The following is a 56,145-nucleotide window of genomic DNA, read 5'->3' on the forward strand; positions in this document are numbered from 1 at the left end:
CACGGTCTCGGTGGGCAGTGCGGGCAACGAGCGCCAGATCACCAACGTGGCCGCGGGCACGGCGGGCACCGATGCGGTGAATGTCGACCAGCTGGCCGAGGCGACGCAGTACGCCCGTTACTTCGCCGCGTCCGGCAGCGAGGACAGCGACAACGCGGCCTATGTCGAAGGCGACTACGCGACGGCGGCGGGCGAATCGGCTTCGGCGGTCGGGCAGGGGGCCACGGCCCTGGGCAGCGGCGCACAGGCCTTCGGCCAGGACGCGACCGCGGTCGGCTTCAATGCCACCGCCCTCGCCGACGACGCGCTCGCACTCGGCGCCTACAGCGAGGCGAGTGGCGAACAGAGCACGGCGGTCGGCCAGCGGGCGAATGCGTCCGCCCTCGGCGCATCCGCGATCGGCAATGCCGCCCAGGCCTCGGGGCCCTACGCGACGGCGGTGGGCACCGAAGCGGACGCATCGGGCCAGCAGGCCCTGGCGACGGGGTTCCGCTCGATCGCCTCCGGCGACGGCGCGACCGCCACCGGCAGCTACGCCGAAGCGACCGGCTTCCTGGCGAGCGCGCTCGGCTACGGCGCCGAGGCCACGGCCGACCGCGCGACGGCCGTGGGTGTCGCGGCGGTCGCCAGCGGTCTGAACTCGACGGCCGTGGGCAATACCGCGACGGCCAGCGGCGCCACCAGCCTGGCGGCGGGCACCACGTCGCGCGCCACCGGTCTCAACAGCACGGCGCTCGGCGGCTCCGCCTGGGCAACGGCGGACAACACCACGTCGGTGGGCCAGTTCGCGTGGGCGACGGCGGTGGGGACGACGGCCGTGGGACGCGATTCCTACGCCTATGCGCAGAACGCGACCGCGCTGGGTCTGAACGCCTGGGCCAACGGCGTGAACAGCGTGGCGCTGGGCGCGGGCGCCCGTGCGCCGGAGGCCAACGTGGTCTCGATCGGCAACGGCACGGGCGCAGGCGGCTATCCGGCCACGCGCCGGATCACCAATCTCGCTGCCGGCGTCGGTGATACGGATGCCGTCAACGTGGCCCAGTTCGATGCGGCGGTTGACGACCTGAGCGACCGCGTCGACGGCATGGTGAGCTACGACGACGCCAGCCGCAGCACGATCACCCTGGACGGGGCGAACGGCACACGTATCCGCAATGTCGCTGCCGGCGTCGTGTCCTCCGGCAGTCGTGATGCGATCAATGGTGCGCAGATGCACGCGGCGCTGATGAGTGCTGCCGACGCTCTGGGCGGCGGTGCGAGCGTGACTGCGTTCGGCACATTGAGCCCGCCCACCTACAGTGTCGGCGGCGGCAACTATTTCAGCGTCGGCGATGCCCTTGGCGCCCTCGACGCGCAGATCGGATCACTCGGCGCACAGGTCAGCAACATTGACCGGCGAGTCGTCGGCGTCGAGCAGGCGGTCACGGCAGAAGCGGCGGCCTCGACGGAGCAGCGAGCAGCTGCGTCGACTGCGGGCTCCACTCCGGCTGCGAGCGTCAGTACCGACAAGTCCTCTGGGGCGCAGACCGGTGCGCCTGCGATCGCGCAGGAACCGTCCACCCGGAATGCAGCGAATGAGGCCGGCGCCGAGACTCGTACCTCGACCTCCGGCGCCGCGAGTGGAGTGACCGGGACCATTGCCGGCGCGACTACCGGGGTCGAGGCGGTCGCGGTGACGCCCGCTGCGGAGGCGGACGTGGCGAGCGAGTCGCGTTCGGGTGCCCGCAGCGCTACGGTCGACCGTGGCATGGCTGACCCGGCCGCGCAGTCAGGCAAGGGCGTGACGGGTGCAACCGCTTCGGTAGCTGCCAGCGACCACGCCGTTGACGTGGTGCGCCAGGGCCCGGACTCCGCCGACAGGAGCGTCACCGGCGGCCGAGTCGCGTCCGGTCCTGCAGGTGCAGTGGACCCCGTGGATCGCACAGCCGGCAGTGTGGCCAACGGTCCGGCCACTGGTCAGGAAGCGACCCGCACAGGCGCCGTACGTGCGTCGTCCGAGGCTCCCAATGCGGTCGCTGTCGGCGAAAGCGCCTCGGTGACGGCGGCGTCGGCCACCGCGATCGGACAGGGCGCGAGCGCCTCGGCCGAAGGTTCGGTGGCGATCGGCCAGAGCGCGGTCGCCGACCGCGCCAATACCGTCTCCGTCGGCTCGGCCAGCAACCAGCGACAGGTCACCAATGTCGCGGCCGGAACGCAAGCGACCGATGCGGCCAACGTGAGCCAGGTGCAGGCGGGCGTCGCCGACGCGCGCGCCTATGCCGACACGACAGCCACCCAGGCCGTGTCGACCGCCAATGCCTACACCGACCAGAAGCTCGCCGTCTGGGGCGAGAGCTTGGACACGTTCCGCGGCGACGTCGAACGCCGGTTCTACGACACCGACCGGCGCATCGACCGTCAGGGCGCAATGGGCGCGGCGATGCTCAACATGGCGACGAGCGCGGCGGGTATCCGCACGCAGAACCGGGTCGGCGTGGGCGTCGGCTTCCAGGGCGGCGAGAGCGCCCTGTCGGTGGGCTACCAGCGCGCGATCAGCGAGCGCGCCACGGTGACCTTCGGCGGCGCGCTCAGCGGCGACGAGAAGTCCGTGGGCGTGGGTGCGGGCTTCGGCTGGTGAAGAGCTCCGCGGCCTGTCGTCCACACGGGCGGCAGGCCGCGGCGATGCAACGTTGGGTCGGGCTCACGGCGAGCCGACAGTTTCCGGGTGTCACGAGCAGCACCGCTCATATCGAATCAGGAGATCTACATGCGTTTGACCAAGCATCCCATCACCCTCGCCGTTGCCAGTGCCATCGCGCTCGCGACAGGTGCCGCGGCGGCCTCCGGTCCTGCGACCCGTGCCCCCGCGCTGCACGCGCCAGCCGACATCGACGGCGGGGCCCGGATCATCGTGAAATACCGCGCCGGTACTGCGGAGGCGCGTGACCTGAAGCGCGGCGTGGCCTCGGTCGATTCGGCCGTGAGCCGCGCCGGCATGGTCCGCACGGCGGCGGCGCGCGGCAGCCTCCCGACGAATGCCAAGCACCTGCGGCGGTCGGCGGTGGGCGCCGACGTGTTCACCCTCTCGCGCAGGTTGGACAGGACGGAAATGACCCGCCTGCTCGACGAGATCGCCGCGGATCCGGCGGTCGAGTTCGCCGAGCTCGACCGCCGGGTGCACCCGCTGCTGACCCCGAACGATCCGCAGTACGCGACCTACCAGTGGAACTTCTTCAATCCGGCCGGTGGCGTCCGCGCCCCGGCGGCATGGGACATCAACCGGGGCGCGGGCGTCGTCGTCGCGGTGATCGACAGCGGCATCCTTCCCGATCATCCGGACATCGCCGGCAACGTGCTCGAAGGCTACGACTTCATCACCGACGCGGAGGTATCCCGCCGGCCGACGAACGAGCGGGTTCCCGGTGCGTTCGACTACGGTGACTGGAACACGGATGCGACCCAGTGCCAGGTACGCAACAGCTCCTGGCACGGCACCCACGTCGCCGGCACGGTGGCCCAGGTGACCAACAACGCCCTCGGCGGGGCGGGCCTGGCATACGAATCGAAGGTGCTGCCGATCCGCGCTCTGGGCCGCTGCGGCGGCTATACCTCGGACGTGGCCGACGCCATCGTCTGGGCATCGGGCGGCAGCGTGCCGGGCGTGCCGGACAACACCAACCCGGCCGAGGTGATCAACCTCAGCCTGGGCAGTGGCCAGGCCTGTCCGTCGATCACGCAGCAGGCCGTCAGCGCGGCGACCGCCAACGGCAGTGTCGTGGTGGCCGCGGCGGGCAACAGCAATGCGAACGTGGCCAACTTCAGCCCCGCGAGCTGCAACGGCGTGGTGGCCGTGGGCGCGACGCGCATCACCGGCGGTCGCGCGTCGTATTCGAACTTCGGTCCCCGTATCGACCTGTCCGCGCCGGGCGGCGGCGGCAACGAGGACACCGGCAACGACGGCTGGGACGGCTTCATCCTGCAGGCCGTGTCCGCGAGCACCACCGCGCACGCCGGTACCTACAGCTACGGCGGCAAGGCGGGCACGTCGATGGCGTCGCCGCATGTCGCCGCGGTGGCTGCGATGGTGCAGAGCGCACTCGCCGAAGCCGGGCGCGACACGCTGACCCCCGCCGAGATGCGGACCCTGCTCGTGGAGACGGCGCGTCCGTTCCCGGTGACCATTCCGACGGCGACGGCGATGGGAAGCGGTATCGTCGACGCCAAGGCCGCACTGGACAAGGCGCTGGAAGAACCCTGCGAGGTGGATTGCGCGCCCCCGGCCATCACCCTCGTGAACCAGGTGCCGGTGCGCGGCCTGTCGGGCACCGGCGGCGATACGCTGTATGCGATCGAAGTGCCGGCTGGCGTGTCCGGCCCGTTGAGCATCACCACCAGCGGCGGCACCGGGAATGTTTCGCTGCATGTCAGCCGCGGTGAGGTGCCGACCCCGACATCGTTCGACCACCGATCGATCCGTCCGGGCAACTCGGAGACCGTGCGCATCGGCGCACCCGCCGCCGGGACCTACTACGTCCTGCTCTCCGGCACCTACGGTAACGTCACGCTCCAGGCGCGCTACTGAGCCCTGCCTGCCGTCGCGTCGCGGCGGCAGATGCACCTCGCGACCCACGGCCGCCCTGGCGGCCGTGGGTTTTTTTCAGGTCATGCGCGGCGTACCGCCGCGTACGCGGACCCGTGCAATCGACGCATCAATGCGCCGGCCGCGTCAGTGGGCAGCGTTCGGGGCGGCCAGCACGGTCGCGCCGAGTGCGCGTCCCAGCGCCTGGAAGGCCTGCTCGGCCTGGGCGAGGCCCTCGAAATCCTCGGCGCATGCGAGGACGACCGTCGCCCCTTCGCGTCCACGCTCCGGATCGACCACGCCGACATTGCAGGCCCGGCGCAGCTGGGTCCCGGTCTTCTGGGCGAAGTCCGTCTCCGGCGGAAGGCCGGCGCTGAGCCGGCGGTCGCCCGTGCGGATGCTGCGCATGTGGCCGAGCATCAATCGCGTGCTTTCCGGCGACAGCAGCTCGCCCGCGACGAGCCGCTCGAGCAGGGTCGCGAATGCCGCAAGCCGCGCCTGGTTGCGGTCGCCCTCGTAATACCTGTCGAACACCGCCTCGAGCGACTCGGCGTCGAGCGCATCGCGCGCGACGCCGAGCTCACGCGCCAGAGCATCGAGCCGCGCCTCGCCGGCCTCGGCGTTGCGCAGGCGCACGATGGCCATGTTGTCGAGCCCGGCCACGCCCGGGTGCACCGGGCCGTACGCGTCGTAGCGCACCTGCAGAATGGTGGTCACGGGTCCGAACCCGTCGCCGGCCCAGGCCCGGATCCGCCGGTTGAGGCTGGACTCGCCGACGAGCCGGATCAGCATGTCGGTGGCGGTGCTGTCACTGTCCCGCAGCGACTTCTGCAGGAGATCGCCGACGCTGAAGCGCGCGCCCGGCTTGTACGAAAGCATGTCGCCCGCGCCATCGACGAAGTCACTTTCCGCGAGGGTCAGTTCCTGATCCAGCGAGAGCGCGCCTGCGTCGACCTGCTCGAGCACGGCCACGGCGACCGGGATCTTGATCGTCGAGGAGAGATACCAGGCGCGGTCGTCGCCGCGATCCAGCGTGCCCGGATCCGGCCCGAAGTGACGGATGTAGACGCCGAAATCGCCGGGCATCGCCGCATCGATGCGCCCGACCTCCGCATCGAGCGCGTCCACCCACGCGGCCGTGGTCGATGCCGCGGCATCGACGGCCGCTGCCTGCACGGGATCGTCCGGTGTGGGCGGTTCACCCCCCCGGCATCCGGCAAGGGTGAGAAGTGCGGCGAAGACGAGGCCGGCAGCGCTTCGGGTCATCGTCGTGGGACGGGCATCGGGTCGGTCGCACTGAATACCCCGGCAGCGGTGACGGCTGCGGCAACGTCACGCAGTGCCCGCTCACCGGCCGCGCCCGCCACGCCGCGCACGCACGCCGCGATCACCACACGCACGGGCGCGCGGTCGCCGACGGCCGGCATGGTCACGATGCCGGAGTCGCACAGGCGACGGTGCTGGGTGCCGGTCTTGTTGGCGAAGTGCGCGCCGGGCGGCAGGCCTGCGCGGATCCGCTGGCGCCCGGTCTGCACGCGCGCCATCACACCGAGCAGATGACGCGTGCCCTCCGGCTCCAGCGCGAGGCCCTGCTGCAGCGAGGCCAGCATGCGCCCGTAGTCGCGCAGCGTGGCGCTGTTGGCCTCCGTGGCGTAGTAGCGTTCGAACGCACTGTCGAGACTGGGGACGGCGAACGTGTCGGGAGAAACGCGCAGCAACTCGGCCAGTTTGCGCACGCGGGCCTGGCCGGTGCCGGCCCGCTGCAGCGCCAGCAGATCCTGCGAGGAAAGCCCGGCGGCGCCGGGATGGAACGCGCCGTAGGCCAGACGACGGACGTCTGCGAGCGAGGTGATGTGCGCGCCTTGCGCGGCGATGAGTTCGTTGGCCACGGCATTGACCTGGCCGAGGCCGACGGTGCGGATCAACATGTCCGTCGCCGTGTTGTCGCTGTACACGATCATCTGCTCGAGCAGATAGCCGATCCGCAGGCGGGTGCCTACCGGATGCGCATTGGTGCCGCCGGCACCGTCCACCAGGTCGGTCGCGAGCAGGGTGATCCGGCTGTCCAGGGACAGCCACTCCTGCTCGATCTCGCGAAGCACCGCGATCGCGACCGGCACCTTCACACCCGACGCCAGATACCAGGTCTCGTCGGCGCGGAATCCCCAGGTCTCGTCGCGGCCGAGATGATGCACGTACACGCCGATCTCGCCCCCGAAGGCATGGTCGATGGACCGCAGGCGACGATCCAGATCCGCGGCCCAGGGCGGCGCCTCCAGAGTGGCGACCTCGCCGGCGGACGGTGCCCGCGTCTGCGCGTCACGCGCATGCGCGCCGCGCACATCGGCAAGCAGCAGCGATGCGAGGACAACGGCGGACAGCGTGAAACGCAACATCGGCTCCCTCCGGACGCGTGCGGGCGGGGTGCACGACAGGCGCGGCCCCGGCACCGACGCGGCCGCGGCGGCACATGGCCGCGAGCGGCGGTCTGTCGTTCGAGTCGGGACCCTAACCGCGGCGGCCGTTATTGGCGCTGAACTGCGGGTCGCCCCGGCTGGCGGATGCGTTGCCACAGCCAGATCCATGCGGCCGTCGCCGCGATCAGCAGCGCGGTCAGCACCAGGGCGCGCGGATAACTGACGGTCTGGTAATAGCCGAGGGTTTCGCGGAACAGCAGGAAAATCACGCTGATGTGCACGATGAACGCCATCAACGCATCGCTGCCGATCACGGCCACGGGACGCAGCATCCGCGCCAGCCATTCACCGCCGGCCACCGCCAGCGCCAGCAATGCGAACGCGCCGCCCACGCTGAACAGCGTGAACATCAGTTGGGGCGGGTGCTTGCCCGCGTTGCGGCCGATGTCCACGAGCAGCTCACCCGGGGCGTCGGCGCGTATCAGAAACCATGCGAACAGCAGCGCGGATACCAGGGCGAGCCCTCCGGCCAGCCCCAGGCGCGTGCGCGGATCGCCGTACCAGCGCAGGAGCAATCCACCGACCAGAAAGCCGACCAGGATCAACGGTCCACGCGCGAGCTGGCCCCAGGTGTAATAGTCGGGATGTTCGACCAGAACGGCCTGCACCTGCGGGACACCCCAGAAGCCGAAGTTGTGCAGCAGCCACCACGAAAGGCCGGCCACCGGGACTGGGCTCAGCCAGCGCAGCCATGCCGGCATCCGTGCCCAAAGCGGCAGTACCCACGGGATCCACAGCAGGGCGATGGCATAGAACCCGAGGATTTCGACGTAGGACGGGAAATTCCGGTACAGGAGTGTGTCGATGATCGCCTCGCGATCGTGGCGGCCGTACATCTCGACGATGGTCAGCAGCTTGTACCAGAAGAGCACCACGAGGCCCCGCCAGAGCAGACGATTGCGGCGCTGCGGCCAGTCCGGCGCCGAGGTCTTGGGCACGAACGCGACCGCCAGTGCGATGCCGAACACGATGACGAACAGCGACGAGGAGAACTTGGTGATCGCGTGGATCGGCACCTGGCCCCAGTCCGGGAAATCGTCGTAGGGCATCAGCCCGTTGGTGCCGTGACTGAGGATCATCAGGCAGACCGCGAAGCCGCGCGCGAGATCGATGGCGCCGATGCGCCCCATGCGCGCGCCGCCTGCAACGGGCGGCGACGCGGCGGGCACGGTCATGCCGTCGCTCCCCGGAGGCCGCGACGGCTCGCACCTGCCGGCGCGTGAGCGGACCGCCTCGGTGCGCGCCAGCCACCGCGCCGGAAAGGCGCCGGAGCGCACCGCCGACATCGCAGCGCACGGACATGGATGGGCGTTCGACGCATGCCGGAATCCCGACCGGAGGAGACGCGCATTGCAGCAGCGACGGTGTGACGGAGCGGTCAGGGGTGCAGGCCGATCTGGGATACTGTCGCGCCCCCGCCCAGTCAACGAGACCGATGTCCAGGCTGTCAAAATCGCGGCGCGATGCACGCCGCAAATCCGCGCCGCGGCGTGCTGACCTTCGCGGCGGCGCATCCCAGATCCATGCGCAGCTGCGTGATCCGGACGACCGCGTGCTCGCGGGCGCGATGTTCCAGGACGGGGAATGGATCCTGGTGCTCGGCGGCGAGCCGGTGACCCGGACTCCGAGCGCGGCGATGCTGCTGGCCATGCTGCGCCACACCGCCAGCCTGCGCGATGCGCGCGGCGTGGTCACGCGCCTGTCGGTGTCCAAGGCCCTCGACGCCGCCGCCAGCGCCGAGGCGGAGGCCGCGGGACGCACGTTGGCGGCCCATCTCGACTGGCTCGAGGCCGAGCGGCGCACGCGCAACGATCCACCGCCACCGCCACCGCCGCCGACCGCGCACTGAATCTCGCCGTCCCCGCGATGAACCGTGCAGCCGGCGTTGAAAGTCCGTCGCGACCGCGCCGGTATCATGCCGGGTCCGCTTTCCCCGGGTTGTCCGTGATGCGTTCTGTCGCTCCGCTTCCGCGTCTGGCCGCCGTGGCCGTCCTCCTCATCCTGGTGTCGGCCTGTGGGCACAACACGCGGGAGGACGTCCCCTTCATGGGCGAGTCCTTCGACTCCGACGAGACCTACTCGCGCACGTACGAGATGCCGCCTGCGCAGGTGTGTTCCGCCGCCCGGCTGGCCCTGCTGGGCCAGGGCTATGCGGTCGGCAAGGCCGGCGACGACGCGGTCGAAGCCACCAAGAACTTCCAGCCCGAGGACGAGGTGCATACCCAGCTTTCGGTGCGCGTGTCGTGCGTGGCGCGCGGCAACGAGCGTACGCTGTTGTTCGTCAGCGCTCTGCTCGACCGTTACGTGCTGCGCAAGAGCTCCAGCTCGGCCAGCCTCGGTGTGGGTGGCCTGGGTTCGGTGTCGCTGCCGGTGGGCAGCCGCGAGGATTCCCTGGTCCGCGTGGCCAGCAGCACGGTCCAGGACGGGGGGTTCTACCGTCGCTTCTTCGAACGGGTCGGCTATTACGTGCCCTCGCCATCACCGCGCGAGCGGGTCCGCAGCGGCGACGTGCCGGCCGAGGATCCGCCGCCGTCCGATCTGCGTCGCACGCCCGTGCTGCCGGCCGATGGCGAGGATCCGGCGCGCTGAGCCGCCAGGCGCGCCGCGACCGCGACCCGCGCCGGCGGACTGCTAAAGTCGCCCGGTCTGTCGTCGAGGGAGGTGCCACGCCGTGAATGCGGTGCTCGAGGAGTCCACCGCGTCCCCCGATACGGTGGAAGCGCGAATCGTCGCCCGCCTGCGTGCCGGTGGGCGTCTCAAGGACGTCGACCTGGCGCGGGCCCAGCGCCTGCACGCCGATGCCGGCGGAAGTCTGCTCTCGATCCTCGGTCGCCTCGGCCTGGTGTCGGAACGCGATCATGCCGAAGCCTGCGCCGCGGAGCTCGGCCTGCCGCTGATCGCGGGAAAGGCCATGCCGGAGACGCCACCCGAACTGGCCGACGGGGCCCAGCCCCTGTCGATCCGCTTCCTGCGCCAGTTCCACCTGGTGCCGGTGGGCGAGACCCGGGGCCGGCTGCAGGTGTGGATGTCGGATCCGTACGACGCGTACGCGCTCGACGCGGTGCGTCTGGCGACCGGCTGCGAGATCGCGCCCATCGTGGGCCTGCGTTCGGAGATCGACGACCTGATCGAGCGCTGGTACGGCCAGGGCCGCAGCGCGATGGGCACGATCGTCGAATCGGCGGACGGCGCCGGCGGCGGGGATGTCGACGATGTCGAGCACCTGCGCGATCTCGCGTCCGAGGCGCCGGTGATCCGGCTGGTGAATCTGGTGATCCAGCGTGCGGTCGAGCTGCGCGCGTCGGACATCCACATCGAACCGTTCGAGAGTCGGTTGAAAGTGCGCTATCGCGTCGACGGCGTATTGATCGACGGCGAAAGCCCGCCGGTGAACCTGACCGCGGCAGTGATCAGCCGCATCAAGATCATGGCCCGCCTCAACATCGCCGAGCGCCGGCTGCCGCAGGACGGCCGCATCATGCTGCGCGTGCAGGGCAAGGAACTCGACCTGCGCGTGAGCACGGTGCCGACCGCGCACGGCGAGAGCGTGGTGATGCGCCTGCTCGACCGCGAGACGGTGGTGTTCGACTTCTACCGGCTCGGGTTCACCGACGAATTCCTGCCGCAGTTCGACAAGGTGCTCGACCAGCCGCACGGCATCCTGCTGGTCACCGGCCCGACCGGTTCGGGCAAGACGACGACTCTTTACACCGCGCTGTCGCAGCTCAATACGCCGGACGTCAAGATCATCACCGTCGAGGATCCGGTCGAATACCAGATCGAAGGCATCAACCAGATCCAGGCCAAGCCGCAGATCGGGCTCGATTTCGCCAATGCGCTGCGTTCGATCGTCCGCCAGGATCCGGACATCATCATGATCGGCGAAATGCGCGATCTGGAAACCGCGCGCATCGCGATCCAGTCCGCGCTCACCGGCCATCTCGTGCTCAGCACGCTGCACACGAACAACGCTGCCGGCGGCATCACCCGCATGCTCGACATGGGCGTCGAGGATTACCTGCTGACGTCCACCATCAACGGCATCCTTGCCCAGCGCCTGGTGCGCAAGCTCGAGCCGACGCATCGCGTGCGCTATGCCGCATCGCCCGAGGAGATCGAGCGCTTCGAACTGCGCCGCTTCCAGCCCGAGGGCGAGATCGTGTTGTACCGCCCGGGCCCCTCAGCCGCCGCGCCGACCGGGTATCTGGGCCGCACCACGATCGTCGAATTCCTGGTCATGAACGACACCCTGCGCCGCGCGGTGATGCGCCACGCCGGCATGGGCGAGCTCGAGCAGCTGGCCCGCGAGTCCGGCATGCGCACGATGTACGAGGACGGCATCCTCAAGGCGCTGCGCGGCGAGACGACGATCGAGGAAGTGCTGCGGGTGACGGAGGAGGCGTGATGGGCGAGGTCAGGGTCGACAGCTTCACCATTTCCATCGACGGGTTCGCGGCCGGCCCCGGACAATCGCTCGACGATCCGCTGGGCGCCGGCGGCACCGCGTTGCACGAGTGGTTCCGTCCGACCCGCACCTTCCAGCGCAGGGTGCTCGGCAATCAGGACGGCGAGTCCGGCGTGGATGACGACTTCGCCGCGCGCGGCTTCGACGGCATCGGCGCGTGGATCCTCGGCCGCCACATGTTCACTCCGTCGCGCGGCGCCTGGCCGGACGACGGCTGGCGCGGCTGGTGGGGCGACGAACCGCCCTACCACTGCGATGTCTTCGTTCTTTCGCACCATGCCCGCGCGCCGCTGGTGATGGCGGGCGGCACCACGTTCCATTTCGTCACCGATGGCCCGGAAGCTGCACTCGCGTTGGCGCGCGACGCCGCGGGCGGCGCGGACGTGCGCATCGGCGGTGGTGCCGCGACGATCCGCCAGTACCTGCAGGCCGGCCTGATCGACCGGCTGCATCTCGCGGTCGCACCCGTGCTGCTCGGACGCGGCGAGTCGCTGCTGGCCGGATTCGATTTGCCGGCGCTCGGTTACCGCGTGGCGCGAAGCGCACCCGGCGCGCGTGCGATGCACGTGCTGATCGAGCGGGTTCCCGGCGCGTGACCCTCTACCGCTACAAGGCCCTCAACATCCGCGGCGAAACGCTCGACGGCACGATGGACGCCGCCAGCGAAGCCGAAGTCGCGTTGCGGCTGCAGGAACAGGGCCACCTACCGGTCGAGGCGCGTCCGGCGAGCGAGGCGCGGGCGGTCGAGGACTGGAAGGCGCTGTTCAAGCCGAAGCCGTTCTCGGGACAGCGGCTCGTGCAGTTCACCCAGCAGCTGGCCACGCTGCTCAATGCGGGACAGCCGCTGGACCGCGCGCTGACGATCCTGCTCGACCTCCCCGACGAGCCGGATGCCAAGCGCACGATCACCGAGCTGCGCGATGCGGTGCGCGGCGGCGTGTCGCTTTCGACCGCGCTGGAACGCCAGCACGGCACGTTCTCGCGGTTGTACGTGAACATGGTGCGCGCCGGCGAGGCGGGTGGCAGCCTCGAGGACACGCTGCAGAGGCTGGGCGATTACCTCGAACGCGCGCGGGCACTGCGGGGGCGCGTCGTCAATGCGCTGATCTATCCCGCGATCCTGATCATGATGGTGGGCGCGTCGCTGCTCTTCCTGCTGGGCTACGTGGTGCCGCAGTTCGCCGCCATGTACGAAAGCCTCGATGCCGAGCTGCCGGTGTTCACCCGCATCGTGCTCGGCGCCGGTGAGTTCGTCCGCGACTGGTGGATCGCGCTGCTGATCGTCCCGGTGCTGGCGGCCTATGCATTTACGCTGAGACTGCGCGACGCCGCCTTCCGTGCCCGCTTCGACGCATGGCTGCTCGAGCGGCGCATCGCCGGGCCGCTGATCGCGCGCATGGAAACCGCGCGCCTCGCACGCACGCTGGGCACCCTGCTGCGCAACGGCGTACCGCTGATCGCGGCGCTGGGCATCGGCCGCAACGTGCTCGGCAACCGCGCGCTCGCGGCCGATGTCGAAGCCGCCGAGGCCGAGGTCAGGAACGGTGTCGGCCTGTCCAGCGCGCTCGGTCGCAATCGCCGCTTCCCGCGTCTGGCGGTGCAGATGGTCCAGGTGGGCGAGGAATCCGGCGCGCTCGACGCGATGCTGCTCAAGACCGCCGACACCTTCGACCAGCAGACCGGCACCTCGCTCGACCGCATGCTCGCCGCGCTTGTCCCGGCAATCACGCTGCTTCTCGCGCTCGTGGTGATGGTGGTGATCCTGGCGGTGCTGGTCCCGATCTACGACCTGACCAGCGTGATCGGCTGATTTTCGAGCCGCCTTCCGCAGCGCCGGCAAACGTCTGGTACTGCGGACGGGTCACCTGCTGGACATGACGTGCGGCGGTGGCCTGGCCTGCTAGTCCCAGGTGTTGGCGTGCCGCGCGAAGTCTTCCCGCTGTGGCCGCACGATGCAGAACCTGTGTCCACTGGGCGCTTCCATCACCCACCAGCGCTTGACGAAGCCGATCCGCTTCGCGCCGAGCGCCTCGAGACGCTCGGCCTCGGCGTCGATGTCGTCGGACTCGATGTCGAGATGGATGCGCGAGGCGTGATCGACCTGTTGCAGCAGCAGGATCGGCTCACCGAGCGCGCGCTCGAGCTCGGCGTAGCGGCCGTCGCCGTCCTGGTCCGGGCTCACGACCGGTCGGCCGAGGGCCTGGCTCCAGAATTCGATATGCGGAGCCAGGTCATCGACCTGGCAATCCAGTACGAAGGTGGACAGGCGGCTGCGGTGGGGCATGGCGGGCGCTCCGGTGGATGGAGCGCCAGCATGCCGCGACCCGCTTGCAACGGCTGCGACGACGCGCGGGGTCCGCCGCGGCATCGCCAGGCAGCCTTTCCGTGATCACGCCGACGGCGCCCGCCCACGCGCCGTCAGGCGACGCGATGGCGCCTCAGGGCGAGGCCGCCGCCCGGATCACTGGGCGAGGGCCAGATCGTCGAGCATCGCCTTGAGGAAGCGCGCGGCCTCGCCGCCGGTCGCGGCGCGGTGGTCGAAGGTCAGCGACAGCGGGATGACCTTGTGCGATTCGAAGCCTCCGATCACCGGGGTGATCTGGTGACGGCCACGACCCGCGGCGACGATGGCCACACACGGCGGCACCACGACCGGGGTGGCGTAGCGACCGGCGAACATGCCGAAGTTCGACAGCGAGATCGTGTAGCCGCTCAGTTCGCTGCCCGGAATGCTGCGGTCCTCGACCTGCGCGCGCAGGCGGTTGATGCCCTCGCGTACGCCGCGCGCGTCGAGCATGTCGGCATTGCGCAGCGCCGGCACGAACAGGCCGTCGTCGGTGTCGACGGCGATGCCGATGTCGACATGCGGATGCAGGGTACGGGTGAGCTTGTCGCCGTCGAACCAGGCATTGAGCGCGGGCACCGCGCGCGCGGCCACGCAGATCGCGCGGATCAGGCGGCTGGTCACGTCGTTGCCGGGCGCCCAGGCATGGATGTCGGCATCGTCGCTGAGCGTGGTCGGCACGACCTTCGCATGCGCATCGGCCATCACCCGGGCCATGTTGCGGCGCACGCCCTTCAGCGGCTCGGGCTGGCCGGAGGCCGAGACCGACGGTGGCTGCGTTCGCATCGGCTTGCCCGAGGCGGACAGCGCGGTGCGCGTGCCCGCCTGGCGGGGCGCGTCCTGCGCGGGCGCGTCGTGGCTCACGCGGTATTCGCCGGCGCGCGGCGGTGGCGCGCTGCCGGTCGAACCGGGCGCTGCGCTGCCGTCCGCAGCGGCCTGCTTGACGTCGGCCATCGTCACCACGCCGTCGGCGCCGGTGCCGCGCACGCGCGCGATGTCCACCTTCAGCTTGCGGGCGAGCGCGCGCACGGCCGGCATCGCCTTGACGCCGCCGGCCGAACTGGCCTGCTCGCTGTGCACGGTATCGGAGGATTGCATCGCGCCGACCACGGTGCCGGTGTCGGCACGCGCGCCGCCGGCGTCGGACTTGGCTTCCGGCTGCGCGCCGTCGCCCTCGGCGATCGCGCCGCCTTCGCTCGAGGCGACGACCTTGTCGTCCGGCGCCGGATCCTGGGTGCCGACGCCGTGGCCGGCGGCAGTCTTCGGCGGACCATGATGGTGGCCGGTGTCCTGGCCCTCGGCGCGCTGCGGCAGGCTGGGATCGATCTCGAACTCGGCCAGCACCGCGCCGGTCTCGACGATGTCGCCGGCCTCGCCCGCGAGCTTCAGCACCTTGCCCGACACCGGCGAGGGCACGTCGACGACGGCCTTCGCGGTCTCCATCGAGACCAGCGCGTCGTCGAGGCGGATGGTGTCGCCGACCTTGACCGCCCATTCGACGATCGTGGCATCGGGCAGGCCTTCGCCGAGATCGGGGAGGCGGAAGGAAGTGGTGTTGGCCATGGCGCGTGTCCTTTGATCGATCGTGCCGGCCGGGGCCGGCTGTCAGGGGGCACGTGCCGGAAACCACACGTGCCTGCCCACTCTGTGTTCGTGTATCGGGACGCGGTGACGTCAGCGTCCCGGTCGCCTCATATCCAGATGTCGTTCGCTGCGGTCAGGGCACTGTCGGCATCGCCGGTGTTGACCACGCCGCGGGGTTCGACTAGCAGCACGTGGCACTCGGCATCCGCGTGCGGACGGTGTTCAGTGCCACGCGGCACCACGACCATCTCACCGGTGCGGACGACGATCTGCCGGTCGCGGAATTCGATGTGCAACTCGCCGGCCAGCACGATGAACGTCTCGTCCGTGTCCGGATGCGCATGCCAGACGAAGTCGCCGGCGATCTTGACCAGCTTGAACTGGTAGTCGTTCATCTCGTCGACGACGCGCGGCGACCAATGCCCGGAGAACAGCGCGAGTTTGTCCGCGAAATTGACGACCTCGCCCGCCATGCCGGTCAGCCCGCCGCCATCGCCCGCTTGGCCGCGGCGACGATCTTCTCGACGCTCGGCAGGTACTTCATCTCAAGGCGGAACAGCGGGATGTGGGTGTCGTAACCGGTGACGCGCTCGACCGGCGCGACGAGGTCGTACATCGACTCCTCGGCCAGGCGCGCGGCGATCTCGGCGCCGAAGCCGGCGGTCTTAGGCGCTTCGTGCACGATCACGCAACGGCCGGTGCGCGAGACCGATTCGGCGATCGTCGCGAAGTCGAGCGGTTTCAGCGTGGCGACGTCGATGACCTCGGCGCTGATGCCGTCCCGGGCGAGCGTCTCGGCCGCCTCCAGTGCTTCCTTCACCTGCGCGCCCCAGCTGATCAGGGTGACGTCGGTGCCGTCGCGCAGCACGTAGCAGACGTCGAGCGGCAGCGCCTCGCCGTCGTCGGGCACCACTTCCTTGTACTGGCGGTAGATGCGCTTGGGCTCGAAGTAGATCACCGGATCCGGCTCGCGGATCGCCGCCAGCAGCAGGCCGTAGGCGCGCGCCGGCGACGAGGGCATGACCACGCGCAGGCCGGGCACGTTGGTGAAGATCGATTCGTTGGCCTCGCTGTGGTGCTCCGGCGCGCGGATGCCACCGCCCCACGGCACGCGCAGCACCATCGGGCAGGTCAGGCGGCCGCGGGTGCGGTACCGGAAGCGCGCGGCGTGGCAGATGATGTGGTCGACCATCGGATACATGAAGCCGTCGAACTGGGCTTCGGCGACGGGCTTCATGCCCATCGCGGCCATGCCGACGGTCAGGCCGGCGATCGTGGTCTCGTCGAGCGGCGTGTCGAGCACGCGCTCGGCGCCGAACTGCGCCTGCAGGCCGGCGGTCGCGCGGAACACACCGCCGTTGACGCCGACGTCCTCGCCGAGCACGACGACCGACTCGTCGGTGCGCAGCTCGTAGGCCAGTGCCTGGGTGATCGCTTCGATCAGGGTGATCGCGACGGGCGCGTCGCTCTTCGCGGCCGCGGCCGTGGTCTTGCTGGCGGCGACGTTCATGCGCGGCCCTCCGCAGCGATCGCCTTGGCACGCTGTTCCAGCAGGTCCGGCGGCGGGTCGGCGTAGAGGTAATCGAACATCGCTTCCACCGGCTGCACCTTCAGTTCCAGATAGGCGTTGATCTCGACGTCGATGCGCTGGCCACAGTCCGCGATCCAGGCCTTCTCCCGGTCCTCGCCCCACAGGTTCTGCGCGGTGAGATAGGTGCGCAGGCGGGTCATCGGATCACGCGTCCAGGCGTCCTTGACCTCGGCCTCGTCGCGGTAGCGGCGCGCGTCGTCGGCGGTGGTGTGGTCGTGCAGGCGATAGGTCATGAACTCGATGACGCTGCCGCCTTCACCGTTGCGGGCACGCTCGAGCGCGCGGCGCATGCCTTCGAGCACGGCGACCAAATCGTTGCCGTCGACCTGCAGGCAATGCAGGCCGCCGGCCAGGCCCTTCTGGGCCAGCGTCTCGGCGCCGGTCTGCGCGGTGCGGGGCACCGAGATCGCCCAACCGTTGTTGACGATGCACTGCACGAACGGCAGCGCGTAGGCGCCGGCCGAGTTGATCGCGGCGTAGGTGTCGGTTTTCGAGCTGCCGCCGTCGCCGCAGCAGGTCACCGCGACGCGCGGCTCCTTGCGCAGCTTGAATGCCAGTGCGGCGCCGGCGGCATGCAGGCACTGGGTCGCGATCGGCACGCACCACGGGAAGTCGTGTTTCTGGTGCTGGAAGTCGTTGCCGCGCTCGTCGCCGCCCCAGTACATCAGGATCTCGCGCAGCTGCACGCCGCGCATGATCTGCGCGCCGTACTCGCGGTAGCTCGGTGCGAACACGTCCTCGGGCCGCATCGCGGCGCCGATGCCGACGTGCGTGGCCTCGTGGCCCAGGCACGCGGCGTAGGTGCCCAGCTTGCCGGTGCGTTGCAGGGCGATCGCCTTGCTGTCGAAGGTGCGCACGAACAGCATCTGCTTGAACAGCGGCAGCAGCGTGGCGGGGTCGGAGAAGGCCTCGGGGAACTCGGCGACGGGGGTGCCGTCGGGGCCGAGGTACTGCAGGTAGTCGATTTCGAATTTCGCGACGACGGTCATCGTGCCAACCGGTCAGGGACAATGGTTGCCGATGATACCGGTGGGGTCGTTAAGGCCCGTTGCGCGCTGCCGCATGACGACGGGCATGCGGATCGCGTATGCGCGCGTCGCTCAGGCGTCGCTGCCGCGCCCCGGGCCGATGTGCGTGCGCACTTCGAACAGTTCCGGGAAGAAGGTCAGCTCCAGCGCCTGCTTCAGGAAGCCCACGCCGCTGGAGCCGCCGGTGCCGCGCTTGAAGCCGATGATGCGCATGACGGTGCGCATGTGGCGGAAGCGCCAGAGCTGGAACTGGGTTTCCAGGTCCACCAGATCCTCGCACAGCGCGTATTCGCGCCAGTAACGGTCGGTGTCCTCGTAGATCGTCTCGAACACCGGCACCAGGCTCGCATCGAAGGTGTGCGGCTCGCGCCAGTCGCGTTGCAGATGGCGCGCGTCGACCGGGTGGCCCCAGCGGGCGAGATAGCACAGGAACTCGTCGTACAGCCCGGGCGCATCGAGCGCCACGCACAGCCCGGCCTGGCCGTCGGGGTCATGGGCGAACACGTCGAGCATCGCCGCGTTCTTGTTGCCGAGCAGGAACTCGACCGTGCGGTACTGCAGCGACTGGAAGCCGGAGGACGGCCCCAGCACATCGCGGAATTCCATGTACTCGGCCGGCGTCATCGTCTCCAGCACCGACCACTGCTCGGTCAGCTGCCGCAGCACCTGCTTGCAACGTGCCAGCACCTTGCGGCAGCGCCAGACCTCGTCGCGCTTGAGGTGGCCGATCGCGGCCGAGAGCTCGTGGATCATCAGCTTGAGCCACAGCTCGGACACCTGGTGCTGCACGACGAACAGCATCTCGTCGTGATGCGGCGGGTCGGACAGCGGCTGCTGGGCCGCCAGCAGCAGGTCCAGGCGCAGGTATCCGCCGTAGGTGATGCGGCCCGACAGGTCGCGGTGGATGCCGTCCTCGAGGGGGCGCTGGTTGCGGTCGATGGTCATGGCGACAGCGTACTGCATGGTCCGGGCGGGTGACGCCGGGCGGCGGCTTGTGCCGCACCACGTCATGCAAACGACACGGTTTGCCGGCACACTCCGGTCGGGGCGCCCGGTCCGGGGCGCGAACGGGGTGAGGCATGACCAGATTCCAGGGCCGGCTGCTGTCGGCATTGCTGCTGTGCTGCAGCGCGGGCGCCGCGCAGGCCGACGTCGTCATCAGCCAGGTCTACGGGGGCGGCGGCAACAGCGGCGCGCCGTTCAGTGCCGACTACGTCGAGCTGTTCAACACAGGCGATCTGCCGGCGTCGCTCGGCGGCCGCTCCATCCAGTACGCCAGCGCGACCGGCACCGGTAATTTCGGCGCCGGCGCCAGCCAGATCGTCGTGCTGCCCTCGGTGGAGATTCCGGCCGGCGGCTATTTCCTAGTCGGCCTGGCCGGCGGCACGAGCGGCGCGGCGCTGCCCGCGCCCGATGCCAGCGGCACGATCAACATGTCCGGCACCGCCGGCAAGGTCGTGCTGGCGAACACCACGGCCAGCCTCGGCTGCAACGGCGGCAGCACGGCCTGCACGCCGGCGCAGCAGGCGCTGATCCTGGACCTGGTCGGCTTCGGCAGCGCCAACTTCTTCGAAGGCAGCGCGCCTGCGCCGGCGCCGAGCAACACCACCGCCGTGTTCCGCGCCGGCGAGGGCTGCACCGACAGCAACGACAACGCCGCCGACTTCACCACCGGCGCACCCGCGCCGCGCAACAGCGCCGCAGTGCCCAACATCTGCAGCGGCGGCGGCACGCTGTACCTGAGCATCACCGACACCAGCGGCGCCGAAGGCGACAGCGGCACCACGCCGTTCTTCTTCACCGTCAGCCTGAACCAGCCGGCCGGGCCCGAGGGCGTGACCGTGGCCTACGCCACCGCCGACGGCACAGCCAAGGTGGCCGATGGCGACTACATCGCGCGCACCGGCGCACTGGTCTTCACCGAGGGCCAGCGCGAGCTCACCCTGCACGTCGACGTGGTCGGCGACGAGACCGTCGAGCCGGACGAGACCTTCCACGTCGATCTCGACAATGCGGTCGGCGCGCTGCTGGCCAAGGCCCGCGGCACCGGCACGATCGTCAACGACGACGTCACCACGCTGACGATCCACGCCATCCAGGGCAGCGGCGAGCGCTCGCCCTACGAGAACCAGCCGGTCGCCACCACCGGCATCGTCACCGGCCGCAAGAACAACGGCTTCTTCATCCAGACGCCGGACGGCGAGGACGACGGCGATCCGGCCACGTCGGAAGGCGTGTTCGTGTTCACCAGCAGCGCGCCGCCGGCCGATGCCGCGGTGGGCAACAAGGTGCTGGTGCAGGGCACGGTGATCGAGTACATCCCGGCCGCCGATCCCCACCAGCTGCCGCTGACCGAAATCACCGATGCGTCGGTCGTCGCACTGTCGACCGGGCACGCGCTGCCCGCGCCGGTCGCGCTGACACCCGAACTGCCGAGCGCGGACGGCGGCCTCGGCCAGCTGGAACATCTGGAAGGCATGCGCGTCACCGCGCCCAGCTTCACCGTGATCGCGCCCACCGGCGGCAACACCAACGAGGCCCAGGCCACGGGAAGCAGCAACGGCCGCTTCGCGGTCGTGGTTACCGGCACGCCGCGGCCGTTCCGCGAGCCCGGCATCCCGGTGCCGGATCCCGGCCCGCTGGGCAGCAGCGCGCCGGCGATCCCCCGCTGGGATTTCAACCCCGAGACGATCGTCGTCAACAGCAGCACGATCGGCGCGCCGACCGCGAACCTCGCCGCCGGCTGCCGCATCGTCGACGGCTCGCTGACGGGTCCGCTGGACTACACCTTCCGCCGCTACACGATCTATCCCGACGCCGAGCTGGTCAGCGACTGCAGCGGTGCCGGCGAGGTGCGGCCGTCGATGGCGCCCGGTCCGGACCACGTGACCTTCGCCACCTACAACCTGCAGCGTTTCTTCGACACCGTGAACGACGGCAACAGCGGCCCGACCCTGACCGCCGCCGCACTCGAGCGCCGGTTGTCGAAGGCGTCGATCGGCATCCGCGGCTACCTGCACACGCCCGACATCCTCGGCGTGACCGAGGTCGAGAACCTCTCGGTGCTGCAGACCCTGGCCACGCGCATCAATGCCGACGCGGTCGCGGCCGGGCAGCCGGACCCGGGCTATGTCGCGTATCTGGAAGAAGGCTTCGACGTCGGCGGCATCGACGTGGGGTTCCTGGTCAAGACCGGTCAGGTCGCGGCGGGCATCGCCCGCATCGAGGTCACCGCGGTCACGCAGCAGGGCACGGAGGCCGTGCTGCAGAACCCCAACGGCTCGACCAGCGTGCTCAACGACCGGCCGCCGCTGGTGCTCGACGGCGTGGCCCATTTCGCCGACGGCCGCACCTTCCCGCTGACCGCGATCGTCGTGCATCAGCGCTCGCTCAGCGGCGTCAACGACGACGGCCCGGGCAGCAACGGCTGGGCGACGGCCGGCCAGCGCGTGCGCGACAAGCGCCAGAAGCAGGCCGACTTCCTCGCCACGCTGGTCCAGGACATGCAGCAGGCCGATCCGGCCCGGCACATCGTGGTGCTCGGCGACTTCAACGCGTTCGAGTTCAACGACGGTCTGGTCGATGCGATCGGCACCGTGACCGGGCTGCCTTCGGCCGATGGTGAAACCGCGGTGGACGGGGACGGCGCGGTGCTGGTGTCCCCATCGCTGCTCAACATGACGCTGGAGGCGGCCGAAGAGGAGCGGTATTCCTTCGTGTTCGACTACCAGGCGCAATCGCTCGACCACGTGCTGGTGAACCAGGCGCTGGTTGATTCGCCGATGGTCGTGGGACTCGACATCAGCCACGCGCGCATCAATGCCGACTTCCCCGAAGTGACCCGCAACGAGGCCGACACGCCGACGCGCCTCTCGGACCACGACCCGACGGTGCTGCTGGTGCGGCTGGCGCCGGTGGAGACCGCCGATCTCGGCATCGAGGTCGAAGCGATCGAACCCGAAGTCGTCGCCGGTCAGTCGATGGCGTTCGCGGCGACGCTGGTCAACGCCGGGCCGGACGCGGCGCAGTTCCCCGGGGTCGGCGCGGTGCTGGACGTGGAGGCGGACGACCTGGTGGTGTCCGCAGCCGATGGCTGGAGCTGCGATACGCCGGTGGCCGCGGCCGGCACCACCACGGTGTCGTGCAGCCGCGACACGCTGGCCGCAGGCGACGAGGCGGTGTTCGCGCTGTCGGCCACGGCGCCGCTGACCGCGATCGGTCGCGAGGTGTCGCTGACCGTGGCGACGGCCTCGCAGACCCAAGATCCGGACGCCGGCAACGACAACGCGGTCGCCGCGGTGGCCGTCGTCGAAGATCCCGCCTCGGCCGCGCGCCTGCTGGCCAACGGCGAACAGGTCGGCGACGTCGCCGGTGCGGCAGGCGAGTCCCGGCTGTTCCGCATCGACGTGCCGGCCGGCGCGCGCAACCTGCGCATCCTCAGCGCCGGCGGCACCGGCGACGTCACGCTCCACGCCAGCCGCGACGCGGTGCCGACCGCGGACGAGTGGCAGCTGCGCTCGCAGCGGCCGGGCAACAACGAGGTCGTCCACGTCGCCGTGCCCCAGTCCGGCGCCTGGTACATCCGCGTCGGCAGCGATGCGCCGTTCGCCCGGGTCACGGTGCGGGCCAGCTACACGCCCTGACGCCGCGACTGCGACCGATCGAGTCGACGGAACCCCCGCGGAAGCGGGGGTTCCGCGTTGCGGTCGGGTGCGGGTCGCCCTGCGCGGAGGGCCAGCCGGGGCAGCGGGCGGCTTCGGGCTGCTAGGATGCGGCGTCGCACGCCAGCAGGGGATCCACGCCGAATGAGCCAGCCCAGTCCTGAGATCGCCGCGCCGCGCGGTGTCGTCGCCCGCTTCCTCGACGCCGTCGAACGGGTCGGTAACAAGCTGCCGGATCCGGCGGTGCTGTTCCTGGGATTGATGCTGGTGGTCTGGGTGGTCTCGGCGCTGCTGGCGAACGTCAGCTTCGCCGAGATCGACCCACGCAGCGGCGATCCGATCCAGATCCGCAACCTGCTGGCCGGCACCAGCTTCACCGCCTTCATGGCGGACATGGTCCGCACCTTCGTCAACTTCGCGCCGCTGGGCGTGGTGCTGGTGGCGATGCTGGGCCTGGGCGTCGCCGAGCACACCGGCTTCATCAACGCCGCGCTGCGCGCGGTGCTGTCGGTGACGCCGAAGATGCTGCTGACCCCGATGCTGATCGCGGTCGGCATCTTCAGCCACGTCGCGGTCGATGCCGGCTATGTGCTGGTGATCCCGCTGGGCGCGGTGATCTTCTACGCCGCCGGGCGCCATCCGCTGGCCGGCATCGCGGCTGCGTTCGCGGGTGTCTCGGGCGGGTTTTCGGCCACCTTCATTCCCTCGAGTCTCGATCCGCTGCTGGCGGGCCTGACCCAGGAAGCGGCCAACCTGATCGACCCGGCCGTGGTGGTCAACCCGCTCAACAACTTCTACTTCACCACTGCGTCCACGGGGCTCGTCGTGCTGGTCGGCTGGTTCCTGACCGACCGCATCATCGAGCCGCGGCTGCGCGGCACCCCGGTCGATGGCGACGCCAGCGACATGCCGTCGATGCAGACGTTGACCGCGCCCGAGCGTCGGGGCTTGTGGCTCGCGGTGCTCGCCATGCTGGCCTGCGTGGTCGCGCTGGTGGTCACGGCCGTGCCGCTCGGCTCGGCCTGGCGCGCGCCGGTCGATGCCCCCAGTGGCGCAGGCGAACTGCTGGTGGCCAGCGCACCGCTGATGCAGTCGATCGTGCCGCTGATCTTCATCCTGTTCGTCGTGCCCGGCATCGTCTACGGCTACGCCTCCGGCGCGGTCAAGTCGCACCGCGACATCATCGCCGGCATGAGCAAGGCGATGAGCGGCATGGGCTATTACATCGTCATGGCCTTCTTCGCCGCGCAGTTCATCTACGCCTTCGGCCAGAGCAACCTCGGCGCGCTGCTGGCGATCAAGGGCGCCAACGGCCTGCAGGCGCTGGGCCTGCCGACCGGCGTGACCCTGGTCGGCATCGTGCTGCTGTCGGGTTTCGTCAACCTGCTGGTGGGCTCGGCGTCGGCGAAGTGGGCGCTGATCGGCGCGATCATGGTGCCGATGCTGATGCAGCTGGGCATCTCGCCGGATCTCACCCAGGCCGCGTATCGCGTCGGCGATTCCAGCACCAACATCATCACCCCGCTGCTGCCGTACTTCCCGCTGATCGTCGTGTTCTGCCAGCGCTACGTGAAGGGCAGCGGCATCGGCACGCTGCTCGCGCTGATGCTGCCGTTCTCGATCACCCTGCTGGTCACGTGGTCGGCCTTCCTGCTCGGGTTCTGGGCACTGGGCCTTCCGCTGGGCGTCGGCGCGAGCTACGTCTACCCCGCCGGCTGAATACGCTGACATCGTCCCGGCCGCCGTCGCCCGCTGCGTACGGCGGCCGGCGCGCGTGGCAAAGGTCACTTTCCATGCGGATCGGGCGCCGCTAAGTTAGCGCGTCGCCCGCGCCGGTCCCTGGGCTTCGATCACCGTCAGGAGTCGCCCTACGTGTCAATGAATCCGTACGCCGCCGAGGAAAGGAAGACCATCCTCGGGCATCCGCGTGGCCTGTTCGTGCTGTTCTTCGCCGAGATGTGGGAGCGGTTCTCCTACTACGGCATGCGCGCGCTGCTGATCTTCTATCTCGTGCAGCACTGGATGTACTCGGATTCCGAGGCCTCGGTGATCTACGGCGCCTACACCGCGCTGGTGTACATCGCGCCGGTGGTCGGCGGCTATCTGGCCGATCGCTACCTGGGCCAGCGCAAGGCGGTGGTGTTCGGCGCGGTGCTGTTGACCTTCGGCCACTTCCTGATGGCGTTCGAGGGTGACGGCGGGCAGAGCGCGGCCGAGATCAACATCTTCTGGCTGGCGCTGGCCTTCATCATCGTCGGCTCGGGCTTCCTCAAGGCCAACATCTCGGTGATGGTCGGCCAGCTGTACCCGCGGACCGACATCCGTCGCGATCCGGCGTACACGATCTTCTACATGGGCATCAATCTGGGCGCCGCGCTGGGTGCACTGATTGCCGGTTACCTGGGCCAGACCTACGGCTGGGCCTGGGGTTTCGGCGCGGCGGGCGTCGGCATGCTGCTGGGCCTGATCGTGTTCGTGCTGGGCAAGCCGCTGCTGATGGGGCGCGGCGAGTCGAAGAATCCGCAGCGGCTCGCGGCCCCGGTCCTGGGCATCCGGTTCGAGTGGCTGCTCTATGTGTGTGGCGTGCTGGCCGTCGGCGTGGTCTGGTTCTTGATCCAGTACCAGTCGCTCGTCGGCGGGCTGCTGATGGGCACCGGCGCGCTGCTGGTGGGGTACGTGATGTACACGGCCGTGTTCAAGCTCGAGCGAGAAGCGCGGAACCGCATCTTCGCCGCGCTGATCCTGATCATCGGTTCAATCCTGTTCTGGGCGCTGTTCGAACAGGCCGGTGCGTCGCTGAACCTGTTCACCGACCGCTCGGTGGACCGCGAGATCTTCGGCTGGGCAGTGCCGGCGTCGATGTTCCAGTCCCTGAACTCGATCTACATCATCCTGCTCGCGCCGGTGTTCGCGATGGCGTGGCTGTGGCTGGGCCGCCGCGGCTGGGAGCCGTCGACGCCGATGAAGTTCGCACTGGCGGTGATCCAGGTGGGCCTGGGCTTCCTGATCCTGGTCTGGGGCGCCAACAGCGCAGGACCGGGCCAGATGACCCCGGTGATCTTCATCTTCCTGATCTACCTGATCCACACCACCGGCGAGCTCTGCCTGTCGCCGGTGGGCCTCTCGGCGATGAATCGCCTGGCGCCGGCGCACATGGCCAGCCTGATCATGGGCACGTGGTTCTTCGCCTCGGCCACCGGCAACTTCGCCGCCGGCCTGATCTCAGCGGCCACCGGTGGTGAGGGTGCGGGTCCGGCCCGCGTACTCGAGGTGTACTCGAACGTGGGCTGGCTGGCGGTGGGCGTGGGCATCCTGATGATGCTGGTCGCACCGCTGATCCGTCGCCTGATGCATCTCGATACGCTGAAGGACGACGAGCCGTCACTGGCGGGCCAGCAGGCCATCGGCGAGCCGATCGCGCCGGGTACGCAACTCGAGGACGAACGTCGGCCCTGAGACGGGCCGCATGCACGCGAAAACAGCGCCTTCGGGCGCTGTTTTCGTATGGGGCATCGCGGTGCGGCAGTGCGTGCGCCTCGGCGCCTGGGTCAGTCCTTGAACGGTGCTTCGAGCTTGGCCATCAAGGCCACGAGCTGGGCGCGCTCGGATGCGTCGAGCGGCGCCAGCACATTGCGCTGGTACTCCAGTGCTAGCGGCACGATCACATCGTAGACGGCGTAGCCGGCTTCGCTCAGTTCCAGGACCGAGCGCCGGCGATCGCTGTCGTGCATCTCGCGCATCAGCAGATCGCGTTCGAGCAGCCGCGCCACGGCCCGGCTCACGGCGACCTTGTCCATCGCGGTGCGCTCGGCGACGTTGTTGGCCGAGAGGCCCGGATACCGTCCGAGCACCGCGATCACGCGCCATTCGGTCACGCTGATGCCGAACCGCTCGGAATAGAGCTCCGCGAGTCCGCCGCTGACGAGGTTGGTCAGCACGCTGAGCCGGTACGGCAGGAAGTGCTCCAGGTCGAGCGTGGCATGGTCGTGGCCGGCATGGTCGCTGCCGGATCGGGCTGCGGAATCGGACGCGATGGAACCGGGTTGCGGCATGGTGCGCTGCGCCTTGCAAGTGGTTGCACGTGAAACTATAAAGGAGGGTCTGAAGCCGCGTCCCCCCGGTGCGGCCCCATCGCCACGGAGTATCCCATGAGCGCGCAAACACAGAATTCCGGCCCCAACCTCGGCATGGAGGTCACCACGTTCGAGAATCCGATGGGCATCGACGGGTTCGAGTTCGTCGAGTTCGCCGCGCCCGAAGGCCAGGCCGACTTCATGCACGCCTACTTCCGCAACATGGGATTCACCGCGGTGCTCAGGCACCGGTCGCGCGCGATCACGGTGTACCGCCAGGGCGGGGTGAACTTCCTGCTCAACGAAGATCCCGACTCCTTCGCCGCCGATTTCGCAAAGGCGCACGGTCCGTCGGCCTGCGGCTTCGCGATCCGCTTCAAGCAGCCGGCCGGCGACGTCTACGGCAGGGTGCTCGGCAACGGCGGTGAGGCGATCGGCGCGCGCGAGTCCACCAAGGCCGTCGACGCGCCGGTGGTCAAGGGCATCGGCGACTGCATGCTGTATCTGGTCGACCGCTACGGCGCATCGGGATCGATCTACGGCGACGACTACGTCGCCATCGAGGGCGTGGACCAGAACCCGACCGGGTTCGGCCTGACCTTCATCGACCACCTCACCCACAACCTCTACTTCGGCAACATGCAGAAGTGGTCGGACTACTACGAGAAGCTGTTCAACTTCCGCGAGATCCGCTACTTCGACATCAAGGGCGCCAAGACCGGCCTGAAGTCCAAGGCCATGACCGCACCCGACGGCATCGTGCGGATTCCGCTCAACGAATCCAACGATCCCAAGTCGCAGATCAACGAATACCTCGACGCGTACAAGGGCGAGGGCATCCAGCACATCGCCTGCTTCACCGACGACATCTATGCGTCGATCGAGAAGATGCGCGAGAAGGGTGTCGACTTCCTCGACACGCCGGACACCTACTTCGACGTCATCGACGCGCGCATTCCCGATCACAACGAGGACGTCGAACGCCTGCGCCGCAACAAGATCCTGATCGACGCCGATCCGGAGACCAAGCAGCGCAAGCTGCTGCAGATCTTCACCAAGAACGCGTTCGGCCCGATCTTCTTCGAGATCATCCAGCGCAAGGGCAACGAGGGCTTCGGCGAAGGCAACTTCCAGGCGCTGTTCGAGAGCATCGAACGCGACCAGATGCAGCGCGGCGTGCTCTGAATCGAGCATCCATCCTCACGCGGCCCGGGACTTCAGGAAGACACCACTGCCATGAACGCCTCCAGCGACGACACCGTGATCCCGATGCCGCACCTGGCCCCGCAGCATGCGGCGCCGCGTGGCTACATGTCCGGCTTCGGCAACGAGTTCGCCACCGAAGCCGAACCCGGCACGCTGCCGGTCGGGCAGAACTCGCCGCAGCAGGTGGCCCACGGGCTGTACGCCGAGCAGCTTTCCGGCACGGCGTTCACGGCGCCGCGGGGCGAGAACCGCCGCAGCTGGCTTTATCGGATCCGGCCGGCGGTGATGCACGGCAGCTTCGTGCCGTTCTCGCAGCCGCGCTTCCATGACGGCTTCGACCGCGGGCCGGTCTCGCCCGACCAGTTGCGCTGGAGTCCGATCCCGCTGCCGGACACGCCGGTGGATTTCATCGACGGCCTGTTCTCGGTGGCGGGGACGGGCGGCGCCGGCGCGCACGGGGGTGTCGGCATCCACGTCTACGCCGCGAACGCATCGATGACCGACCGGTTCTTCTACAGTGCCGATGGCGAACTGCTGCTGGTGCCGCAGCTCGGGCGCCTCGTGCTTGCGACCGAATTCGGCGTGCTCGAGGTCGAGCCGCAGGAGATCGCGGTGATCCCGTGCGGCGTGCGCTTCCGGGTGGAACTGCCGGACGGGGCGAGTCGTGGATACGTCTGCGAGAACCAGGGGCGCGCACTGCGCCTCCCGGATCTGGGACCCATCGGCGCCAACGGGCTGGCCAATCCGCGGGATTTCCTCGCGCCTGTGGCCGCCTACGAGGACGTCGAAGGCGACTTTTCGCTGATCGCCAAGTTCCAGGGACACCTGTGGCAGGCGCCGATCGATCACTCGCCGCTGGACGTGGTGGGATGGCACGGCAATTACGCACCGTACAAATACGATCTGCGCCGCTTCAACACCATCGGATCGATCAGCTTCGACCATCCGGATCCGTCGATCTTCACCGTGCTCACTTCGCCCAGCGATACACCGGGCACCGCGAACATGGATTTCGCGATCTTCCCGCCGCGCTGGCTGGTCGCCCAGCACACGTTCCGGCCGCCGTGGTTTCACCGCAACATCGCCAGCGAGTTCATGGGACTGGTCCACGGCCAGTACGACGCCAAGGCCGACGGGTTCGCGCCGGGCGCGTGCTCGCTGCACAACTGCATGAGCGGGCACGGGCCGGATGCGGCGACGTTCGACAAGGCCAGCGCGGCGGATCTGTCCAGGCCGGACGTGATCGCCGACACGATGGCCTTCATGTTCGAGACACGGTCGGTGATCCGGCCGACGTTGCAGGCGCTGGAGGCCCCGCACCGGCAGAGCGACTATCAGGCGGTGTGGAAGGGTCTGCGCCACCGGTTCACGCCGCCGCGCTGATGCGGAAGGCTGCGGCAGGTGGGCGCATGGCCGGGCGTGCGGACCACGTCGCTTGAGTCCGGAAGCCGGGCCAGGATCATGCCGGGCAGGCTCTCGGATTCTTAACGCGCGATGGCGGACGCTTCCGCCATCCCGTTGCGAGAGTCTCCGATGAAGTCTTCGATCGCATGTGCCGCGGTACTGGCGCTGTCCCTGTCAGCCTGCGCCGAGCGCAGCGCGGACCCTGTCGCCGCGCAGGGCGCCGACCCCGGCGCCAGCGTTCTCGACGCGGACCCCGCCGCGCCGCCGCCGATGGAGACGCCGGCGGGGCCCCAGGCCGAAGGCGTCGGGACCAACGTGCCGCGCGTGGTGGCCGATGTGATCACGTTCGAGGGCTTCGGGCCTGCCGCCTTCGGCAGCGATCCCGAGCAGGTGCGCATCGCCTGGGGCAACGATCTGGGCGATGCGCGTCCATCCGAGCCGGGCGGCTGTTACTACCTCACCCCGCATCCGATCGGGACTGCAGGCTACAGCATCGCCTTCATGATCGAGGGCGAGCGTTTCGTGCGGGTCGACGTCCGCAACGCCGGCTACGCCGCGCCGGGCGGCGGGCGCGTGGGCATGCCGCGCGCGGAGGTCGAGCAGCTGTACGCAGGCCGGGTCGAGGCACTGGCGCACAAGTACGTCGACGGAGCGCACTACCTGCGCGTCGCCGACAGCGACACCGCGCTGGTCTTCGAGACCGACACCGCGGGGCAGGTCACCGAGTGGCGTGTCGGCACGCCGCCCCAGGTGGATTACGTCGAAGGCTGCAGCTGAGTCCAGCCGGCCTCCGACGTGCCTCGATCGCCCGCGCAGGCGCGTGCACGGGCACGGCCATCAGTGCTCGGGAGGCGCGGGATCGTCGCGGTCCACTGTCGCGCCGTCAGGATCCGGGGTCCGGTCCGGGTGCGGCGGGCGGTCGTCCATCAGCGACAGCGCCGCACGCGACATCAGGTGCGCGCTGATCGGCGCGGTCAGGAACAGGAACACCGTGATGAGCAGTTCGCGCGGATGCACGCCACTGCCGTTGACCCAGTGATAGACGATCGAGGCGATCAGGATGCAGCCCACGCCGAGCGTGCTCGACTTGGCAGGGCCGTGCAGGCGGCGGAAGAAGTCCGACAGCTTCACCATCGCGATGCCGCCGAGCAGGGTGAAGAAGCAGCCGATCACCAGCAGCGCCACGACGACGAGTTCGACGACCGTGCTCATTCGACGATGTCCCTCCGGATCACGTACTTGCTCAGCACCACGGTGCCGACGAAGCCGAGCATGGCGATGATCAGGGCGGCCTCGAAATAGACCTCGGTGTCGAGCAGCATGCCGAACAGGATGAGCTGGGCGATGGCGCTGATGTACAGCGTGTCCAGCGCGAGGATCCGGTCGGGCGCGGTGGGGCCGCGCAGCAGGCGCCACAGCGCGAGGACCATGGCGAGCCCGACCAGATGCATGCCGGCGACGATGGCGATGTCGATCATGGAAAGATCTCCCTCAGCGGCGTTTCGTAGCGGGTCTTGATCTGGATCACCAGGGCGTCGGGGTCGCGAACGCTGAGGCAATGCAGCAGCAGCCAGCGCCGGTCTTCCGACAGCTCGGCCGAGACCGTGCCCGGGGTCAGCGTGCAGATACTGGCGAGCGCCGAAATGCCGTGGATGTTGGTCAGGTCCAGCGGCACCCAGACGAACTGCGACTGCAGCCTGGATTCCGGTCCGAGCACCTGTCTGGCGACCGTGATGTTGGCCAGCACGATGTCGAACAGCAGGCGCCCGGTCAGGCGCACGCCGCCGCCGAGGCGGCCAAGCTGCGCGAATTCGCGCTCCAGGCGGGCGGCCAGCAGCGGCATCAGCCAGGCCAGGAGCAGCGCCATCGCGATGCTCGCCGGGCTGACCTCCTGGGCCATCAGCAGCCAGAACGCGAAGACGGTCAGGCTCTGCGGGATCGACGGCAGCATGCGTCGCTTCATGGCGAGGGCTCCCGGATCAATGGCGCGGTGTCGCGCAGGACCTGGATGTAGGTGTCCACGTCGAGCAGCTGCGCGGCGGCCGCATCGGTGTAGCGCAGCACAGGACCCGCGAACAGCGTCATCGCGATGCCGTAGGCCAGCAGCAGCACGGTCGCGGCGATCTCGGAGCGGCGCAGCGGGGGCGGCGGCATGTCGACCGGCGCCGTGTCCACCCGCCAGAACAGCCGGGTGCCGCTGCGCGACAGGCCGATGATGGTCATCAGGCTGCTGCCGAGGATGACCGTCCAGATCCAGCCCATCTGCGCCTCGGGCACCGCGTTGAGCAGCTGCAGCTTGCCGACGAAGCCCGACAGCGGCGGCAGTCCGGCAATGGAGACCGCGGCGATCAGGAACAGCGCCGCCGGCAGGGTCTTGTTCGGCATCGACGCGATCGGCATCAGGTAGTCGCCATTGCAGCCCCGGTGCCGCTGGATGATGTCCGCGAGCAGGAACAGCGCCGCACTGACGAACACGCTGTGGGCGAGGTAGTAGAGGCCGGCGGAGATCGCACCGGCGTTGGCGAGCGAAAACGCCACGAACAGCGTCCCTGCCGACAGCAGCACCAGATACGCCACGCCGATGCGCAGGCGCGGCGCGCCGATCACGCCCAGGGCCGCGAGCACGATGGTCGCCGCGCCCGCCGGCAGCAACCAGTCCCAGGCGAGATTGGCCAGCGGGCCCGCGTTCTCGCCGAACATCAGCGTGAACACCCGCAGCACCGCGTACAGGCCCACCTTGGTCATCACGGTGAACAGCGCGGCCACCGCGGCCGGCGCGCGTGCGTAGGCCTCGGGCAGCCACAGGTACAGCGGCAAGAGCGCGGCCTTCGCGCAGAACACCAGCAGCAGCAGGCCCGCACCGGCCTGGATCAGCAGCGTGCGCTCCGGCGGGGCGACCGCGATGCGCGCGGCCATTTCGGTCATGTTGAGCGTGCCGAGCATGCCGTAGAGCAGGCCGAGCGCCAGCAGGAACACGACCGACGCGGCGATGTTGAACACCACGTAATGCATGCCGGCCTTGATCCGTGCGCCACGGGCACCGCTGAGCAGCAGGCCGTAGGAGGCGATCAGCATCACCTCGAAGAACACGAACAGGTTGAACAGGTCTCCGGTCAGGAAGGCACCGTTGAGACCGGCCAGCTGCATCTGGAACAGGGCATGGAAGTGCAGGGCGCGCTTGTCCCAGCCTGCGCAGGCGTAGAGCAGGCAGGGGATCGCGAGCAGGGTCGTGGTCAGCACCATCAGCGCCGAGAGACGGTCCACCATCAGGGTGATGCCGAGGCGCGCGGGCCAGTCGCCGAGCAGGTAGACCAGCATGTCCTGGCGCTGCACCTGCACCACCAGGCTCACCGCGACCGCCAGCAGCGCGGCCATGCCGACCCACGCCCACAGCCGCAGCACCGAGCTGCGGTGGCGCCGCTCGAGCAGCAGCAGGATCGCGCCGGTGACCAGCGGGACGAGGACGGGCAGGACGGGCAGATGGTTCATCGCATGCCCCCGCGCTGTTCCTCGTCCGGCTCCTCGCCGTCCACGTGGTCGGTATGCAGGTCGGCGTGCTCGCGCATCGCCACCACCACCGCCACCGCGGTCATCGCGAACGCGATCACGATGGCGGTCAGCACCAGGGCCTGCGGCAGCGGATCGGAATAGTTGGCCAGGGTGTGCGCGACACCGTCGCGCAGCACCGGCGGCTTGCCGACCACCGGCCTGCCGGCCGCAAAGATCATCAGGTTGGTGGCGTAGGACAGCAGCGTGAGTCCGAGAATGACGTCGAAGGTGCGCGCACGCAGCATCAGATACAGCCCGCTGCCGGCAAGGACGCCGATGGCGGTGGCGATCGCGAATTCCATCAGCGGGCCTCCTCCCGTGCCTGGCGGTGTTTGACCGTGCCCATGGTGGAAAGCATGAGCAGCGTGCCGGCGAAGACCACCACGTACACGCCGGTGTCGAAGACCAGTGCACTGGCCAGCGGCAGCATGCCGATCAGCGGCAGCTCCAGATCCAGATGTCCGCTGGTCATGTACGGCAGGCCGAACCACCACGAGCCCACGCCCCCGAGCACGGCCAGCAGCAGGCCGATGGCGATGCCGCGGATGTAATCGAAGCCGAACGTCGCCTCGACCGCGCGGGCGCCCTGCAGCACGTACTTCACCAGGACCGGAACCGCGAACACGAGGCCGGCGATGAAACCGCCACCCGGCGCGTTGTGGCCACGCAGGAACAGGTAGATCGACACCGTCAGCGCCAGCGGGAAGAGCAGCTGGGTGAGGTCGGCGGCGATCGGCAGCTGCGCCGGCGGGCCCGGGATGACCTCGTCGGGCCGCAGCCGGGCCCATCGCAGCAGCGCGTGCACCACCAGCGCGGCGACACCGAACACGGCGATCTCGCCGAAGGTGTCGAAACCGCGGAAGTCGACGAGGGTGACGTTGACCACGTTGCGTCCGTAGGCCTCGGGCAGCGCACGGACCAGCAGCTCGCTGGAAATCGTATCGGCCGGCGACAGCATCATCGCGTAGGCCAGCACCGCGAGCCCGCCGCCTGCGACCACCGCCAGGCCGACATCGCGCAGCTTGTGCAGACGCCGACGCGAGACCTTGGATTCCTTGGGCAGGTAATTCAGCGCCATCATCATCAGCGCGATCGTCACCATCTCCACCAGCAACTGGGTCAGCGCCAGGTCGGGCGCCGACAGGTAGACGAAGACCAGACTCACCGCCAGGCCGACCGCACCGATGACGATCAGTGCGGTCAGGCGTTTGCGGTGCACCAGCACCGTGCCGATCGTGGCGGCCAGGAGCAGCGCCCACAGGCCCCAGCCGACCGCCGACAGCGGCTGCGAGGGCCCCAACCCGGCCAGGAGCGACCAGGTGCCACCGAGCATCGGCGCGCCGGCCAGCACCACGCCCACCACGATCATCAGGAACAGGCTGCGTTGCAGGCTGCCGTTGGCGACGCGGGCCGTGAAGCGCCGGGCCAGCGCGAACAGCGCCTCGACGTTGACGTGGAAGACGTTGCGGCCGATCGAGCGGGTGATCACCGCATGGAAATCCAGCAGCCGGCGCAGGCCGAAGTACAGGGCCACGCCGAACACCAGGCTGGCCACGCTCATCATCAGCGGCAGGTTGAGACCGTGCCAGACCGACAGGCTGAACTCCGGCGCGGCCGGGCCGAGGGTGCCGCCCACCATCGTGCGCAGCATCGGTCCGATGGTCAGCGCCGGCACCATGCCCACCACCACGCACAGGATCGCCAGCACGCCGACCGGAATGCGCATCCAGCGCGGCGGCTCGTGCGGCACCACGTCGAGCGCGCGCGGACCGTTGCCGAAGAAGGTGTCGTGGACGAAGCGCAGGCTGTAGGCGATGCCGAAGATGCCCGCCAGCAGCGCGGCGATGCTGATGATGATGCGCATCGTGCCGTGGCCGCCGATCTCCAGCGCCTCGGCGAAGAACATCTCCTTCGACAGGAAGCCGTTGAGCAGCGGAATGCCGGCCATCGCCAGCGACGCGACGATCGCGAGCACACTGGTCATCGGCATGTAACGTCTGAGGTTCCCCAGCCGGCGCATGTCGCGCGTGCCGCACTCGTGGTCGATGATGCCCGCGGCCATGAACAGCGAGGCCTTGAACGTCGCGTGGTTGAGGATGTGGAACAGGCCGGCGACCACCGCCATTTCGGTCGACAGGCCGAACAGCAGCGTGATCAGGCCGAGGTGGGAGATCGTCGAATACGCCAGCAGGCCCTTGAGGTCGTGCTGGAAGATCGCGAACCAGGCGCCGACCAGCAGCGTGGTCGCGCCGACGCTCGTCACCACGTAGAAGAACAGATCCGTGCCGGCCAGCGCCGGATGCAGCCGCGCCAGCAGGAACACGCCGGCCTTCACCATCGTCGCCGAATGCAGGTAGGCCGAGACCGGGGTCGGCGCGGCCATCGCGTGCGGCAGCCAGAAGTGGAACGGGAACTGCGCGCTCTTGGTGAAGATGCCCAGCAGCACCAGCGCCAGCGCCCACGGATACAGATGGCTGGCGCGGATCAGGTCGCCCGAGGCCAGGACGACGTCGAGGTCGTAGCTGCCGACGATGCGGCCGATCAGCAGCACACCGCCGAGCAGGGCCAGGCCGCCCATGCCGGTGATCGTCAGCGCCATGCGCGCGCCCTGGCGGGCGTCCTGACGGTGCGACCAGAAGCCGATCAGCAGGAACGAGCTGATCGAGGTCAGCTCCCAGAACACCGCCAGCAGCAGCAGGTTCCCGGCGATCACCATGCCCAGCATCGCGCCCATGAAGAGCAGCAGATAGGTGAAGAACCGGCGTGGGCTGTCCTTGGCCGACAGGTAGTAGTGGCCGTAGAGCACAACCAGACCGCCGATGCCCAGTACCAGCAGGGCGAACGTCCAGGCCAGGCCGTCGACGCGCAGGCTGAAGTCCAGCCCCGCCTCCGGAATCCAGCTGTAGCTCGCGCGCAGGATCTCCCCGTCGAAGACGTCGCCTGCCATGGCCGCGAGCAGCCCCAGGCCGATCAACGGCACCAGGCCGGCGAGCACGGCGGACGTGCGCCGAGATGCATTCGCGGACAGCGCCACGGCAAGCGCCAGCACGAAAGGCAGGGCGATCAGAAGTTCGAGCATCGGGCTCCTTGTGGAGGCAGGTCGGCCAGTCGGCCGGCGGATCACGCAAGGGCCGGGCAGTTTACCCGAAGCGCGTGCCCGGATCGTCGATGCCGCCCGATATGCTACGTCCCATGGTTCCCGTCATCCCCTCCAGCCCGCTCGCCCCGCCGAATCCGGCGAGGTCATGGTGAGTCGACGCGCGCTCGTGTTCGGGGCCAGCGGCGCGATCGGTCGGCCCCTGGTCGGGCGCCTGCTGGCCGCCGGGTGGCAGGTCGAGGGCCTGTCGCGCGAGGCGCGGCCGGCCGGGCCCGGCCTGCGCTGGCACCGTGGCGATTTCCGGCATCTGCCGCCGCTGCCGGTGGGCTGCGATGCGATCTTCAGCTGCGGTCCGCTGGACCAGTTCGCCCTCTGGTATGCCGGCGCCCCGTGCGCGGCGCCCCGTGTGGTGGCGTTCGGCTCGACCAGCGATGCGACCAAGGTCGATGCCGCCGATCCGGGCGAGCGCGCGCTCGCAGGCCGCCTGCGCGAGGCCGGCGAGCGGCTGTTCGCGGCGGCCGCGATGCACGGCGCGGGGGCCACGCTGCTGCGGCCTACGCTGATCTACGGCCGGGGCAGCGATGCCAATCTCGGGCGCATCGTCGGGCTGGCGCGCAGGCTGGGTGTCTTCGTCCTGCCTGCGGACGCCCACGGCCGTCGCCAGCCGGTGCATGCCGACGACCTCGCAGCCGCGGCGCTCGCCGCCGTGGATGCCCCGGCGGCGATCGGACAGGTATTCGCGCTGCCGGGGGGCGAGACGCTCGACTATCGCGAGATGGTGGCGCGGACGCTGGCCGTGCTCACCCCGCGGCCGAAACTGCTCACCGTGCCGGCCCCGGCGTTCGCGCTGGCGCTGCGCGCCGCGCACGCGGCCGGGCAAGTGCGCGGGCTGCCGCCGGGCGCGGTGGCGCGGATGCGCGAGGACCTGGTGTTCGACGCCGGGCCGGCGCAGGCCGCGTTCGGCTACGCGCCCGGACCGTTCCGCCCCGAGGCGGCGATGTTTCCGGGGGGCTAGCGCCGCGGACCGGGCCGGCTCAGGGGCCGGCCATCGGCTCCTCGACCAGCACGCGCGCCTTGCGCAGGGCGCGCAGCGCGACGGCGAACACGCCACCCAGCACCATCGCGCCACCGATCCACAGCCGCGGGCCCGGGCGATCGCCCCAGAACGCGATGCCGAGCGCGATCGCGAACACCGGCACGAGCAGCAGCCAGGGCGTGAGCATCGCCACCGGATAGCGCTGCACCAGCAGGTAGTACAGGCCGTGTCCGAACAGCGAGGACACGAAGGCCGCGTACGCCGCGCCCCCCCAGCCGATCCAGCCGGCCTGGCCCAGTGTCGCCAGGCCGCCCGGCTCGAACACCAGACTCAGGCCCAGCAGCGGAAGCACGGCCACCACCGCCGTCCAGCCCTGCATGTTCCAGACATCCACCCCGCGCAATGGCTTCATCAGCACCGTGCCGACCGCCAGCATCAGCGCCGAGGCCAGCATGGCCAGCAGCGCCGCTGGATTGGCCAGGACCACGGGATCGAAGCCCAGCACCAGCACGCCACCGAAACTCACCGCGATCGCCAGCCCGGTGCGCCAGGCGAAGCGCTCGCCGAGGACCCACCAGGCCAGCAGGGCGGTCAACGGAATGTAGCTCTGCATCACGATCGCCGGCGACGAGAGATCGCTCGACAGGTGCAACGCGAGGAAGCTCAGGCCGAAATGCAGCACGCCGATGCACAGGCAGGCGCCCAGCAACCGCGGCCACTGCCCGGGTGCCGGAGCGCGCAGCACCAGCAGCAGCGGCAGCGCGAGCAACGCGAAGCGCACCGCGGTGAACAGGAATGGCGGGATCTCGCGCAACGCATGCGCCGAGACCAGGAAATTCAGCGCCCAGGCGACGCAGACCAGCAGGAGGAGGACGAGGTCGCGCGGCGACACGGGCGGTGACCGGAAGCGGGGCGCGCAAGCATGGCACGTCGGCGGTTGGACGACCCGGCGGCCGCGACGCACCCGCGCGGGGTCGGGAGGCGCTGACTCAGTAGCGCCAGCCCAGGCGCCGGTAGAGCTTCGCCAGCACCCAGGCCGGGCCGATCAACAGATACACCAGGTCGGTCAGGAAGCTCGGCTTCTGGCCTTCGATCTTGTGGCCGACGAACTGCGCGATCCACGCCAGCACGAAGACGCCCACCGCGGCGATCAGCAGGTCGCGTGTGCCGAGCCACTGGTGCAGCGCGAAGGTCAGCGCGCCGAGCAGCAGGAAGACCGCGAGCATGCCGAAGCCCAGCGACCGCGACGCACGGTGGTAGAAGCGCCATGCCACGAACATCGCCAGTGCCGCCCAGATGCCCGGCTTGAAGATCGTGCCACCGGGAATGCACCATAGCAGCGCGATCACCGTCCACAGGATCGCCGGCACCGCGAACAGGTGAATGCGCTGGTTCTGCCGGTTGCGGTGGTCCGCCGAATAGCTGGCGAACCAGCGGTCGATGGGGCGTTCGGGTGTCGCGTGCATCGCAGGTCTCCGGGCGTGAGCAGTGCCAGGGCGAGGATACGCGCACATGCGCCGCCGGCGCTGCAGCTGGTCGGCTCCCTGCTTCTGCTCCAGCTCCAGCTCTTGCTCTCGCGAATGGCGAAGGGACTGCAACGTGTGCAGACCCGAAGGGCGCCGGCCATGGATGGCCGGCGTTTTCCGACCGAGGCAGGATGCCGAGTCGGAAAATCCCGGAACGAATGACTCACCGGGTGAGCTTCGTCGGGGAGACGTTTTTCTTTGGTTCCGTTTCTTTTGGGGTCCACCAAAAGAAATGAACTCGGCCGCGCCAGCGGACGAAAGCGTTTGATCTTTCGTTTGGAGCAAGCAAAGCGCAGTGCTTTCACTCGCCTGCCGGCGAGCGACTCACTTTTCTTTGTTGGCCCAAAGAAAAGTAAGCAAAAGAAAGGGCCTCCCCGACGAAGCAAATCCGGTGAGTCAGTCGTTCCGGGATTTCTCGACTCGCCATCCTGGCTCGGTCGAGAAACGCCGGCCATCCATGGCCGGCGCCCTCCGGGTCTGCAGGCTGTGCGGACTCGTCATTGCGCAGGAACATCAAATGCCCGGCACTGACGATTCGCAGGGGCCTGATGAAGCCATGTGTTCTGCAGCCGCAGTCGGTCACCGCGTTGGCGTTCGCTCGGACCGGTTACCCGTCCTGCACACGTCCCGCAGGCGCGCGGTCAGTCGACCGAAATTCCCGCCAGCTTCTGCAGGGCGTCCGCATACCGCGCACGCGTGCGCTCGATGACCTCGGGCGGCAGCGCCGGGCCCGGCGCGGTCTTGTTCCAGTCCAGCGTTTCCAGGTAATCGCGCACGATCTGCTTGTCGTAGCTCGGCGGGCTGGTGCCGACCTCGTACTCGTCGGCGGGCCAGTAGCGCGAGGAGTCCGGCGTCAGCATCTCGTCCATGACGTAGAGCCGGCCGTCGGCGTCGGTGCCGAACTCGAACTTGGTGTCGGCCAGGATGATGCCGCGCTCGGCCGCATGTGCCGCGGCGAACGCGTACAGACGCAGCGTGGCGTCGCGGACCTGCTCGGCGAGATCGGCGCCGATGCTGTGGACCATCGTGTCGAAGTCGATGTTCTCGTCGTGGTCGCCGACAGCGGCCTTGGTCGACGGGGTGAAGATCGGCTGCGGCAGCTGCTCGGCCTGCCGCAGGCCGCCGGGCAGTGCGATGCCACTGACGCGGCCGGTGCGCTGGTAGTCCTTCCAGCCGCTGCCGATCAGGTAGCCGCGGGCGATCGCCTCGACCGGCACCGGCTTGAGCTTCTTCGTCACCACCGCGCGCTGCGCGTACAGCGCCGGATCGGCGCCCGTCGGCAGCACGTCGGCGACCGCGATGCCGGTCAGGTGGTTGGGCATCAGCGAGGCGGTGCGGTCGAACCAGAAGTTGCTGATCTGGCAGAGCATCTCGCCCTTGCCGGGGATCGGATCCGGCAGTACGACGTCGAACGCGCTCAGGCGGTCGGTGGCCACGATCAGCAGGCGCTCGTCACCGAGCTCGAAGACGTCGCGGACCTTGCCGCGGTGGCGCAGGTGGAGGCCGGGCAGGTTCGCTTCGAGCAGGGTCGTCGACACGGTTGACATCCGGGTGGATCGCATGCGGCCGGCAAGTGTAGTGCGAACGCGGGGCAGGTGCAGGCCGGCGCTGCTGTGCCGCACGGGCGCGCCGGCTACACTGCGCGCATGGACCGCTGGTACGGAAAACTGCTGGGCTTCATCGCGGGCTGGCTGCTGCTGCGGCACCCCGCTGGTGGCGTCATCGGCCTGGCCATCGGCCATGCCTTCGACGCCGGCTGGCTCGCGCCCCGGCGCCACAAGGCCTACCAGGTGCTGGGCGTGGCGCCCGACGCCGACCAGGCCGAGATCGACCAGGCCTACCGCAAGCTGATCTCGCAGTACCACCCCGACCGGCTCGCCGGCGCCGCGCCTGAACTGCGCGCACGTGCCGACGCCCGGGCCGCGGAAATCAATGCCGCCTACGATCGCATCCGCCGCGAGCGGGAAGGCCGCCGCAAGCGCGGCGACTGAGCCACGGGTGCCGTCCCTCGGGGACGGCCGGCCTGCACGGACGGGCGGAAGCACTCCGGGTGTCGCGATGGCGCGCGGAGCCGAGGCCGCCGGCGCGCACCTTAGAATGCCCAGGCGCCGGCCCCGGCGGCGCATCCCGCCCCTTCTGGAATCGCCATGCAGCCTGCCGTCATCGCCCCCTCGATCCTGTCCGCCAATTTCGCCCGGCTCGGCGAAGAGGTCGTCGCCGTGCTCGCAGCCGGGGCCGACTGGGTGCATTTCGACGTGATGGACAACCATTACGTACCGAACCTGACGATCGGGCCGCTGGTCTGCGAGGCGCTCCGCACGCACGGGGTCACCGCGCCGATCGACGTGCACCTGATGGTCGAACCGGTCGATCGCCTGGTGCCGGACTTCGCCAGGGCCGGCGCCACCCTGATCAGCTTCCACCCCGAGGCCAGCCGGCACGTGCACCGCACGATCCAGCTGATCCGGGGCGAGGGCTGCCAGGCCGGCCTCGTGCTCAACCCGGCCACGCCGGTCGACGTGCTCGACTACGTGCTCGAGGACCTGGACATGGTGCTGCTGATGTCGGTGAACCCCGGCTTCGGCGGCCAGGCCTTCATCCCGTCCACGCTGGACAAGTTGCGCCGGGTGCGCGAGCGCATCGATGCGAGCGGCCGTGCGGTGCGCCTGCAGGTGGACGGCGGCGTCAAGCCCGACAACATCGGCGCGATCGCCGCGGCCGGTGCCGATACCTTCGTCGCGGGCTCGGCGATCTTCGGCCAGCCGGACTATCGCGCCGTCGTCGAGGCCATGCGCACGGCGATCGCCGGCGTTCGCGGCGGACACCACGCCGCAGAGGCGTGATTCCTGCATAAAAAAGGGCCGCGCCCTGCGGCGCGGCCCCGGAAGATTGGAGGCTGATCCTGCCTCCGCCCGTCGTCCCTGTAATGGCCTCCCATGCTCCATGCGGTCGATGACAGACCGATGACGCAGCGGCGGCACGACCGTGACGGCGGATCACGCGCCGGTCGGCTACGCTCCGCGCACGTCCTCCCGGCCCCGCGCATGACAGCCCACCACTGGCGCCTGATCCTCAATGGCAAATCGGCCGGAGACGAGGCCGTACGCGAAGCGGTCGCCGCCGTTCGCGCACGCGGCTTCCGGGTGGACGTGCGGGTGACCTGGGAGGCCGGCGATGCCGAACGCTATGTCGCCGAGGCGCTCGACGACGGTGTCGGCACACTCGTCGCCGGAGGCGGCGACGGCACGCTCAACGCGGTCGCCTCGGTGCTCGCGGCCAGCGATCGCGATCGCGATGCGTTGCCCGCGCTCGGCCTGTTGCCACTGGGCACCGCCAACGACTTCGCCACCGCTGCCGGCGTGCCGGATACGCCGCTCGACGCGCTCGCGCTGATCGCCGACGTGCCGGCCGCGCCGCTCGACGTGCTGCGCGTCGACGCAGGCGACGCCGTGCGCTGGTGCGTGAATCTCGGGTCGGGGGGGTTCGGGACCGAAGTCACCGTGGAAACCAGGGAAGGACTGAAGAGAATCCTCGGCGGACTGGCCTACTTCATCACCGGTCTGTCGCGCATCGGCCGGATCGAGCCGATCCAGGCCCGCGTTTCCGGGCCCGGGCTGGCATGGGAGGGCGGGTTCATCGCACTGGGCGTCGGCAACGGGCGCCAGGCCGGCGGCGGACAGGCCCTGTGTCCGGATGCCCTGGTGGACGACGGGCAGCTCGATCTCACGGTCGTGCCCGAACTCGAAGGCGAACTCGTGTCCACGCTGCGCACCGCGCTGACCGAAGGCAAGGTCGCGGCGCTGGATCTCGTCGCCATCCGTGCGCGACTGCCCGAGGTCGTCATCGAGGCGGCCGCGCCGATGGTGCTCAACCTCGATGGCGAGCCGCTGGAGGCGAGCCGTTTCGCGATTCGTTGCGTGGCCGGACGCCTGCGCATGCACCTGCCGCCCGACAGCGCACTGCTCGGCTGCACCCGTGCCTCGGATGCTCGCGCGGCCGTCGGCGAGTCGCTACAGTAGCGCCCATGCGCGCATCCGCTTCCCCGCATTTCCTCTTCGTCGGCGCCGGCTGGCGATGGTGGCGCATCGCCTCCGTCGCTTCCGTCCGTCCGACTTTCCAGGAAATGCCGCGTGATCCCGTACTCCCGGTTCCAGCAGTCCGCCGCTGAGGGGCATACCCTCGTCCCCGTGGTCCGCGAGGTCCTGAGCGACCTCGATACGCCGCTCTCGGTCTACCTCAAGCTCGCCGACGGCCCGCATACCTATCTGTTCGAATCGGTCGAAGGCGGTGAACGCTTCGGGCGGTACTCGATCATCGGGCTGCCGGCCGCGCGCGTGTACGCCTTCCATGGCCACACGCTGCGCGTGAGCGAGCACGGCGAGCTGATCGAGATCCGCCAGATCGAGGATCCCTTCGCCGAGGTCGAGCGGCTTCGCCAGGCCCATTCGGTGCCGAGGATCGACGGCCTCCCGGGGTTTTCCGGCGGACTGGTCGGCTGGTTCGGATTCGAGTGCGTGGAATACATCGAGCCGCGACTGCGCGCCGGCGCCCGCTCCGACGTGCGCGACGAGCTGGGCACCCCCGACATCCTGTTGATGCTCAGCACCGAGGTGGCGGTCTTCGACAATCTCAAGGGCCGGCTGTACCTGGTGGTGCACGCCGATCCACGCGAAGCGCAGGCCTGGGCACGGGCCAACCGCCGGCTGGATGCGCTGACCCACCGCCTGCGCCAGGGCGGGGCGGGGTATCCCGAGACGCTGCAGCCGGCCGCGCTGGACGAATCGGACTTCGTGTCCGGTTTCACCCGCGAGGGCTTCATCGACGCGGTGGCCAAGACCAAGGCGTTCATCGCGGCCGGCGACGCCTTCCAGGTCGTGCTGTCGCAGCGCATGTCGGTCCCGTTCCAGGCGCGTCCGGTCGACGTCTACCGCGCGCTGCGTGCCCTGAATCCGTCGCCGTACATGTATTTCCTCGATGTGGGCGGCACCCAGGTGGTGGGCAGCTCGCCGGAGATCCTGGTGCGCCTGCAGGGCGGCGAGGTCACGGTCCGCCCGATCGCGGGCACGCGTCCGCGCGGCGCCACGCCGGCCCAGGACCAGGCGCTGGAAGCCGAACTGCTGGCCGATCCCAAGGAGCGCGCCGAGCATCTGATGCTGATCGACCTCGGCCGCAACGATGTCGGCCACGTGGCGGCACCAGGCACGGTCGAACTGGGCGAGCGCTTCGTCATCGAGCGCTACAGCCACGTCATGCACATCGTCAGCGAAGTGACCGGGCGGCTGAAGAACGGCCTCAGCTACACCGACGTGCTGCGCGCGACGTTCCCGGCCGGCACCGTCAGCGGCGCGCCGAAAGTGCGCGCGCTGGAGATCATCCGCAGTCTCGAGCCGGTCAAGCGCAACGTCTATTCGGGCGCCGTCGGCTACATCGGCTGGCACGGCGATGCCGACACCGCGATCGCGATCCGCACCGCGGTCATCCAGGACGGCCGCCTCTACGTGCAGGCCGGCGCCGGCATCGTCTACGACTCGGATCCGGAGATGGAATGGGCCGAGACCATGAACAAGGGCCGCGCGCTGTTCCGCGCGGTCGCGCAGGCGGCGAAGGGCCTGTGAGCGGCCCCATCGGGTTTCAACACGGATCAGGAATACGGCGATGAAAAGGTGTCTCCGCCGCGCATGTGCGGCTCTGTTGCTCATGCTGTGCGCGCCGTTGGCCAGTGCGCAGGTCAACGCCTTGCCGTCGCTGCCGCACCTGCTGGTCAAGGGTGAGGCCACGCGCGATGTGGTACCGGACCGTTTCACCGTGGCGATCACGCTGAGTGCGATCGACAAGCAGCCCGAGCTCGCGCGCGAGCGCGTGCAGACGAATCTCGGCGCCTTGCTGACCACGTTGAAGTCCGGCCGCGCGATTACCGAATCGATCGATGCGAGCACGTTCTCGATCGCGCCGGAGCACGCCTACGAGAACGAGGAACGGGTCTACAAGGGGATCCGGGCCACCCGCCAGTTGCGCGTGACATTCGCGGATGCCGAAGCGACGCGGACATTCCTCGCGACGCTTCCGGCGGGCGAGGCCGTCCAACTCGGCAGTATCGCGCCGAGCTTCGCCGGTGAGGTCGCGCTGCGTGCCGAGTTGAAGGCCGAGGCCATGCGTCAGACGCGCGAAACCGCGGCACTTCTTGCGACGAGCTACGGCGCGCGCCTCGGCTCGCTCTACAGCGTGTCGGATGTGGCGCCCGGCTTTGCCTATGGCATCCAGGCAGGGCGGTGGCCGCAAGCCCGGCGGGGTCGCGACGCATCCGCCCCCTCACAGGAGCCTCCAGTCGTGTTCGACGGCGCTCATGCGCTGGACCGCGTCGAGGTCAGCGGCAGCCGCATCACGCCCGAAAGCCTCGCCGTCGGCACGATCACGATCGCCGAACACCTCTACGCCATCTTCCTGCTCGCGGACTGACCCATGCTGTTGATGATCGACAACTACGACAGCTTCACCTGGAACCTCGTGCAGTACCTGCAGGCGCTGGGCGCCGAGGTCCGTGTGGAGCGCAACGACGCGTTGTCGGTCGATGAGATCGCGAAGCTCGCACCCGAGCGCATCGTGATCTCGCCCGGGCCGTGCACGCCGAACGAGGCGGGCGTGTCGCTTGAGCTGATCGAACGCCTCGGCGCGACGACGCCGATCCTCGGCGTGTGCCTCGGCCACCAGGGCATCGGCCAGGCCTACGGCGGCCGGGTGATCCGCGCGCAGCGGATCATGCACGGCAAGACCTCGGCGATCCGCCACGCGGGCCGCGGCGTGTTCGCCGGCCTGCCGGACGGTTACGAGGCGACGCGTTACCACTCGCTGGTGGTCGAACGCGCGTCGCTTCCGGACTGCCTCGAAGTGACCGCGTGGACCGAGAACGAGGACGGCTCCATCGAGGAGATCATGGGCCTGCGCCATCGCACGCATCCGGTCGAAGGCGTGCAGTTCCATCCCGAGTCGATCCTGACGGAGCACGGGCATGCGCTGCTGAAGAACTTTCTGGAGGGGCAGCTCCCTGCCTCCGGATCCCCGCCAGTGTCGTGAAAGCGGGAATCCGCTGGCGTCCCCGGCCGGGCTGCCGCGCTCCCGACGGTCGGCTCGAAGCAGGCGCCCCGGGATGACGCGCCGTCCGGCGGTCGAAAATCCCAGGTCGCGGTCATGGCGGCCACGACGTGATGCTTCTGCCGAAACCCGAACCCCGAACCCGCATCTCGAGTTGTCCCCATGCCGATCACGCCCCACGAAGCCCTGCAACGCACCATCGAGCACCGCGAGATCTTCCGCGACGAGATGGTCGACCTGATGCGTCAGATCATGCGCGGCGAGGTCTCGCCGCTGATGACCGCGGCGATCCTGTCCGGCCTGCGGGTCAAGAAGGAGACCGTCGACGAGATCGCCGGCGCGGCCCAGGTGATGCGCGAGTTCGCGCTGCCGGTGCCGGTCGCCGATGCGGACCGCACGCATCTGGTCGACATCGTGGGCACCGGCGGTGACGGCGCACACACCTTCAACATCTCGACGGCGAGCATGTTCGTCGTCGCCGCGGCCGGGGCGAAGGTCGCCAAGCACGGCAACCGCAGTGTGTCGTCGAAGTCGGGCAGCGCGGACGTGCTCGAAGCCCTCGGCGCGCGGATCGATCTGCAGCCCGGTGCGGTGGCGCGCTGTATCGCCGACACCGGCATCGGCTTCATGTTCGCGCCTGTCCACCATCCGGCCATGAAGGCGGTGGCGCCCGTCCGGAGCGAGATGGGCGTGCGCACGATCTTCAACATCCTCGGCCCGCTGACCAATCCCGCCGGCGCGCCGAACATCCTGATGGGCGTGTTCCACCCCGACCTCGTCGGCATCCAGGTGCGCGTGCTGCGCGAACTGGGCGCGCAGCGCGCGCTGGTGGTCTGGGGGCGCGACGGCATGGACGAGATCTCGCTCGGGGCCGGCACGCTGGTCGGCGAGCTGCGCGACGGCGAGGTGCGCGAGTACGAGATCCACCCGGAGGACTTCGGCATCGCCATGGCCGCCAGCCGCAACCTGCGGGTCGAGAATGCCGCGGAGTCGCGCGCGATGGTGCTCGAGGCCATCGACGGCCGTGCCGGGCTCGCGCGGGACATCGTGTGCCTCAACGCCGGCGCCGCGCTGTACGTGGCCGGCGTGGCGACGACGATCGAGGACGGCGTGCAGCGCGCGCGCGCGGCGATCGACAGCGGGGCCGCGCGGAGCCGGCTCGACGCGTTCGTGGCGGCCAGCCACGCCCGGGACTGAGCCCGACTGCGACGCGGGTTCCAGTTCCATGAATGGGCGCTGGCGCGATTTCCGACACGAAGGCATGGTGTTGCGCTGCCGATCCCGCCCGCAGTCCACGCTTGTATGTCGTATCCGGTTCTACCCGCGCCGCCGTACTACGTTGCGATTTTCCGCTGCACCCGCAACGGGCTCGACGATGGGGGATACGACGAGGCCAGCGAGCGCATGTTCGAGATGGCGCACCGGCAGCCGGGTTTCCTCGGCGTGCACACGCTGCGCGCCGAGAACGGCGAAGGCGTGACCCTGAGTTACTGGACCGACGAAGCCTCGATCCGCGCCTGGCGCGCGCAGGACGAGGAGCAGGTGGTGCGCGAGGCCGACCGGCGTGCCTGGTATGCGCGCTACAGCCTGCAGATCGCACGGGTCGAGCGTGCCTACAGCTGGAGCGAAGACGAGGGCGCCAGCCGCGCGCGCCCGCAGACGATGTCCTTCGCCGACTGATCCCGGGGGCGGCCGGGCGCCGCCTGCGGTATCGTGAGCGGCCGTTTCGACCGGCTTTTCGCGCCGGCCCATGGTGCCGATCTTGAATGACGTCCTGCAGCGCATCCTGGCGCGCAAACACGAAGAAGTTGCCGCGCGCCGGGCCGCGCATCCGTTCGCCGAGCTGGTCGCGCGTGCGGCCGATGCGCCGCCCGTGCGCGGCTTCGCCCGGGCGATCGAGGCGCGGATCGCCGGCGGCGAGGCGGCGGTGATCGCCGAGGTCAAGAAGGCCAGCCCATCGAAGGGCGTGATCCGCACGGACTTCGAACCGGCGTCGATCGCCCGCAGCTACGCCGCGGGCGGCGCAGCCTGTCTCTCGGTGCTGACCGACATCGATTTCTTCCAGGGCGCCGATGCCTTCCTGCAGCAGGCGCGCGATGCCTGCGCGTTGCCGGTGCTGCGCAAGGACTTCACGATCGATCCCTACCAGGTGGTCGAGGCCCGTGCCCTCGGCGCGGACTGCATCCTGCTGATCGTCGCCGCGCTCGACGACCGCCAGCTCGTGGAGCTGGCCGAACAGGCGATGTCGCTGGACATGGACGTGCTGGTGGAGGTGCACGACATCGACGAGCTCGAGCGGGCGCTGCAGGTACCCGCGCCGCTGCTGGGGATCAACAACCGCAGCCTGCGCAGCTTCGAGGTCTCGCTGGACACCACTCTGGCGCTGCGCGACGCGGTCCCGCGCGACCGGCGCCTGGTGACCGAGAGCGGCATCCACACAGTTGCCGACGTGGCGCGGATGCGTGATGCGGGCATCGATGCGTTTCTCGTCGGCGAGGCCTTCATGCGCGAGCCCGATCCGGGCGCTGCGCTGCGACGCCTGTTCTCGATGCCTGCCGCCAGCGTCGAGGCGGCACTGGCCGGGCATTCGCATACGGCGACCCCGGACCCCGCGTCCATCGCGATCGCCAGTGCGTCCGAAGCCACTTCGCCCGCGTCGACCGACGAGAACGGCTTCGACGCGGCCACGCCGGGCGTCGCGCATCTGCTGCGGCCGGCGGTGGCGACTCCGAAGACGGTCGTGTTCGATTTCGACCACACGCTCTACGACGGCGACTCGGGCACGCATCTGTTCGCCTGGCTGATCAAGCGCAGCTGGTGGCGCCGGGTGCTGGCATTGCTGGTGACGCCGCTGTGCGGACCGATGATCGCGTTCCTGCCCACGCGCCGCCGCGGCATCTCGGCCTATGTCTGGATCGGCACGATCGGCCTGCACAGCCGCGGCTCGCTCGATGCGCTGATCGACCGGTACGTGGCCACGCACGCCGAGGTGATCCGTCCGCGCCTGCTGCCGGTGGCGCTGGACGTGCTGCATGCCCACCGCGAAGCCGGCGACCGGGTGGTGATCGCCACCGGCGCGCCGCCGGAACTCGCACGCGCCATTCTCGCGTTCGTCGCGCACGAGGCGGTGCCCGTGGTCGGGACCGCGGTCGGACCGAAGTTCGGTGCGGTGAGTGCCAAGCGTCACTGCCATGCCGAAGAGAAGATGCGCATGCTGCGCGAGCGCGGCTACGTGGACATCGATATCGCCTATTCGGACTCGTCCGCCGATCTGCCGCTGCTGAAGGCGGCGCGATCCCCGGTGGTGGTGAACCCGAAGCGGGGCAGTGTGGAGATGTTCCGGCGCGTCCTGCCCTCCGGCACGCCGATCCTCAACTGGGGCTGCGCCGACCGCGGCGGTGCACCGGTGACGGCGCTACCCGCCCAGCAGTGAGCGGCCGATGTTGTAGAGGCTGATCGCCATCACCAGCACGCCCACGGCCAGCAGCACCCAGCGCTCGCGCACGTGGCGCACGAACAGCGCCGCGAGCGGCGCGGCGATCATGCCGCCGACCATCAGGCCCAGGATCACGTCCAGGTGCTGCAGGCCCATGGTCAGGAAGAACGTCACCGAGATCGCCAGCGTGACCAGGAACTCGGCGGCGTTGACCGTCCCGATGGTGGTGCGCGCCGCGCCGCCCCGCGCGAGCAGCGTCGACGTCGCGACCGGTCCCCAGCCGCCGCCCCCGCTGGCGTCCAGCAGCCCGGCGAAGAATCCCAGCACCGGCACGCGGCGCACTTCGCCCCGCGGCACCAGGCGCCCGGCCGCGCGCAGCAGGATCATCGCCGAGAGCACCAGCAGATAGGCGTAGATGAAGGGGCGCACCGCATCGCCCGGCAGCCGGGTGAGCACGTAGGCGCCGATCACGCCGCCGACGACGCCGGGCACGGCGAGCCGCAGGAACAACCGCCGGTCCACGTTGCGCATCACCAGATGGGACACTCCGGACGCGCCGGTGGTGAAGACTTCGGCGGTATGCACGCTGGCGCTGACCGCCGCCGGCGGCACACCCATGCTCAGCAGCACCGACGACGACACCAGGCCGAAGGCCATGCCGAGCGCACCGTCGATGAGTTGCGCGGCCAGGCCCACCATGACGAAGAACAGGAATTGGTCGCCGAGTTCCATCGGAGCGGGCCTGGGGGAGGGGAAGGAGAGTAGCGATAGCCGCCCGGACGCTGTGGAGATGTGACGATACGGAACAGCGTCGGCCGCGCCGACGCTGGCGCATCCGCTCCCGGCGCAGCCCGAACCGCTGCGAGGCGGGCGGGGTGACGCGGCTAGGCGTCGCCGAGGCGCTTGATGAAACGCAGGGTGCCGTCCGAAAAGCCGCAGGCCTTGTAGAACGCATGCGCATCGGCGCGTTGCGAGCCGCTGCTGAGTTCCAGCCGGGTGGCACCGCCGAATCGCGCGCGGCGCTCGGCTTCCTTGAGCAACTGGCGGCCGAGACCATGCCCCTGGGCGGTGCTCGACACCACGAGCGCGGTGATCCGGCAGGTGGTGGTGCCCAGCGGCAGGTAGTACATGAAGTCCAGCGCGATGAGGCCGCAGACACGGCCGCCACTGCGCGCGAGCACCAGCGCCTGGCGGTCGTTCGCGGTCACCGCGCGGATCCGCTCGCGGGCTTCGGCCTCGGTGCAGGGATAGCCCAGCTCGGACAGCAGCGCCGCCACGTCGTCGGCATCGATGACCGAGGCGCTGCGCAGGTCCGCGTCCGGCAGGTCACCGCGCGGTGCGAAGTGCCCCGGCTTCATCGTGCCGGTGCTCAGCGCGTGCCGAACAGGACGACGGTCTTGCCGCGTGCGGTCAACTGGCCGTCGGCCTGCAGCTTCTTCAGCACGCGCCCGGCCATTTCACGCGAGCAGCCCACCAGCCGGGCGAGCTCCTGGCGCGAGATACGCAACTGGGTGCCCTGCGGATGGCTCATCGCCTCCGGCTCGCGGGTGAGGTCGTGCAGGGTGCGGATGATGCGGTCGGTGACATCGAGGAAGGCGAGGCGCCCGGCCTTGCGGCTGGTGTCGAGCAGGCGCCGCGACAGCTGGGCCCCGATCGCGTACATGATCGAGGTCGCGTCGTTGGCCAGCGTGCCTTCGAACAACTGGTACAGGCGCTCGTAGCTGATCTCGGCCAGTTCGCACTGGGTGCGGGTGCGCAGGATCACTTCGCGCACATCGGACTCGATGAACAAGCCCATCTCGCCGACCATCTCGCCCGGCCCGAAATACCCGAGGATCAGCTCGCGGCCGTCGTCCTCCTCGGTGATGATGCTCACCGACCCGCTGACCACGAAATACAGCGTGCCGGCGGGGTCGCCCGGGCGGAACACCTCGCTGCGCGGCGGATACCGGCGGCGATGGCAGTGGGCGAGAAAGCGCTCGATTGCCGCCGCGGAGGGCAACATGGGATGCGGCGGACGGACAGGGGAACTGATCAGGGCCACGGGCATCGGGTCATGGAGCCGTTGGAACAGGGGATGCCGAAGAGTAGGCCGTCCGCGCGCCGGGGGCAAACCGGACGTACCCGCAAGGTCGCGGGCGGCAGGCGCTTTGCCGCATAATCGCGGTTTCGCCCAACCCCCGAGGGTCGACCGCTGTGGTCAAACCGCTCCCGCGCCTGAAGCTCCAGGGTTTCAACAACCTGACCAAGGCTCTGTCCTTCAACATCTACGATGTCTGCTACGCCTCGTCCGAGGCCGAGCGGCAGCGCTACATCGCGTACATCGACGAGGTGTACAACGCCGACCGGTTGACCCAGATCCTGACGGACGTGGCCGAGATCATCGGCGCCAACATCCTCAACGTCGCGCGCCAGGACTACGAGCCGCAGGGCGCGTCGGTGACCATCCTCATTTCCGAGGAGCCGGTGATCGACAAGTCGCAGGCGAAGGGCGTGATCTCCGACGCCGTCGTCGCGCATCTCGACAAGTCGCACATCACCGTCCACACGTATCCGGAAACGCATCCCGACAACGGCATCGCGACCTTCCGCGCCGACATCGACGTGGCGACCTGCGGCGTGATCTCGCCGCTGAAGGCGCTGAACTACCTGATCGAGAGCCTCGAGTCCGACATCGTGGTGATGGATTACCGCGTGCGCGGCTTCACCCGGGACGTCAAGGGCACCAAGCACTACATCGACCACAAGATCAACTCGATCCAGGACTATCTGGCCAAGAACATCAAGTCGCGTTACGACGCGCTCGACGTCAACGTCTACCAGGAGAACATCTTCCACACGAAGATGCATCTGAAGGAATTCGACCTCGACCAGTACCTGTTCGAGGAGAAGGCGCGCAACCTCTCGTTCAAGGAGCGCATGAAGATCGAGGCCCGGCTCAAGCGCGAGATCGAGGAGCTGTACCACGGGCGCAACCTGCTCGATTGAGGCGGTGTCGTGACGGATCACTGGTCCCCGGTGATCCGTCACCGCGGATCATGAAGAGGCCCCGCCATGCGGGGCCTTTCTCGTGAGGGGGAGGCTCGGCGCCGGTGGCCTGCGGCGGCGCCGCTCCCGGCTCACAGCCTGTACGCCACCGCCTTCATCAGGCTCGACGCAGTCGCCATCAGCGAGGGCACCGGCCACGGAAGGGCACGCGCGCCTGCCTGTTCCGCCTGCTCGGCGTGGCGGGCCTCGTCCTCCTTCATCTGCCGGAGGATGTCGCGGCTGCGCTGGTCGGCCTCGGGCAGTGTCTGCAGGTGGTCGTCGAGATGCGCTTCCACCTGGCGCTCGGTCTCCACCACGAAGCCGAGGTTCCAGCCGTCGCCGCGCAGCCCGGCGAGCACGCCGAGGGTGTAGCTGCCGCCGTACCAGAGCGGGTTGAACAGGCTCGGCCGGCTGTCGAGCTCGCGCAGCCGCTCGGCGCACCAGGCGAGGTGGTCGGTCTCTTCCTGCGCGGCGTGGAGCAGATGGTCGCGGGTGGCGTCCTTGCGGGCAACGGCGGCCTGGCCGAAGTACAAGCCCTGGGCACAGACCTCGCCGACATGGTTGATCCGCATCAGGCCGGCGGCATGGCGACGTTCGGCCGCGTTGAGCATCACGTCCGGGGTCGCGGCGGCAGGATTGGGGCGCGTGGCGGGCGGGTTTCCGAATACCGTGTCGAGCGCGCGCTGGGTTTCCACCAGCAGCCGGTCGACCGGATTGAAGCGGGGCCGGGGGGTGGCCATCGTCGCGGACTCCTCGGATCCGGGCAGGGCGCCCGGCACTGCGCTATTGTCGGCACCCCGCGCGGCATGCGCCACCCGCCCGGCGCGCCGGGCTCGACCTGCAGCGGGCCCCAGCTTGCGCCGCGCCGGGCGGGCCGCTATCATTCCGCCTCTTTGCTGCACGCTTTACAACGCGAGGCGACGTTCCGCCGCAAACGGCGCAACCAGCCCGACCAGTCACCGACCGAGTACCAATTCGTCATGAAGACTTTCACCGCCAAGTCCGAGACCGTCCAGCGCGACTGGTATCTCGTCGACGCCACCGACAAGACGCTGGGCCGCCTGAGCGCGGAAATCGCCCACCGCCTGCGTGGCAAGCACAAGCCCGTCTACACCCCGCACGTCGACACCGGCGACTACATCATCGTGGTCAATGCCGAGAAGATCGCCGTGACCGGCAAGAAGATGACGGACAAGCTCTACCACCGGTTCACGGGCTACATCGGCAACCTCAAGACCGAGACCCTGGGCCAGGCACTGGAGCGTCACCCCGAGCGCGTGATCGAGATCGCCGTCAAGGGCATGCTGCCGAAGAACACGCTCGGCCGTGCCATGTACCGCAAGCTCAAGGTCTACAAGGGTGCCGAGCACCCGCACGCCGCCCAGCAGCCGCAGCCCCTGGAACTCTAAGTCATGGCAATTTCCCAGAATTACGGCACCGGCCGTCGCAAGTCCTCCGTCGCCCGCGTGTTCCTGCGCAAGGGCAGCGGCAAGATCACCGTCAACGACCGTCCGCTGGACGAGTTTTTCGGCCGCGAGACCGCGCGCATGATCGTGCGCCAGCCGCTCGAGCTGACCCAGAACACCGAGACCTTCGACATCGTCGTGACCGCGAGCGGCGGCGGCACCACCGGCCAGGCCGGTGCGATCCGTCTGGGCATCGCCCGCGCGCTGGTCGAGTACGACGAAACCCTGAAGACCGAGCTGCGCAAGGCGGGCTTCATGACCCGCGACGCCCGCGAGGTCGAGCGCAAGAAGGTCGGCCTGCACAAGGCACGTCGCGCGACGCAGTTCTCCAAGCGTTGATCGCAGCCGGTGGTGCCGTGCGCATGCGCGGCACCCACGGCGCCGAGGCTTGCGGCATTGCGCAGGTTCGGCGTTAGAATACGCACCATAGCCCCGTCGCCAAGCGGTAAGGCACCTGACTCTGACTCAGGCATTCGGAGGTTCGAATCCTTCCGGGGCTGCCATATCCAACGAAGAAGCCCGCCGTCAGGCGGGCTTTTTCGTATCCGTGGCGCGTGCCCTGTCGGCAGGCGCGCGCACGCCGACGCCCGGCCCTAGAATCCAGCGATGAACGCCTACCCGCCGCCTTATTCCACCGCCGATGCGCTCGTGTCCGAGCTGCGCACCGGCGGTTACGCCGTCGTCGCGGCCCCGGATCTGCTGACCACCTGCGGACTCGACCGCGAGGCGCTCGACGCCTGGCTGCCGGACTGGGAGACGCTCCCGCCCGATGCGTATCTCCGCGACGGCGGACGATACCGCCGTCGCCGGCACGCGTGTTTCGTGCAGGACGGCAGTGCCCTGGTTCCGGTGCCGCATCGCGCGCACTGGCAGTCGGAGGACTACAACGCCCTGCACGGCGGCATGCACCGTTGGTTCGACCCGATGCAGGCCCATATCACCGCCAGCGCCGCCTGGCGCGACCTGCTGACCGGGCTCGGCACCGTGTTCGCCGCGGTGCATGCGCGGGGGCCCTGGCACATCGAGGCCCACCAGTTCCGCATCGACACCACCGACGGCATCGGCCGGCCTACGCCGGAAGGGGCGCATCGCGACGGTGTGGATTTCGTCGCGGTGCTGCTCGTCGGACGCTGCGGAATCAAGGGCGGCGAAACCCGGGTGTTCGAGGCGGACGGTCCGCGCGGCCAGCGCTTCACCTTGACCGAGCCCTGGTCCGCGCTGTTGCTCGACGACGCCCGGGTGATCCACGAATCCACGCCGATCCAGCCAGAAGACGCGGCGGGGCACCGCGATACGCTGGTGCTCACGTACCGCGCGGGCGCGTTCCAGGGCGAGGACTGAATTCCTCTCTCGCGCAAGCCTGCGCAGTCGTTGGTTACAATCGCAACAGATCACCGACGTCCACCGGAGTTGCCGATGAAGCTGGGTTCACTGAAGGAGGGCGGTCGTGACGGCAGCCTGATCGTCGTCTCGCGCGACCTGACACGCGCGGTGCGCGCCACCGGTATCGCCGCAACCCTGCAGCAGGCGCTCGACGACTGGGCGAACACCGCGCCGCGGCTCAACGCGCTGTCCGAATCGCTCGATGCCGGTGATGCCGACGGCGTGTTCGATCTCGAACCGGGCAAGCTCGCCGCGCCCTTGCCGCGCGCCTACGAGTTTGTCGACGGCAGCGCCTATCTCCCGCATGTCGAGCGCGTGCGTCGCGCGCGTGGCGCGGAGGTGCCCGAAAGCTTCTACACCGATCCGCTCATGTATCAGGCCACCAGCGCCGGCTTCTACGGCCCGCGCGACACGGTCAAGGTGGTCAGCGAGGACGACGGCATCGACCTCGAGGCCGAGATCGTCGTCATCACCGACGACGTGCCGATGGCGGTCACGCCCGAGCAGGCGGCGGCGCACATCCAGTTGGTCGGACTGGTCAACGACGTCTCCTTGCGCAACCTCATCCCGGGCGAACTCGCCAAGGGATTCGGCTTCCTGCAGTCGAAGCCGCGCTCGGCGCTCAGCCCGGTGTTCGTGACCCCTGACGAGCTCGGCGACGCGTGGCGCGACAACAAGCTGCACCGGCCGCTGGTGACCCACGTCAACGGCGAATGGTTCGGCGCGCCCGAGGCGGGTGTCGACATGCAGTTCGACTTCGCCCAGCTGGTCGCGCACGCCGCGCGCACGCGGCCGCTGGTGGCCGGCACGATCGTCGGGTCGGGCACCATCGCGAACCAGGACACGTCGAAGGGGGCCTCGTGCTTCGCCGAGCGGCGCACGGTCGAAGCACTGGAGCACGGCGCGCCGAAGACCCCGTTCATGGCGTTCGGCGACACCGTGCGCATCGAAATGCTCGACGACGCCGGCAACAGCATCTTCGGCGCGATCGAGCAGGTGATCGAGCGCCAGGCGCGGCCGGAGTAAGCAAGTGGCGGCTACCCTGGTCCTGCACACCTACTGGCGCTCCAGCGCCGCCTACCGGGTGCGCATCGCCCTGCATCTGAAGGGTCTGCCGTTCGAGAGCGTGCCGGTGCATCTGCTGC

At 69.4% G+C, this 56,145-nt stretch carries 52 protein-coding genes, 1 tRNA gene and 1 pseudogene (1 of these 54 only partly in view); 31 read left to right on the forward strand and 23 right to left on the reverse strand.

Going from position 1 to position 56,145, the window contains the following annotated elements; genetic code table 11:
* On the forward strand, window positions 1-2,617 hold a 2,617-nt coding region (locus H0E82_RS05330), incomplete at its 5' end, for a YadA family autotransporter adhesin (protein WP_180544417.1).
* 129 nt (window positions 2,618-2,746) lie between these two features.
* Entirely contained in the window at window positions 2,747-4,561 is a 1,815-nt protein-coding gene (locus H0E82_RS05335) for a S8 family peptidase (protein ID WP_180544418.1), read from the forward strand.
* A 144-nt stretch (window positions 4,562-4,705) separates the two neighbouring features.
* On the opposite strand, the gene H0E82_RS05340 is transcribed toward H0E82_RS05335, so the two are convergent.
* The 3 genes from H0E82_RS05340 to H0E82_RS05350 all read right to left on the reverse strand — a co-directional run bounded on the left by H0E82_RS05340 (window position 4,706) and on the right by H0E82_RS05350 (window position 8,210).
* Entirely contained in the window at window positions 4,706-5,734 is a 1,029-nt protein-coding gene (locus H0E82_RS05340; protein WP_328796962.1) for a serine hydrolase, read from the reverse strand.
* A gap of 86 nt (window positions 5,735-5,820) precedes the next feature.
* Window positions 5,821-6,954, reverse strand: coding sequence for a serine hydrolase (locus H0E82_RS05345; RefSeq protein WP_180544420.1), 1,134 nt, complete (start codon window positions 6,952-6,954; stop codon window positions 5,821-5,823).
* A gap of 128 nt (window positions 6,955-7,082) precedes the next feature.
* Window positions 7,083-8,210, reverse strand: a complete 1,128-nt coding sequence (locus H0E82_RS05350; protein WP_180544421.1) for an acyltransferase family protein — start codon at window positions 8,208-8,210, stop codon at window positions 7,083-7,085.
* Window positions 8,211-8,470: 260 nt separating this feature from the next.
* Here H0E82_RS05350 and H0E82_RS05355 point away from each other — a divergent pair, with 260 nt between their 5' ends.
* The 5 genes from H0E82_RS05355 to xpsF all read left to right on the forward strand — a co-directional run bounded on the left by H0E82_RS05355 (window position 8,471) and on the right by xpsF (window position 13,310).
* Window positions 8,471-8,884: a hypothetical protein gene (locus tag H0E82_RS05355; protein ID WP_180544422.1), complete on the forward strand. Its 414-nt coding sequence runs from the start codon at window positions 8,471-8,473 to the stop codon at window positions 8,882-8,884.
* Window positions 8,885-9,018: 134 nt separating this feature from the next.
* Window positions 9,019-9,624, forward strand: a complete 606-nt coding sequence (locus H0E82_RS05360) for a DUF2242 domain-containing protein (RefSeq protein ID WP_328796963.1) — start codon at window positions 9,019-9,021, stop codon at window positions 9,622-9,624.
* Window positions 9,625-9,715: 91 nt separating this feature from the next.
* Window positions 9,716-11,440, forward strand: a complete 1,725-nt coding sequence (gene gspE, locus H0E82_RS05365; protein ID WP_425600322.1) for a type II secretion system ATPase GspE — start codon at window positions 9,716-9,718, stop codon at window positions 11,438-11,440.
* Window positions 11,440-12,096 (forward strand): dihydrofolate reductase family protein, encoded by a 657-nt coding sequence (locus H0E82_RS05370; RefSeq protein ID WP_180544425.1) that lies wholly within the window; start codon window positions 11,440-11,442, stop codon window positions 12,094-12,096. The genes gspE and H0E82_RS05370 overlap by 1 nt, the downstream gene beginning before the upstream one ends.
* Window positions 12,093-13,310 carry a type II secretion system protein XpsF gene (gene xpsF / locus H0E82_RS05375; protein ID WP_180544426.1) on the forward strand — a complete coding sequence of 406 codons (1,218 nt, stop codon included), beginning with the start codon at window positions 12,093-12,095 and terminating at the stop codon, window positions 13,308-13,310. The genes H0E82_RS05370 and xpsF overlap by 4 nt, the downstream gene beginning before the upstream one ends.
* 90 nt (window positions 13,311-13,400) lie before the next feature.
* Here the strand turns inward: xpsF and H0E82_RS05380 are convergent, their stop codons facing one another.
* From H0E82_RS05380 to H0E82_RS05405, 6 genes are all read right to left on the reverse strand, one after another.
* Window positions 13,401-13,784, reverse strand: a complete 384-nt coding sequence (locus H0E82_RS05380) for a VOC family protein (protein ID WP_180544427.1) — start codon at window positions 13,782-13,784, stop codon at window positions 13,401-13,403.
* 177 nt (window positions 13,785-13,961) lie between these two features.
* Window positions 13,962-15,407, reverse strand: a complete 1,446-nt coding sequence (locus tag H0E82_RS05385; RefSeq protein ID WP_180544428.1) for a dihydrolipoamide acetyltransferase family protein — start codon at window positions 15,405-15,407, stop codon at window positions 13,962-13,964.
* Window positions 15,408-15,535: 128 nt separating this feature from the next.
* Window positions 15,536-15,901 (reverse strand): cupin domain-containing protein, encoded by a 366-nt coding sequence (locus tag H0E82_RS05390; RefSeq protein WP_180544429.1) that lies wholly within the window; start codon window positions 15,899-15,901, stop codon window positions 15,536-15,538.
* Between the two features lie 5 nt (window positions 15,902-15,906).
* Window positions 15,907-16,938, reverse strand: coding sequence for an alpha-ketoacid dehydrogenase subunit beta (locus H0E82_RS05395; RefSeq protein WP_180544430.1), 1,032 nt, complete (start codon window positions 16,936-16,938; stop codon window positions 15,907-15,909).
* A complete protein-coding gene (pdhA, locus tag H0E82_RS05400; RefSeq protein WP_180544431.1) occupies window positions 16,935-18,008 on the reverse strand; it encodes a pyruvate dehydrogenase (acetyl-transferring) E1 component subunit alpha in 1,074 nt (357 codons plus the stop codon). The genes H0E82_RS05395 and pdhA overlap by 4 nt, the downstream gene beginning before the upstream one ends.
* A gap of 111 nt (window positions 18,009-18,119) precedes the next feature.
* On the reverse strand, window positions 18,120-18,992 hold the full coding sequence (locus H0E82_RS05405; protein ID WP_180544788.1) for a tryptophan 2,3-dioxygenase: 873 nt from the start codon (window positions 18,990-18,992) through the stop codon (window positions 18,120-18,122).
* A gap of 134 nt (window positions 18,993-19,126) precedes the next feature.
* On the opposite strand from H0E82_RS05405, the gene H0E82_RS05410 reads away from it, so the two are divergent.
* The 3 genes from H0E82_RS05410 (at window position 19,127) to H0E82_RS05420 (ending at window position 26,164) form a co-directional block, all read left to right on the forward strand.
* A complete protein-coding gene (locus tag H0E82_RS05410) occupies window positions 19,127-22,690 on the forward strand; it encodes a Calx-beta domain-containing protein (protein WP_180544432.1) in 3,564 nt (1,187 codons plus the stop codon).
* Between the two features lie 162 nt (window positions 22,691-22,852).
* Window positions 22,853-24,427 (forward strand): AbgT family transporter, encoded by a 1,575-nt coding sequence (locus H0E82_RS05415; RefSeq protein WP_180544433.1) that lies wholly within the window; start codon window positions 22,853-22,855, stop codon window positions 24,425-24,427.
* 159 nt (window positions 24,428-24,586) lie between these two features.
* Window positions 24,587-26,164, forward strand: a complete 1,578-nt coding sequence (locus H0E82_RS05420; RefSeq protein WP_180544789.1) for a peptide MFS transporter — start codon at window positions 24,587-24,589, stop codon at window positions 26,162-26,164.
* A gap of 92 nt (window positions 26,165-26,256) precedes the next feature.
* Here the strand turns inward: H0E82_RS05420 and H0E82_RS05425 are convergent, their stop codons facing one another.
* A complete protein-coding gene (locus tag H0E82_RS05425) occupies window positions 26,257-26,760 on the reverse strand; it encodes a MarR family winged helix-turn-helix transcriptional regulator (protein ID WP_180544434.1) in 504 nt (167 codons plus the stop codon).
* A gap of 135 nt (window positions 26,761-26,895) precedes the next feature.
* On the opposite strand from H0E82_RS05425, the gene hppD reads away from it, so the two are divergent.
* From hppD to H0E82_RS05440, 3 genes are all read left to right on the forward strand, one after another.
* The gene (gene hppD, locus H0E82_RS05430; RefSeq protein WP_425600323.1) at window positions 26,896-27,966 is read left to right on the forward strand and encodes a 4-hydroxyphenylpyruvate dioxygenase; all 1,071 of its coding nucleotides are present in this window, start codon (window positions 26,896-26,898) and stop codon (window positions 27,964-27,966) included.
* 126 nt (window positions 27,967-28,092) lie between these two features.
* Entirely contained in the window at window positions 28,093-29,370 is a 1,278-nt protein-coding gene (hmgA, locus tag H0E82_RS05435; protein WP_180544790.1) for a homogentisate 1,2-dioxygenase, read from the forward strand.
* A gap of 150 nt (window positions 29,371-29,520) precedes the next feature.
* Complete coding sequence (locus H0E82_RS05440; RefSeq protein ID WP_180544436.1) at window positions 29,521-30,168, forward strand: hypothetical protein; 648 nt, start codon at window positions 29,521-29,523, stop codon at window positions 30,166-30,168.
* 60 nt (window positions 30,169-30,228) lie between these two features.
* Here H0E82_RS05440 and H0E82_RS05445 read toward each other — a convergent pair whose 3' ends face one another.
* The 6 genes from H0E82_RS05445 to H0E82_RS05470 are packed head-to-tail and all read right to left on the reverse strand — an operon-like array spanning window position 30,229 to window position 36,019.
* Window positions 30,229-30,603 (reverse strand): Na+/H+ antiporter subunit G, encoded by a 375-nt coding sequence (locus tag H0E82_RS05445; protein WP_180544437.1) that lies wholly within the window; start codon window positions 30,601-30,603, stop codon window positions 30,229-30,231.
* Window positions 30,600-30,869, reverse strand: coding sequence for a K+/H+ antiporter subunit F (locus H0E82_RS05450; protein ID WP_180544438.1), 270 nt, complete (start codon window positions 30,867-30,869; stop codon window positions 30,600-30,602). Before H0E82_RS05450 ends, H0E82_RS05445 begins: the two co-directional genes overlap by 4 nt.
* Window positions 30,866-31,354 (reverse strand): Na+/H+ antiporter subunit E, encoded by a 489-nt coding sequence (locus H0E82_RS05455; protein WP_180544439.1) that lies wholly within the window; start codon window positions 31,352-31,354, stop codon window positions 30,866-30,868. Before H0E82_RS05455 ends, H0E82_RS05450 begins: the two co-directional genes overlap by 4 nt.
* The gene (locus tag H0E82_RS05460) at window positions 31,351-32,880 is read right to left on the reverse strand and encodes a monovalent cation/H+ antiporter subunit D (RefSeq protein WP_180544440.1); all 1,530 of its coding nucleotides are present in this window, start codon (window positions 32,878-32,880) and stop codon (window positions 31,351-31,353) included. Before H0E82_RS05460 ends, H0E82_RS05455 begins: the two co-directional genes overlap by 4 nt.
* Window positions 32,877-33,242 (reverse strand): Na+/H+ antiporter subunit C, encoded by a 366-nt coding sequence (locus H0E82_RS05465; protein ID WP_180544441.1) that lies wholly within the window; start codon window positions 33,240-33,242, stop codon window positions 32,877-32,879. Before H0E82_RS05465 ends, H0E82_RS05460 begins: the two co-directional genes overlap by 4 nt.
* Window positions 33,242-36,019, reverse strand: coding sequence for a monovalent cation/H+ antiporter subunit A (locus H0E82_RS05470; protein WP_180544442.1), 2,778 nt, complete (start codon window positions 36,017-36,019; stop codon window positions 33,242-33,244). Before H0E82_RS05470 ends, H0E82_RS05465 begins: the two co-directional genes overlap by 1 nt.
* 166 nt (window positions 36,020-36,185) lie before the next feature.
* Here H0E82_RS05470 and H0E82_RS05475 point away from each other — a divergent pair, with 166 nt between their 5' ends.
* A complete protein-coding gene (locus H0E82_RS05475; RefSeq protein WP_180544443.1) occupies window positions 36,186-37,052 on the forward strand; it encodes an SDR family oxidoreductase in 867 nt (288 codons plus the stop codon).
* A 19-nt stretch (window positions 37,053-37,071) separates the two neighbouring features.
* Here H0E82_RS05475 and H0E82_RS05480 read toward each other — a convergent pair whose 3' ends face one another.
* The 3 genes from H0E82_RS05480 to H0E82_RS05490 all read right to left on the reverse strand — a co-directional run bounded on the left by H0E82_RS05480 (window position 37,072) and on the right by H0E82_RS05490 (window position 40,137).
* Window positions 37,072-37,965, reverse strand: a complete 894-nt coding sequence (locus H0E82_RS05480; protein WP_180544444.1) for a DMT family transporter — start codon at window positions 37,963-37,965, stop codon at window positions 37,072-37,074.
* A gap of 97 nt (window positions 37,966-38,062) precedes the next feature.
* On the reverse strand, window positions 38,063-38,539 hold the full coding sequence (locus tag H0E82_RS05485) for an Mpo1 family 2-hydroxy fatty acid dioxygenase (protein WP_180544445.1): 477 nt from the start codon (window positions 38,537-38,539) through the stop codon (window positions 38,063-38,065).
* Between the two features lie 701 nt (window positions 38,540-39,240).
* Window positions 39,241-40,137 carry a phosphoribosylaminoimidazolesuccinocarboxamide synthase gene (locus tag H0E82_RS05490; RefSeq protein ID WP_180544446.1) on the reverse strand — a complete coding sequence of 299 codons (897 nt, stop codon included), beginning with the start codon at window positions 40,135-40,137 and terminating at the stop codon, window positions 39,241-39,243.
* A 108-nt stretch (window positions 40,138-40,245) separates the two neighbouring features.
* On the opposite strand from H0E82_RS05490, the gene H0E82_RS05495 reads away from it, so the two are divergent.
* The 10 genes and pseudogenes from H0E82_RS05495 to H0E82_RS05540 all read left to right on the forward strand — a co-directional run bounded on the left by H0E82_RS05495 (window position 40,246) and on the right by H0E82_RS05540 (window position 49,121).
* A complete protein-coding gene (locus H0E82_RS05495; protein WP_180544447.1) occupies window positions 40,246-40,590 on the forward strand; it encodes a J domain-containing protein in 345 nt (114 codons plus the stop codon).
* A gap of 156 nt (window positions 40,591-40,746) precedes the next feature.
* Window positions 40,747-41,442, forward strand: a complete 696-nt coding sequence (gene rpe, locus H0E82_RS05500) for a ribulose-phosphate 3-epimerase (protein ID WP_180544448.1) — start codon at window positions 40,747-40,749, stop codon at window positions 41,440-41,442.
* Between the two features lie 201 nt (window positions 41,443-41,643).
* Window positions 41,644-42,618, forward strand: a complete 975-nt coding sequence (gene yegS, locus H0E82_RS05505) for a lipid kinase YegS (RefSeq protein ID WP_180544449.1) — start codon at window positions 41,644-41,646, stop codon at window positions 42,616-42,618.
* A gap of 111 nt (window positions 42,619-42,729) precedes the next feature.
* Window positions 42,730-44,214 carry an anthranilate synthase component I gene (gene trpE, locus H0E82_RS05510; protein WP_180544450.1) on the forward strand — a complete coding sequence of 495 codons (1,485 nt, stop codon included), beginning with the start codon at window positions 42,730-42,732 and terminating at the stop codon, window positions 44,212-44,214.
* Between the two features lie 82 nt (window positions 44,215-44,296).
* On the forward strand, window positions 44,297-45,055 hold the full coding sequence (locus H0E82_RS05515) for an SIMPL domain-containing protein (protein ID WP_235974189.1): 759 nt from the start codon (window positions 44,297-44,299) through the stop codon (window positions 45,053-45,055).
* Window positions 45,056-45,058: 3 nt separating this feature from the next.
* Window positions 45,059-45,670 carry an anthranilate synthase component II gene (locus tag H0E82_RS05520; RefSeq protein ID WP_180544452.1) on the forward strand — a complete coding sequence of 204 codons (612 nt, stop codon included), beginning with the start codon at window positions 45,059-45,061 and terminating at the stop codon, window positions 45,668-45,670.
* A 180-nt stretch (window positions 45,671-45,850) separates the two neighbouring features.
* On the forward strand, window positions 45,851-46,885 hold the full coding sequence (trpD, locus tag H0E82_RS05525) for an anthranilate phosphoribosyltransferase (RefSeq protein ID WP_180544453.1): 1,035 nt from the start codon (window positions 45,851-45,853) through the stop codon (window positions 46,883-46,885).
* Window positions 46,886-46,990: 105 nt separating this feature from the next.
* Entirely contained in the window at window positions 46,991-47,368 is a 378-nt protein-coding gene (locus tag H0E82_RS05530; protein ID WP_180544454.1) for an antibiotic biosynthesis monooxygenase family protein, read from the forward strand.
* 82 nt (window positions 47,369-47,450) lie between these two features.
* Window positions 47,451-48,233: pseudogene (gene trpC, locus H0E82_RS05535) on the forward strand (indole-3-glycerol phosphate synthase TrpC); the annotation flags it as partial.
* A gap of 159 nt (window positions 48,234-48,392) precedes the next feature.
* Window positions 48,393-49,121, forward strand: a complete 729-nt coding sequence (locus H0E82_RS05540) for a haloacid dehalogenase-like hydrolase (RefSeq protein ID WP_235974212.1) — start codon at window positions 48,393-48,395, stop codon at window positions 49,119-49,121.
* Here the strand turns inward: H0E82_RS05540 and H0E82_RS05545 are convergent.
* From H0E82_RS05545 to crp, 3 genes are all read right to left on the reverse strand, one after another.
* On the reverse strand, window positions 49,104-49,856 hold the full coding sequence (locus H0E82_RS05545; RefSeq protein WP_180544455.1) for a sulfite exporter TauE/SafE family protein: 753 nt from the start codon (window positions 49,854-49,856) through the stop codon (window positions 49,104-49,106). The genes H0E82_RS05540 and H0E82_RS05545 overlap by 18 nt on opposite strands.
* A gap of 152 nt (window positions 49,857-50,008) precedes the next feature.
* Entirely contained in the window at window positions 50,009-50,482 is a 474-nt protein-coding gene (locus H0E82_RS05550; protein ID WP_180544456.1) for a GNAT family N-acetyltransferase, read from the reverse strand.
* Window positions 50,483-50,493: 11 nt separating this feature from the next.
* Window positions 50,494-51,174 carry a cAMP-activated global transcriptional regulator CRP gene (gene crp, locus H0E82_RS05555; protein ID WP_180544457.1) on the reverse strand — a complete coding sequence of 227 codons (681 nt, stop codon included), beginning with the start codon at window positions 51,172-51,174 and terminating at the stop codon, window positions 50,494-50,496.
* A gap of 146 nt (window positions 51,175-51,320) precedes the next feature.
* Here crp and speD point away from each other — a divergent pair, with 146 nt between their 5' ends.
* Window positions 51,321-52,112 (forward strand): adenosylmethionine decarboxylase, encoded by a 792-nt coding sequence (gene speD, locus H0E82_RS05560; RefSeq protein WP_180544458.1) that lies wholly within the window; start codon window positions 51,321-51,323, stop codon window positions 52,110-52,112.
* Between the two features lie 131 nt (window positions 52,113-52,243).
* Here speD and coq7 read toward each other — a convergent pair whose 3' ends face one another.
* Window positions 52,244-52,891, reverse strand: coding sequence for a 2-polyprenyl-3-methyl-6-methoxy-1,4-benzoquinone monooxygenase (gene coq7, locus H0E82_RS05565; RefSeq protein WP_180544459.1), 648 nt, complete (start codon window positions 52,889-52,891; stop codon window positions 52,244-52,246).
* 240 nt (window positions 52,892-53,131) lie between these two features.
* Between coq7 and rplM the strand changes: the two genes are divergently transcribed.
* From rplM to maiA, 6 genes are all read left to right on the forward strand, one after another.
* Entirely contained in the window at window positions 53,132-53,560 is a 429-nt protein-coding gene (rplM, locus tag H0E82_RS05570) for a 50S ribosomal protein L13 (protein WP_180544460.1), read from the forward strand.
* 3 nt (window positions 53,561-53,563) lie between these two features.
* Window positions 53,564-53,956: a 30S ribosomal protein S9 gene (gene rpsI / locus H0E82_RS05575; protein ID WP_180544461.1), complete on the forward strand. Its 393-nt coding sequence runs from the start codon at window positions 53,564-53,566 to the stop codon at window positions 53,954-53,956.
* Window positions 53,957-54,045: 89 nt separating this feature from the next.
* Window positions 54,046-54,120, forward strand: a tRNA-Gln gene (locus H0E82_RS05580).
* A 103-nt stretch (window positions 54,121-54,223) separates the two neighbouring features.
* Window positions 54,224-54,958, forward strand: a complete 735-nt coding sequence (locus tag H0E82_RS05585; protein WP_180544462.1) for a 2OG-Fe dioxygenase family protein — start codon at window positions 54,224-54,226, stop codon at window positions 54,956-54,958.
* 75 nt (window positions 54,959-55,033) lie between these two features.
* Window positions 55,034-56,026, forward strand: coding sequence for a fumarylacetoacetate hydrolase family protein (locus H0E82_RS05590; protein WP_180544463.1), 993 nt, complete (start codon window positions 55,034-55,036; stop codon window positions 56,024-56,026).
* Between the two features lie 4 nt (window positions 56,027-56,030).
* A protein-coding gene (gene maiA / locus H0E82_RS05595; protein WP_180544464.1) for a maleylacetoacetate isomerase crosses the window boundary here: on the forward strand, window positions 56,031-56,145 show its start. 542 nt of this gene lie beyond the right edge of the window; the window shows 115 of its 657 coding nt (coding positions 1-115); its start codon is at window positions 56,031-56,033; the stop codon falls past the right edge of the window.

Origin of the sequence: Luteimonas deserti, assembly GCF_013425765.1 — a bacterium.
Lineage (GTDB): Bacteria > Pseudomonadota > Gammaproteobacteria > Xanthomonadales > Xanthomonadaceae > Luteimonas > Luteimonas deserti.

What these genes read in the sequence shown, in the direction of transcription:
- H0E82_RS05495 (WP_180544447.1), top strand. Translation starts at nt 40,246, where the DNA reads ATGGACCGCTGGTACGGAAAACTGCTGGGCTTCATCGCGGGCTGGCTG.
- H0E82_RS05355 (WP_180544422.1), top strand. Translation starts at nt 8,471, where the DNA reads ATGTCCAGGCTGTCAAAATCGCGGCGCGATGCACGCCGCAAATCCGCG.
- H0E82_RS05460 (WP_180544440.1), bottom strand. Translation starts at nt 32,880, where the DNA reads ATGAACCATCTGCCCGTCCTGCCCGTCCTCGTCCCGCTGGTCACCGGC.
- H0E82_RS05370 (WP_180544425.1), top strand. Translation starts at nt 11,440, where the DNA reads ATGGGCGAGGTCAGGGTCGACAGCTTCACCATTTCCATCGACGGGTTC.
- H0E82_RS05455 (WP_180544439.1), bottom strand. Translation starts at nt 31,354, where the DNA reads ATGAAGCGACGCATGCTGCCGTCGATCCCGCAGAGCCTGACCGTCTTC.
- H0E82_RS05345 (WP_180544420.1), bottom strand. Translation starts at nt 6,954, where the DNA reads ATGTTGCGTTTCACGCTGTCCGCCGTTGTCCTCGCATCGCTGCTGCTT.
- rplM (WP_180544460.1), top strand. Translation starts at nt 53,132, where the DNA reads ATGAAGACTTTCACCGCCAAGTCCGAGACCGTCCAGCGCGACTGGTAT.
- H0E82_RS05465 (WP_180544441.1), bottom strand. Translation starts at nt 33,242, where the DNA reads ATGGAATTCGCGATCGCCACCGCCATCGGCGTCCTTGCCGGCAGCGGG.
- H0E82_RS05515 (WP_235974189.1), top strand. Translation starts at nt 44,297, where the DNA reads ATGCTGTGCGCGCCGTTGGCCAGTGCGCAGGTCAACGCCTTGCCGTCG.
- coq7 (WP_180544459.1), bottom strand. Translation starts at nt 52,891, where the DNA reads ATGGCCACCCCCCGGCCCCGCTTCAATCCGGTCGACCGGCTGCTGGTG.
- hmgA (WP_180544790.1), top strand. Translation starts at nt 28,093, where the DNA reads ATGTCCGGCTTCGGCAACGAGTTCGCCACCGAAGCCGAACCCGGCACG.
- H0E82_RS05470 (WP_180544442.1), bottom strand. Translation starts at nt 36,019, where the DNA reads ATGCTCGAACTTCTGATCGCCCTGCCTTTCGTGCTGGCGCTTGCCGTG.
- H0E82_RS05410 (WP_180544432.1), top strand. Translation starts at nt 19,127, where the DNA reads ATGACCAGATTCCAGGGCCGGCTGCTGTCGGCATTGCTGCTGTGCTGC.
- H0E82_RS05385 (WP_180544428.1), bottom strand. Translation starts at nt 15,407, where the DNA reads ATGGCCAACACCACTTCCTTCCGCCTCCCCGATCTCGGCGAAGGCCTG.
- H0E82_RS05335 (WP_180544418.1), top strand. Translation starts at nt 2,747, where the DNA reads ATGCGTTTGACCAAGCATCCCATCACCCTCGCCGTTGCCAGTGCCATC.
- H0E82_RS05585 (WP_180544462.1), top strand. Translation starts at nt 54,224, where the DNA reads ATGAACGCCTACCCGCCGCCTTATTCCACCGCCGATGCGCTCGTGTCC.
- H0E82_RS05415 (WP_180544433.1), top strand. Translation starts at nt 22,853, where the DNA reads ATGAGCCAGCCCAGTCCTGAGATCGCCGCGCCGCGCGGTGTCGTCGCC.
- H0E82_RS05395 (WP_180544430.1), bottom strand. Translation starts at nt 16,938, where the DNA reads ATGAACGTCGCCGCCAGCAAGACCACGGCCGCGGCCGCGAAGAGCGAC.
- trpD (WP_180544453.1), top strand. Translation starts at nt 45,851, where the DNA reads ATGCCGATCACGCCCCACGAAGCCCTGCAACGCACCATCGAGCACCGC.
- H0E82_RS05550 (WP_180544456.1), bottom strand. Translation starts at nt 50,482, where the DNA reads ATGAAGCCGGGGCACTTCGCACCGCGCGGTGACCTGCCGGACGCGGAC.
- H0E82_RS05485 (WP_180544445.1), bottom strand. Translation starts at nt 38,539, where the DNA reads ATGCACGCGACACCCGAACGCCCCATCGACCGCTGGTTCGCCAGCTAT.
- H0E82_RS05545 (WP_180544455.1), bottom strand. Translation starts at nt 49,856, where the DNA reads ATGGAACTCGGCGACCAATTCCTGTTCTTCGTCATGGTGGGCCTGGCC.
- H0E82_RS05450 (WP_180544438.1), bottom strand. Translation starts at nt 30,869, where the DNA reads ATGATCGACATCGCCATCGTCGCCGGCATGCATCTGGTCGGGCTCGCC.
- H0E82_RS05390 (WP_180544429.1), bottom strand. Translation starts at nt 15,901, where the DNA reads ATGGCGGGCGAGGTCGTCAATTTCGCGGACAAACTCGCGCTGTTCTCC.
- H0E82_RS05520 (WP_180544452.1), top strand. Translation starts at nt 45,059, where the DNA reads ATGCTGTTGATGATCGACAACTACGACAGCTTCACCTGGAACCTCGTG.
- H0E82_RS05530 (WP_180544454.1), top strand. Translation starts at nt 46,991, where the DNA reads ATGTCGTATCCGGTTCTACCCGCGCCGCCGTACTACGTTGCGATTTTC.
- H0E82_RS05420 (WP_180544789.1), top strand. Translation starts at nt 24,587, where the DNA reads ATGAATCCGTACGCCGCCGAGGAAAGGAAGACCATCCTCGGGCATCCG.
- crp (WP_180544457.1), bottom strand. Translation starts at nt 51,174, where the DNA reads ATGCCCGTGGCCCTGATCAGTTCCCCTGTCCGTCCGCCGCATCCCATG.
- H0E82_RS05445 (WP_180544437.1), bottom strand. Translation starts at nt 30,603, where the DNA reads ATGAGCACGGTCGTCGAACTCGTCGTCGTGGCGCTGCTGGTGATCGGC.
- H0E82_RS05350 (WP_180544421.1), bottom strand. Translation starts at nt 8,210, where the DNA reads ATGACCGTGCCCGCCGCGTCGCCGCCCGTTGCAGGCGGCGCGCGCATG.
- H0E82_RS05425 (WP_180544434.1), bottom strand. Translation starts at nt 26,760, where the DNA reads ATGCCGCAACCCGGTTCCATCGCGTCCGATTCCGCAGCCCGATCCGGC.
- rpsI (WP_180544461.1), top strand. Translation starts at nt 53,564, where the DNA reads ATGGCAATTTCCCAGAATTACGGCACCGGCCGTCGCAAGTCCTCCGTC.
- H0E82_RS05440 (WP_180544436.1), top strand. Translation starts at nt 29,521, where the DNA reads ATGAAGTCTTCGATCGCATGTGCCGCGGTACTGGCGCTGTCCCTGTCA.
- yegS (WP_180544449.1), top strand. Translation starts at nt 41,644, where the DNA reads ATGACAGCCCACCACTGGCGCCTGATCCTCAATGGCAAATCGGCCGGA.
- rpe (WP_180544448.1), top strand. Translation starts at nt 40,747, where the DNA reads ATGCAGCCTGCCGTCATCGCCCCCTCGATCCTGTCCGCCAATTTCGCC.
- H0E82_RS05405 (WP_180544788.1), bottom strand. Translation starts at nt 18,992, where the DNA reads ATGACCATCGACCGCAACCAGCGCCCCCTCGAGGACGGCATCCACCGC.
- H0E82_RS05380 (WP_180544427.1), bottom strand. Translation starts at nt 13,784, where the DNA reads ATGCCCCACCGCAGCCGCCTGTCCACCTTCGTACTGGATTGCCAGGTC.
- pdhA (WP_180544431.1), bottom strand. Translation starts at nt 18,008, where the DNA reads ATGACCGTCGTCGCGAAATTCGAAATCGACTACCTGCAGTACCTCGGC.
- hppD (WP_425600323.1), top strand. Translation starts at nt 26,896, where the DNA reads ATGGAGGTCACCACGTTCGAGAATCCGATGGGCATCGACGGGTTCGAG.
- H0E82_RS05590 (WP_180544463.1), top strand. Translation starts at nt 55,034, where the DNA reads ATGAAGCTGGGTTCACTGAAGGAGGGCGGTCGTGACGGCAGCCTGATC.
- H0E82_RS05475 (WP_180544443.1), top strand. Translation starts at nt 36,186, where the DNA reads ATGGTGAGTCGACGCGCGCTCGTGTTCGGGGCCAGCGGCGCGATCGGT.